This window comes from Castellaniella sp. (genome assembly GCF_036379515.1).
Taxonomy (GTDB): Bacteria; Pseudomonadota; Gammaproteobacteria; order Burkholderiales; family Burkholderiaceae_B; genus Castellaniella.
This window is the reverse complement of sequence record NZ_DASVGN010000013.1, coordinates 1-45,713: the sequence shown is the minus strand read 5'-3', so window position 1 is coordinate 45,713 and position 45,713 is coordinate 1. Positions and strand designations below refer to the sequence as shown.

General features: G+C 62.4%; 39 protein-coding genes and 1 pseudogene. 13 read left to right on the top strand and 27 right to left on the bottom strand.

Going from position 1 to position 45,713, the window contains the following annotated elements; translation table 11 throughout:
- Positions 1-90: 90 nt before the first annotated feature.
- Together rpsG and rpsL are read right to left on the bottom strand one after the other, a co-directional pair.
- Entirely contained in the window at positions 91-561 is a 471-nt protein-coding gene (rpsG, locus tag VF285_RS04510) for a 30S ribosomal protein S7 (protein ID WP_346951433.1), read from the bottom strand.
- Between the two features lie 146 nt (positions 562-707).
- Positions 708-1,082 carry a 30S ribosomal protein S12 gene (rpsL, locus tag VF285_RS04505; RefSeq protein WP_346951432.1) on the bottom strand — a complete coding sequence of 125 codons (375 nt, stop codon included), beginning with the start codon at positions 1,080-1,082 and terminating at the stop codon, positions 708-710.
- Between the two features lie 400 nt (positions 1,083-1,482).
- Here rpsL and VF285_RS04500 point away from each other — a divergent pair, with 400 nt between their 5' ends.
- Positions 1,483-2,367 carry a 4-hydroxyphenylpyruvate dioxygenase gene (locus tag VF285_RS04500; protein WP_346951431.1) on the top strand — a complete coding sequence of 295 codons (885 nt, stop codon included), beginning with the start codon at positions 1,483-1,485 and terminating at the stop codon, positions 2,365-2,367.
- Positions 2,364-3,224 carry a sugar phosphate isomerase/epimerase family protein gene (locus VF285_RS04495; RefSeq protein WP_346951430.1) on the top strand — a complete coding sequence of 287 codons (861 nt, stop codon included), beginning with the start codon at positions 2,364-2,366 and terminating at the stop codon, positions 3,222-3,224. Before VF285_RS04500 ends, VF285_RS04495 begins: the two co-directional genes overlap by 4 nt.
- A gap of 53 nt (positions 3,225-3,277) precedes the next feature.
- Here VF285_RS04495 and VF285_RS04490 read toward each other — a convergent pair whose 3' ends face one another.
- The 4 genes from VF285_RS04490 to VF285_RS04475 form a co-directional block, all read right to left on the bottom strand.
- Positions 3,278-4,069, bottom strand: coding sequence for a shikimate dehydrogenase family protein (locus tag VF285_RS04490; RefSeq protein ID WP_346951429.1), 792 nt, complete (start codon positions 4,067-4,069; stop codon positions 3,278-3,280).
- A gap of 65 nt (positions 4,070-4,134) precedes the next feature.
- The gene (locus VF285_RS04485) at positions 4,135-6,633 is read right to left on the bottom strand and encodes an ATP-binding cassette domain-containing protein (RefSeq protein ID WP_346951428.1); all 2,499 of its coding nucleotides are present in this window, start codon (positions 6,631-6,633) and stop codon (positions 4,135-4,137) included.
- Positions 6,630-7,499, bottom strand: a complete 870-nt coding sequence (locus tag VF285_RS04480) for a branched-chain amino acid ABC transporter permease (protein ID WP_346951427.1) — start codon at positions 7,497-7,499, stop codon at positions 6,630-6,632. The genes VF285_RS04485 and VF285_RS04480 overlap by 4 nt, the downstream gene beginning before the upstream one ends.
- A 139-nt stretch (positions 7,500-7,638) precedes the next feature.
- Positions 7,639-8,925, bottom strand: a complete 1,287-nt coding sequence (locus VF285_RS04475) for an ABC transporter substrate-binding protein (protein ID WP_346951426.1) — start codon at positions 8,923-8,925, stop codon at positions 7,639-7,641.
- 137 nt (positions 8,926-9,062) lie between these two features.
- Between VF285_RS04475 and VF285_RS04470 the strand changes: the two genes are divergently transcribed.
- Positions 9,063-10,124 (top strand): Gfo/Idh/MocA family oxidoreductase, encoded by a 1,062-nt coding sequence (locus VF285_RS04470; RefSeq protein WP_346951425.1) that lies wholly within the window; start codon positions 9,063-9,065, stop codon positions 10,122-10,124.
- A gap of 26 nt (positions 10,125-10,150) precedes the next feature.
- On the top strand, positions 10,151-10,972 hold the full coding sequence (locus VF285_RS04465) for a sugar phosphate isomerase/epimerase family protein (protein WP_346951424.1): 822 nt from the start codon (positions 10,151-10,153) through the stop codon (positions 10,970-10,972).
- A gap of 50 nt (positions 10,973-11,022) precedes the next feature.
- Here VF285_RS04465 and VF285_RS04460 read toward each other — a convergent pair whose 3' ends face one another.
- The gene (locus VF285_RS04460; protein WP_346951423.1) at positions 11,023-12,735 is read right to left on the bottom strand and encodes an FAD-binding protein; all 1,713 of its coding nucleotides are present in this window, start codon (positions 12,733-12,735) and stop codon (positions 11,023-11,025) included.
- A gap of 113 nt (positions 12,736-12,848) precedes the next feature.
- On the opposite strand from VF285_RS04460, the gene VF285_RS04455 reads away from it, so the two are divergent.
- Genes VF285_RS04455 through VF285_RS04445 form a run of 3 tightly spaced genes read left to right on the top strand, consistent with a single transcriptional unit; the run spans position 12,849 to position 16,008 of the window.
- Positions 12,849-14,552 carry an FAD-dependent oxidoreductase gene (locus tag VF285_RS04455; protein WP_346951422.1) on the top strand — a complete coding sequence of 568 codons (1,704 nt, stop codon included), beginning with the start codon at positions 12,849-12,851 and terminating at the stop codon, positions 14,550-14,552.
- Positions 14,553-14,580: 28 nt separating this feature from the next.
- Positions 14,581-15,198, top strand: a complete 618-nt coding sequence (locus tag VF285_RS04450) for an NIPSNAP family protein (RefSeq protein WP_346951421.1) — start codon at positions 14,581-14,583, stop codon at positions 15,196-15,198.
- Between the two features lie 39 nt (positions 15,199-15,237).
- Positions 15,238-16,008: an IclR family transcriptional regulator gene (locus tag VF285_RS04445; protein ID WP_346951420.1), complete on the top strand. Its 771-nt coding sequence runs from the start codon at positions 15,238-15,240 to the stop codon at positions 16,006-16,008.
- Between the two features lie 71 nt (positions 16,009-16,079).
- On the opposite strand, the gene VF285_RS04440 is transcribed toward VF285_RS04445, so the two are convergent.
- The 8 genes from VF285_RS04440 to VF285_RS04405 form a co-directional block, all read right to left on the bottom strand.
- Positions 16,080-16,988 (bottom strand): NAD(P)-dependent oxidoreductase, encoded by a 909-nt coding sequence (locus tag VF285_RS04440; RefSeq protein ID WP_346951419.1) that lies wholly within the window; start codon positions 16,986-16,988, stop codon positions 16,080-16,082.
- Positions 16,989-17,010: 22 nt separating this feature from the next.
- Positions 17,011-17,730 carry an SDR family NAD(P)-dependent oxidoreductase gene (locus VF285_RS04435; RefSeq protein WP_346951418.1) on the bottom strand — a complete coding sequence of 240 codons (720 nt, stop codon included), beginning with the start codon at positions 17,728-17,730 and terminating at the stop codon, positions 17,011-17,013.
- A gap of 59 nt (positions 17,731-17,789) precedes the next feature.
- Positions 17,790-18,608, bottom strand: coding sequence for an SDR family oxidoreductase (locus VF285_RS04430; RefSeq protein ID WP_346951417.1), 819 nt, complete (start codon positions 18,606-18,608; stop codon positions 17,790-17,792).
- Positions 18,609-18,805: 197 nt separating this feature from the next.
- The gene (aroE, locus tag VF285_RS04425; RefSeq protein ID WP_346951416.1) at positions 18,806-19,630 is read right to left on the bottom strand and encodes a shikimate dehydrogenase; all 825 of its coding nucleotides are present in this window, start codon (positions 19,628-19,630) and stop codon (positions 18,806-18,808) included.
- A 124-nt stretch (positions 19,631-19,754) separates the two neighbouring features.
- Complete coding sequence (locus VF285_RS04420) at positions 19,755-20,528, bottom strand: amino acid ABC transporter ATP-binding protein (RefSeq protein ID WP_346951415.1); 774 nt, start codon at positions 20,526-20,528, stop codon at positions 19,755-19,757.
- A 33-nt stretch (positions 20,529-20,561) separates the two neighbouring features.
- Positions 20,562-21,398, bottom strand: a complete 837-nt coding sequence (locus VF285_RS04415; RefSeq protein ID WP_346951414.1) for a transporter substrate-binding domain-containing protein — start codon at positions 21,396-21,398, stop codon at positions 20,562-20,564.
- A gap of 52 nt (positions 21,399-21,450) precedes the next feature.
- Positions 21,451-22,113, bottom strand: a complete 663-nt coding sequence (locus tag VF285_RS04410; protein WP_346951413.1) for an amino acid ABC transporter permease — start codon at positions 22,111-22,113, stop codon at positions 21,451-21,453.
- Positions 22,114-22,782 (bottom strand): amino acid ABC transporter permease, encoded by a 669-nt coding sequence (locus VF285_RS04405; RefSeq protein ID WP_346951412.1) that lies wholly within the window; start codon positions 22,780-22,782, stop codon positions 22,114-22,116.
- 250 nt (positions 22,783-23,032) lie between these two features.
- Between VF285_RS04405 and VF285_RS04400 the strand changes: the two genes are divergently transcribed.
- The 4 genes from VF285_RS04400 to VF285_RS04385 are packed head-to-tail and all read left to right on the top strand — an operon-like array spanning position 23,033 to position 25,877.
- On the top strand, positions 23,033-23,920 hold the full coding sequence (locus VF285_RS04400; RefSeq protein ID WP_346951411.1) for a shikimate dehydrogenase: 888 nt from the start codon (positions 23,033-23,035) through the stop codon (positions 23,918-23,920).
- Positions 23,921-23,937: 17 nt separating this feature from the next.
- Entirely contained in the window at positions 23,938-24,384 is a 447-nt protein-coding gene (aroQ, locus tag VF285_RS04395; protein WP_346951410.1) for a type II 3-dehydroquinate dehydratase, read from the top strand.
- Between the two features lie 2 nt (positions 24,385-24,386).
- Entirely contained in the window at positions 24,387-25,028 is a 642-nt protein-coding gene (locus VF285_RS04390; protein ID WP_346951409.1) for a TetR/AcrR family transcriptional regulator, read from the top strand.
- Between the two features lie 27 nt (positions 25,029-25,055).
- The gene (locus tag VF285_RS04385) at positions 25,056-25,877 is read left to right on the top strand and encodes a sugar phosphate isomerase/epimerase (protein ID WP_346951408.1); all 822 of its coding nucleotides are present in this window, start codon (positions 25,056-25,058) and stop codon (positions 25,875-25,877) included.
- A gap of 12 nt (positions 25,878-25,889) precedes the next feature.
- Here the strand turns inward: VF285_RS04385 and hutI are convergent, their stop codons facing one another.
- The 9 genes from hutI to VF285_RS04340 form a co-directional block, all read right to left on the bottom strand.
- Positions 25,890-27,131, bottom strand: coding sequence for an imidazolonepropionase (gene hutI, locus VF285_RS04380; protein WP_346951407.1), 1,242 nt, complete (start codon positions 27,129-27,131; stop codon positions 25,890-25,892).
- A gap of 14 nt (positions 27,132-27,145) precedes the next feature.
- Positions 27,146-28,687, bottom strand: coding sequence for a histidine ammonia-lyase (gene hutH, locus VF285_RS04375; RefSeq protein ID WP_346951406.1), 1,542 nt, complete (start codon positions 28,685-28,687; stop codon positions 27,146-27,148).
- A 53-nt stretch (positions 28,688-28,740) separates the two neighbouring features.
- Complete coding sequence (hutU, locus tag VF285_RS04370; RefSeq protein ID WP_346951405.1) at positions 28,741-30,447, bottom strand: urocanate hydratase; 1,707 nt, start codon at positions 30,445-30,447, stop codon at positions 28,741-28,743.
- A 209-nt stretch (positions 30,448-30,656) separates the two neighbouring features.
- Entirely contained in the window at positions 30,657-32,039 is a 1,383-nt protein-coding gene (locus VF285_RS04365) for an FAD-binding oxidoreductase (protein WP_346951404.1), read from the bottom strand.
- Positions 32,040-32,071: 32 nt separating this feature from the next.
- On the bottom strand, positions 32,072-32,866 hold the full coding sequence (locus VF285_RS04360) for an amino acid ABC transporter ATP-binding protein (protein WP_346951403.1): 795 nt from the start codon (positions 32,864-32,866) through the stop codon (positions 32,072-32,074).
- Positions 32,867-32,907: 41 nt separating this feature from the next.
- Positions 32,908-33,570, bottom strand: coding sequence for an amino acid ABC transporter permease (locus VF285_RS04355; protein ID WP_346951402.1), 663 nt, complete (start codon positions 33,568-33,570; stop codon positions 32,908-32,910).
- Positions 33,570-34,223, bottom strand: a complete 654-nt coding sequence (locus tag VF285_RS04350) for an amino acid ABC transporter permease (protein ID WP_346951401.1) — start codon at positions 34,221-34,223, stop codon at positions 33,570-33,572. The genes VF285_RS04355 and VF285_RS04350 overlap by 1 nt, the downstream gene beginning before the upstream one ends.
- Before the next feature lie 172 nt (positions 34,224-34,395).
- Positions 34,396-35,535 carry an acyl-CoA dehydrogenase family protein gene (locus tag VF285_RS04345; RefSeq protein ID WP_346951434.1) on the bottom strand — a complete coding sequence of 380 codons (1,140 nt, stop codon included), beginning with the start codon at positions 35,533-35,535 and terminating at the stop codon, positions 34,396-34,398.
- Entirely contained in the window at positions 35,529-36,770 is a 1,242-nt protein-coding gene (locus VF285_RS04340; RefSeq protein ID WP_346951400.1) for a CoA transferase, read from the bottom strand. The genes VF285_RS04345 and VF285_RS04340 overlap by 7 nt, the downstream gene beginning before the upstream one ends.
- A 164-nt stretch (positions 36,771-36,934) precedes the next feature.
- Here VF285_RS04340 and hutG point away from each other — a divergent pair, with 164 nt between their 5' ends.
- Positions 36,935-37,867, top strand: a complete 933-nt coding sequence (hutG, locus tag VF285_RS04335; RefSeq protein WP_346951399.1) for a formimidoylglutamase — start codon at positions 36,935-36,937, stop codon at positions 37,865-37,867.
- An 81-nt stretch (positions 37,868-37,948) separates the two neighbouring features.
- Here the strand turns inward: hutG and hutC are convergent, their stop codons facing one another.
- Positions 37,949-38,686 carry a histidine utilization repressor gene (gene hutC / locus VF285_RS04330; protein WP_346951398.1) on the bottom strand — a complete coding sequence of 246 codons (738 nt, stop codon included), beginning with the start codon at positions 38,684-38,686 and terminating at the stop codon, positions 37,949-37,951.
- A gap of 133 nt (positions 38,687-38,819) precedes the next feature.
- Between hutC and VF285_RS04325 the strand changes: the two genes are divergently transcribed.
- On the top strand, positions 38,820-39,650 hold the full coding sequence (locus VF285_RS04325) for a transporter substrate-binding domain-containing protein (protein WP_346951397.1): 831 nt from the start codon (positions 38,820-38,822) through the stop codon (positions 39,648-39,650).
- A 207-nt stretch (positions 39,651-39,857) separates the two neighbouring features.
- Here VF285_RS04325 and rpoC read toward each other — a convergent pair whose 3' ends face one another.
- Entirely contained in the window at positions 39,858-44,117 is a 4,260-nt protein-coding gene (gene rpoC / locus VF285_RS04320; protein ID WP_346951396.1) for a DNA-directed RNA polymerase subunit beta', read from the bottom strand.
- A pseudogene (rpoB, locus tag VF285_RS04315) lies at positions 44,117-45,713 on the bottom strand (DNA-directed RNA polymerase subunit beta); the annotation flags it as partial. The gene rpoC and the pseudogene rpoB, both read right to left, overlap by 1 nt.

Here is a 45,713-nt window from a genome sequence, read left to right as displayed (position 1 = left end):
CGGAAATGCCAATGTTGCGATAGCGCTCGATAGGGGTTTTGCGGGCCATAATGCTTGTCCTAGTAAATAACCGTCTGATAACCGACTGGATTACCAGCGGAAGTGGCTGAAGGCCTTGTTGGCCTCGGCCATCTTGTGAGTGTCCTCACGTTTCTTCATGGCGCCCCCGCGGCCTTCGGCGGCCTCCATCAGTTCGCCAGCCAGCCGCAGGTCCATGGATTTTTCACCACGCTTCTTGGCGGCTTCACGCAGCCAGCGCATGGCCAGAGCCAGGCGACGCACGGGGCGCACTTCGACGGGCACCTGATAGTTGGCACCACCGACGCGGCGAGATTTGACCTCGACCACGGGCTTGATGTTGTTGATGGCGGCATTGAAGACCTCGATGGGCTCCTTCCCGGTCTTGGCCTGGATCTGGTCCAAAGCGCCGTACACGATGCGTTCTGCCACGGCTTTCTTGCCGGACAGCATGACGACGTTCATGAATTTGGCCAGCTCGACACTGCCGAACTTGGGATCGGGGAGAATTTCACGCTTGGGTACTTCGCGACGACGAGGCATTTCGATTTCCTTGTGACGATTCAGTTGAGCTGCCTTGCGACAGCCACGGCTTCCATATCGGAGAGCCACTTACCTGCCGGAAGATGCGTTTTCCGGCTGCACGTTCGGCCATCAACGGCCGAGAAAAATTGCTGCAGGGGTGATGCTTATTTCTTGGGGCGCTTGGCACCGTACTTGGAGCGCGACTGCTTGCGGTCTTTCACGCCTTGCAAGTCGAGCGAGCCACGAACGATGTGATAGCGCACACCCGGAAGGTCTTTGACACGACCACCGCGCACCAGAACCACCGAGTGTTCCTGGAGGTTGTGGCCTTCGCCACCGATGTACGAGATGACCTCGAAGCCGTTGGTCAGGCGCACTTTGGCGACCTTACGCAGGGCGGAGTTCGGCTTTTTGGGGGTGGTGGTGTAAACACGGGTGCAAACGCCGCGTCGCTGGGGGCAGTTTTCCAGCGCCGGGCTCTTGCTGCTCTCGCGACTGACTTGGCGCGGTTTGCGAAGCAACTGAGCAATGGTAGGCATGACCTTTACGCATCCTTTGTACTTGCGTACATTTACGTCGATTCAAAAGTCTGATCAAGGATCTCGGTTTCAACACTCGGTTTCAACACCAAGATCCTTCAATTCAGGCGGTTCATGCAAAATCCGCCTGACACGAATGACGTAAAGAGCGGGTCTTGCAGGTTTTGCATGCATGAAGGAATCTATCGTCGATCGTCTTCATGCGCCGGGCTTCTTCTTTTGACACGGATGGCGCATACCATCAATCGAGTCAATAACCCAGCAAGCTCGCAAGTTTATCACGATCTTTCGAGCAGAAGCAATAGCCCCTGTCACGAGCCGAACCGAGCCCCGGCCTTGCACCTCATCTGGCTGTGATATTGTCAATGTTCGACCAGCGATCAGAACGACGGAGCACTTCATGACGCACCAGGGCGTTGCAGAAGAAAACCCGCTTGGGATGCAAGGCATCGAATTCATCGAGTACCTGTCGCGGCACCCCGACGAGTTGGGCGGTGTCCTGACGCAACTGGGGTTTCGTCTGGTGGCACGGCATCGCTCGCGGTCCGTCTTCCTGTATCGACAGGAGGGCATGCACATCATTGTCAACGCCGACGCTGAGGCGCTGGCCAGCCACGATCAGCCCGATGAAGGCGACCAGATCAATGCAGTCGCCATCCGGGTGGCCGACGCGAATCTCGCCTACCGCCGCTGCATGCAGTGGGGTGCCTGGCCCATCCCTACTCGTGCCGACGTTATGGAACTCAACATCCCGGGAATCCACGGAGTGGGAGATTCCGTCATCTATCTGGTGGACCAGCGGCGCAATTTCTCGATCTACGACGTGGATTTCGACTTCGTATCCGACGAGCGCGAGGTACCCCCCCTGGTGCCGGGGCTGCATTTCTTCGGGCTGGTGCAATACGTCAACCCGGACCGCACGGCCGAGTGGGTGGATTTCTACCGCCAGCTGCTGGGTTTTCGAGCACTGCCGGCCGACACTCGGTTCGGCATCCTGCCGCACGGCACGATTCTCGAAAGCCCCTGCCAACGCTTTTACCTGCAACTGGTCGAACCCGTAGGGGATGCGCTGCTGGACGTGGAATGGTACGAACGTTTCGCGCGCCTGGCGTTTGGCACGCCTGACGTGCCGCACACCATGCACGCGATGGAATCCCTGGGCGTCACCTTCGAAAACAACGAGTTTTCGCGCCCCAATGCCCGCGGCGCGGTCACTTCGGGCCTGGCGTACGACGTGAATTTCGAACTCGTGCACCACACGGCGCAGCCTGGAGAACCCTCTTGAATCGTAGCGGCTTTGGCATCGACCTGGCCTGCATGGCGGGCTCACTCGAAGAACGCCTGGAAGCAGCCGAAAACGCCGGGTTCACGCAGATCATGCTGTGGGCGCGCGACCTCGCCCATCACCCGGCAGGCTACCGCACGGCCGTGCGGCGGGTGCGTGAAAGCCGTCTGCACGTGACCGGCCTGCAGCTGATGCGCAACTACGAAGGCGTGAACGGTCCCTCACACGAGCACAAGCTGGACATCGCCAAGGCCCTGCTCGACGTCTGCGCCGATGTGGGTGCTCCCCTGCTGCTGGTGCGCGCCTCGGCGGCCGTCGATGCCCCGCACAACCTCGAGCAGGCCGAAACGGATCTGCGCAAATTGGCCAATCTGGCGGTTCCCGTGGGCGTCCGGATCGGCTTCAAGGCCATCCCCTGGAGCCGCACGATTCACACCACGGCGCAAGCCTGGGAATTGGTGAGCCGCGTGGGACACGCCAATCTTGGACTGGTCCTGGACGCGTTTCACTTCATCCGCGGGGGCTTGCCGCTCGAGGAACTGAATGCGATCCCTCCGCACAAGATTCTGCTGGTGCAGCTGGCCGACTGCGGCGTGCAGGTTTTTCACGAACTCGGGCAAAAAGAGGGCGATCAGCACCGGGTGTTCCCGGGGGACGGCGTGCTGCACGAGCAGCTGGCCGCCTTCGTGCGCCACGTCGACTGGCTGGGCTACGACGGCGACTACAGCCTGCTGGTGTTCAACGAAGACTACCAGCAACTGCCCGCACGCGCCGTGGCGCAATTCGCAGCGCGCTCCACGGGCTGGGTGAACAACCAGGTTTTGCGGCGGCGGCTGCCGCTGAGCCTGAAACCCTGATTGCAGAGATTCCGGTGACGGGGTTTCCGATCACCATGGTCACGGGCGGATGTTCATTTGCCGGTATAGAAGTCCAGCATGTATTGCTTCACGCAGGCAAACATCTCCAGGCCGGTCACGGTGCGACAGCCGGCAGCCCGGGCAGCGGCGATCAGCGGCGACACAGCCGGGATCGTGACCACGTCACCCACCAGCATGGAAGCCTTCAGCGATTCGATCCGAACCGGATAGGGGTCGCCTTCACGCATCCCCATGGGGGTGGCATTGACCACCAGATCCATTCCGGCAGGGTCTGAAGACGCGGCCGACACCGTACCGCGCTTGAGCGTGGCCAGGCGATCCACCAGACGCTTCTGACGCTGCGCATCCTGATCGCAGATCCCCAAAGAAGCCACGCCCGCGTCCAGCAAGGCCTCGGCAATGGCAGAGCCTGCGCCCCCCGCCCCGACCAACAGGGCGTGCGCCCCATGCAGATCGCGCGCCGTATCGTGCAAAGCCTGTACAAACCCCAGGCCGTCGACCTGATCACCGAGCCACTTGCCGTTTTTCAGGCGGCGCACCACGTTGGCCGCCCCCAGAAAGCGCGCGCGGTCGGTCAGTTCGTCGCACTGCTCGGCCGTACTGAACTTGTGCGGTACGGTGGCGATGATGCCGTCCACGTTCTGCGTGGCCTTGGCCCCGGCAAAGAAGGCCGGCAGGGCCTCGCGGCTCACGTGCGCGGGAACGACCACGGCGTCCATCCCCTGGCCATCGAAGGCATCGCTCATCCCTCCCGGGGACTTCACCTGGGCAATCGGGTCCCCCACAATGTAATAAAGCCGCGTTTTTCCAGACAGATTCAACATGTTCCTCAACCTCTCTCCACAAAGGGTTCCGGCCGCTGCCCACTCAAGGCAGGCAGCGCCCGGCATCAAACCTTCACGCCCAGCAGCCGCGCCTGCAGCTCGGCATCGGCGGCAAGTTCCGACGCACGGCCCTGATACGCCACCGCGCCGTTGACCAGCACGCAGACGCTGTCCGCCAACGCCAGGACGGACTCGGCGTTGTGTTCCACGATGATGAGGCTCGCGCGATCGCGCAGCTTGATGACCGCATCCATCACCTCTTTGACGATGGCGGGTGACAAGCCCTCGAAGGGTTCATCCAGCAATATCAGCTTGCTGGGCACCATGAGCGAGCGAGCAATGGCCACCATCTGCCGTTCCCCGCCCGACAGGCTTTCCGCCTTCACGTTCCGTCGGTTGTGCAGGCGCGGGAACATCTTGTAGGCCTCTTCGACCGTGATTCCGCCTTTTCGGGCGGCCAGTCGCAGGTTCTCGTAGACGGTCAGGTTCGGGAACAGGCGGCGCCCCTCGGGCACGATGGCCAGGCCCAGCCGGTTGATCGTGAAAGACTTGGCGTGCGTGATGTCGTGCCCATCGAAGAGCACCTTGCCACGCGTGGCACGTACCACCCCCATGATGGTCTTGAGGGTCGTGGTCTTGCCTACCCCGTTACGCCCCAGCAGCGCCAGGACCTCGCCCTGATGCACCTGCAGCGACAGGTCGCTGAGCACCGTGCTGCCGTGATAGCCCGCGTCCACGTTTTCAAGCGACAGCAGGGGCTGGCGCGTGAGATGCGACGCTTCATCGGCCGCACGGCGGACTTCGTCGGAGAGCTCGGGACGATCCCCGCCCAGATAGGCGTCGATCACCTGCGGGTCGCGGGCAACCTCTTCCGGACGGCCGTCGGCAATCAGATGACCTCGGTGCAGCACCGTGACCCGATCCGAAATCGTCAACACGCGATCCATGTCGTGTTCGATGAGGAACACGGCGCGCTGGCGCGCCAGTTGCTGGATGAGCTCGGACACCACCACGCGATCGGCCTCGGCCAGTCCCGCCAGCGGCTCGTCGAGCAACAACAGGCGGGCATCCGTGGCCAGGGTCACGGCAATCTCGAGCAGGCGCTGCTCGCCGTGGGCCAGGTTTTCGCACTGCTCGGCCGCCCGGTCTTCCAGGTGCACCGCCGCCAGCAGCGACCAGGCACGCGCGTTGATCTGTTGTTCCTGATAGGCATCGCGCCAGAACCCGAGCTTGGGTGCAAGGCGCGCCTGTGCCGCGATCCGCACGTTCTCGAACACCGTCAGATTGCGGAACACGCTCAGGATCTGATAAGAGCGACCAATTCCCAGACGCGCCCGCTGATCCATGGATAGGCGCGTGATGTCACGCCCTTCGAAGATCACGGTGCCTTCGGTGGGAGGCAGCACGCCAGCCAGAATGTTGAACAGTGTGGTCTTGCCCGCGCCGTTCGGGCCGATCAGACTATGCAGGCAATTAGGATAGATGTCCAGGCTGATGTCGTGCGAAGTCACCAGCGAGCCGAACCGGTTCGTGAGATGCTTGACCGACAGGATGGGTTTGGTGGCGTCTGCGTCCTGGGACGTGCCGAACCAGGGTTCGATGTGGGCCGGGCGCGGCGGAATGCCCGGCCGCGTGAGGCTCCAGCGAGGGTTGCCGACCAGGCGCCGATACAGGCCGTGGATGCCTTCGGGTGAAAGCAGCACGAACAGCACGATGATGGGCGCGAAGATGAGCCACCAGTTCTCGCTGATGGCGCTCAGGTTGTCTTCAAGGACGATAAAGCTGATAGCCCCCCACAGCGGCCCGATGAAGTGGTGCACCCCGCCCAACACCGTCATCAGCAGCGGATCGGCCGCATGCTCCCAGTTCAGGTTGTTGGCATAAGCGCCCTGCAGCAGCAGGGCCAGCAACCCACCCGCGTACCCGATGAAGGTGCCACAAAAGGTGAAGGCCACGAGCTTGATGCGATAGGGGTTGAAGCCCAGACTCAGCATGCGCTGTTCGTTGTCGCGCATAGCCTGCATGGCCCGCCCAAACGAAGAGTGCACCAGGCGCCACATCAGGTACACCGCCGCCACGATTGTCAGCACTGCAAAGACATTGAATGAATCGCGCGACGGAAACAAGGGGCGCGGGACGTTCTGCAGACCATTTTCGCCCCCCGTCACGTCCGTCCAGCGAAACGCAATCTCGAAGGCAATCTGCGAGCAGGCCAGGGTGAGCAGCGAAAAATACAGGCCTCGCCGCTTGAGGATGAGCGCCCCCAGCAGAAACGCCATCACGATGGAAAACAGAATTACACCAATCAGGGCGGTGACTTCGTTGGTGGACGTGTGCAACAGGGTGATCGCCGCCACATAAGACGCCGTCCCGAAGAAGACCGAAGCCCCAAAAGGCACCAGGCCGGTATAGGCTACCAGCAGGTTCACCCCCATACCGTAGAGCGTGTAGATGGCGATCTGCGTCAGGCGCGTCATGGGCGCCCCGACGAAGTTCAGGAACAGGGCCAGAAGAACCAGTGACACCAGCAGGATGGTGACTGGATGCTTGATGATGTCTTTCATTCGAAACGCTCCCAGCGCTCACCAAACAGTCCACGAGGCCGAACGAGCAGGATCAGGGCCATCAGCACGTACATGGACGCGGCTGAGGCCTCTGGTGCGAACTGCACGGTCAGGGCAGTGACCAGCCCCACAAGAACCCCTGCCACGATTGCGCCAGGATAGGAACCCAGGCCACCAATCGTGACGATCACGAAGGCCGGCATGATGGCCACCGTCGCAATGTCAGGTGTGACGGTCAGGAGCGGCGCAGCCAGAAGGCCCGCCGCACCGGCCAACAGACAGCCCAGTCCAAACGCGGCCGTGAGCACGCGAGGCAAGTTGATGCCCAGCATCTCGACCATTTCAGGGTCGCGGCTGCCCGCTCGCAGGATGCGGCCATAGGGCGTAAAGGTGAGAAACGCCCACAGCCCCACCAGCAGCAGAATGGTGATGACCAGCACCGCCACGCGATAGCGAGTGAGGAAGATCGCCCCAAATTCGAAAATACCCGCAAACACGGGAGGCGCATTGAACGGAATGCCGCCCGCCCCCCAGAACAGCCGGATCAGGGCCGTGATGAACAGAGACAGCGCAAACGTGAGGATCAGGCTCAGCAGCGGGTCCTTGCCATAGAGATGGCGAATCAGCAGGCGTTCGCACACCATGCCGACGACCCCGACCAGGACGGGAGCCAGAATGACGGACCACCAGCCCAGGGTGGAATACAGGCTGACGGCAAAGTAGGCGCCCAGGGCAAAGAACGCGCCATGGGCAAAATTGATGACCCCAAGCAGGCCAAAGATGATGGACAGGCCAATGGCAAGGAGTACGTACAGAAACCCCAGGACCAGGCCGTTGGCCAGCTGAGAGATGATGATGTCTAGCATGACGGATACCGCATAAGAAAATCACGAGTACTTCCTGCGTCGGGGCAGGATGTTCCCATGACTTGTGCGTGCCCACCCGCCGGATCTGCGCATGCAAACCCGGCGGGTGGGGCACCCGGGACCACCAGTCGCACCGGCGTTAGTGGGGTGGCATCTTGCAGCCGATCTCTTGCTCGGTGCCGAACAGCGCGTTCAGATTTGCCCAGGTGGGCTGGGTGGGTTCCTGAGTCACCAGATCGAGCCAATCCCATTTGTCGGTGATCTTGTCCTTGACCTTGAACACCATGCAGGGGTGCAGCATCTGGTGGTCCCAGTTGCGGTAACCCGCCTCGTAGGAACCGTCGTTGATGCGCGTAGTCTCGAGGCTCTTGACGATCTTCAGCGCTTCGACGGACTGCGCCTTTTCGATCGCATCAAGCAGCACTCGCGTGGTGTACCAGCCCAGCCAGACCTTGTCGGCGCACGGCGCCTGACCCGGATGCAGCTTGGCGTAATCTGCCGCGAATTCTTTTTCGACCTGCGGGTTCTTCGGGTTGCTGAAGCCCCAGGGCATGCCGTAATAACCAGTCGCAGCCTCGGCGCCCACGGACCAGAGGTCGATGTTGCCAATGATGGGGCAGGCCACCGGGATCTTGCCCTTCATGCCCATGTCTGCCCACTGCTTGAGGAAGGTGGACAGGTCGCCCCCCGGCAAGCCCAGCATCACCACATCGGGCTTGGCCTGGCGGATCTTCAGGATGAAGGAGCTGTAGTCGGACGTCCCCAGCGGGGCCTTGTCATATCCCAACTCTTTGCCGCCTGCCTGCTTGAGGAGGATGGACATGCTGTTGTAGATGTCTTGACCGTACGCGTAATTGGCGGCCAGGTAGTACCAGCGCTTGCCAATGGCCAGGCACGACGGTGCCAGCGCGCGGCTGGCCACCATGGTGGTCGTGAGCGTACGGAAGGTATAGGGATTGCAGTCGGACCCTGTCAGGGCGGCGGCCGCGGCGCCCGGGCACAGATAGGGTACGTGCGCGCGGGCGGCCACAGACGACATGGCCAGCGAGGTGCCGCTGTTGGAACCGCCAACCACGGCAAAGACCTTGTCCTGGTACATGAGCTTGCTGATGTTCTGCTGCGCGCCCTGAGGGTTGGGCTCGTCGTACCACAGCAGTTCGACTTCGCGGCCCAGCACTTTATTGCCTTTGCGTGCGAGCGCCATGGTGACGCCGTCGGCCAGCTGCTTGGACTGTTCCGTCCATACGCCCTGCTTGGCAAACACCATCCCGAGCTTCAAGGGCCCTGACTCGCTGGCGGCCCGCACGATGCCGGGGGCGGCCAGCGAAGCCAAGCCCCCCGCCATGGCCGCACCGGCTGTTTTCAATACTTGGCGGCGCGACCAGAGTGACTGCGCCGGATGCTGCTCATCATATTTCGTCGTCATGCTTTGTCTCCTGACTGGACGCGTAAATTCAAAGTGCCAACTACGTTGCAGAATGGTAATCTATTACGGAACGCCGTTCAATATTTTAAGAATTATAGATAACCCTTAGTCCACATCTCCCATCACACGGAATTCCCATGAACTCAGAAGCCCGCAAGACGCTTGCACTCGTCGGCCTAGGCGCTATTGGCCGCATGCACGTTGAACGCATCCAGCGCAGCACCGCATTCGAGTTGACGGCATTGGTCGACCCCACCGATGCGGCCCAGGCGTTTGCACATAGTCACGATATCCCCTGGTACCGCAGTCACCAGGACCTGCTGGCCGCCCAGCATCCCGACGGGGTTATCGTCGCAACCCCCAATCGCACCCACTGTACGATCACGCTGGATTTCCTGCACCAGCACATTCCCGTATTGATCGAGAAGCCCATTACGGACACACTGGAAGACGCCTGGCGCATCGTGCACACCGAGCAGGAAACCAGCACCCCCGTACTGGTCGGCCACCACCGGCGCCACAGTGCCATCCTGCGCGAGGCCAAGCGCATGCTGCAGGATGGCCTTCTGGGCGAGGTGGTCTCAGCCACCGTGATGGCGAACTTCCTCAAGCCCGACGACTACTTCGACCTGGCCTGGCATCGCCAGCCGGGCGCCGGCCCTGTGCTCATCAATCTGATCCACGACATCGACATGTTGCGCATGCTGCTGGGCGAGGTCACACAGGTCCAGGCCATGAAGTCGCACCGTATCCGCTACCTCGAGGTCGAAGACACGGCTGGGGCCCTGATGCAGTTCCAGTCCGGTGCCATCGCAACCCTGGTCGCATCCGACTGCACGACCAGCCCCTGGAACTGGGACCTGTCGGCCGGCGAAGCAGATCACTACCCACAACAACACGAGAACGCACACTTCATCTGCGGCACTCAGGCCTCGCTCACCCTGCCGCAGCTGGACCTCTGGCAGTACCGCGGCCCGCAGAAGCACTGGCAGGCGCCGCTGACACAAACCCGCAGCATCCTGCACCGGCAGGACCCCTATCAGGCCCAGCTCGAGAACTTCGCCGCCGTCATCGAAGGCAGCGCGGCGCCGCGCTGCACTGGCCTGGATGGCCTGCGCACCCTGCAAGCGGCCCTGGCCGTCCACGAAGCATGTGCCACCGGCAGCACCGTCGTGATCGACCACTCCCCCTGCCAATAAACCTTTTTATCAGGAGCACACTTCTCATGATTCGCCGTTATTCGCTGGCCCAGCTCACCACGCTGGAACTCAATCCCCCGGCCATGATCAGCACGGCGGCCGAAACGGGCTACCAGGCCTGCGGCATTCGCCTGCTGCCCGTGAAGCCGGGCGGCGTCGGCTACCCTCTCATGGACGACCCCGCGATGCTGCGGGAGACCCTGGCCCGCATGCAGGACACCGGGGTGCAGGTGGCTGATCTGGAAATCATCCGCCTTACCGAAACGTTCAAAGCCCAGGACTACCTGCGTTTCTTCGAAGTGGGACAAAAGCTGGGGGCAACCAACATCCTGGTTGCGGGCAACGATGCCGATGAAGCGCGTGCCACCGCGTCCTTTGCGCAGCTGTGCGAGGCTTGTCGACCTTTTGGGCTGACGGCCGACATCGAGTTCATGCCATGGCTTCCAGTGGATCGGTTGTCCTCCGCACGCCGCATCGTCGAAACGGCCGGTCAGGGTAACGGCGGCGTGCTGATGGACCCTCTGCACTTTGCACGGTCAGCCAGCACGCTGGACGAACTGGCCGCATTGCCAAAGTCCCTGATCCATTACGCACAGATCTGCGACGCCCCCGCCGGCATCCCCACAAATCCAGAAGACCTCATCTACACGGCTCGCAGCGCTCGCCTGCCGGCTGGCGAAGGCGGGATCGACCTCAAGGGCATCTTTCGGCAAATTCCCGCCGACACGCTCATCAGCGTAGAGATCCCCAATGACGAACAGCGGGCACGCATGAGCGCTCAGGACTGGGCAAAGCATTGCCTGGACACCGCCAGGCAACTGTTGGATCAGGTCGAGCCGATTCGCTAAGTGGATTCAGCCCCGCGCCGCAGCCTTTGAGGCCCGCAGCGCGGGGAAGATCAGACCGCCTGGGGATCGGCGGCAAACTTCGCAATACGCCAGCCGAACACCAGAGCCGGGCCCAAGGTGGTACCCGGACCGGGGTAGGTCCCACGAAAAATCGAGGCCAGATCATTGCCACAGGCAAAGAGGCCGGGAATGGCCTTCCCCGATTCGTCCAGCACTTCTCCATTGGCCGAGCCATCCAGACCTGCGCAGCACGCCAGATCGGCGGGCCACACGGTGACCGCATAGTACGGACCGGCACCGATCGGCCGCACGCAGGGATTCGGCTTCTGATTCTCATCGCCATTGAAACGGTTCATCGGACTGCTGCCACGATGAAATGCCGGGTCTTCGCCCCGCTCGGCCGCCTGGTTATAGTCCTCGACCGTGCGCGCCAGGCCCGCAGCATCCACCCCAAGCTTGCCAGCCAGTTCGGCCAGCGTGCGGCCCTTGATCAGATAGCCGGCGCGCTCGAATTCGGCGATCCGGTGCGCACTGCGGCCTGCCATGAGCAGGCCCAATCCATACTGATGAATGAAGGCGGCATCAACGATCAGGTGCGCGGGCACGCTGGTTCCCTGGCCGTGATCCCGCAACATGCCCATCACAAAGTCGTGATAGGAGTTCGATTCGTTGACGAAGCGCTCACCGCGACTGTTGACGGCAATCAGCCCCGGCTTGGCGCGATCCAGAAGAATATGAGGCCACACCTGGTCGCGATTCGGGTTGCCATCCGGAGAATGGCGGACCGAACAGGGCATCCAAAGCCCGGGGCTGTCGCCACTGCTCTCGATTCTGGCGCCTACGCGCCGTGCGCGATCCACACCGTCGCCGGTGTGCGTCTGGGGTGACAGCGACAGACCCCAGGCGCCTTCAGGAAAGAGCTGCTTGCGCAGCTGGGGATGGCGAGTGACCCCCCCCGTGGCCAGCACGACGCCGCGTCGGGCACCGATGCGGCAGCGTCCGCCTTCGGGGGTGGCCACGACGGCACCCGTGACGCGCCCTTCCTCCTGCACCAATTCCAGCAGCGGGGTATTGAATCGGATCTCGACCTGACGCTTGAGCAGGCTGTAATAGAGGCGACCCACCAACGCATTGCCCATCACGAGCTGCGTCCCACGCGGATAGCGCAGCCGATCCAGCACATACCGCCCTACGACTGCGATCGTGCGCTTGAAGTTCGAAAAAGAGGCAAAGGGCGCGAGCAGGACGCTCAGATCGGCCCGCGCCACCATCATCCCACCCAGCCCCATGAACTCCTTGCGCGGCGGGCGCACCCGGGCAAACGCCTTGCCCAGCACTCGGGCATCAAAGGGCATGGGAATAAGGGCACGGCCGCCAAACGCGGACCCCGGACCTGCCAAGTAGTCAGGGTGAGCCGTGGCCGCCGTGAACTTCACCTCGCTGATGCGTCCGAGCTCGGCAATCGCGTCCGGGCCGCTGCGCAAGAAGGCCTCACGCGCCTCGTCGCCGCCACGATCCCCCACCACCGACTGCAGAAATCGTCGGGCGTCGGCCACGCTGTCGGGCACCCCGGCTTCTACGCTCAGATGCGTCCCCGGCACCCACACGGTGCCGCCCGAAGTGGACGCGATCCCGCCCACTTGATCCGTCTTTTCGCATACAAGCACACTCAGGTGCTCGTGACTGGCGACCAGGGCGGCCGTCATGCCACCTGCCCCGGCGCCCAGCACCAGCAGATCTACTTCTTTGTCCCATCCGCCCATCTCGTTCCTCTTACAAATGATGTTGGAAAGCAGGCAAGCTTTCCTTCCTGGCTTTTTGATGAATATAATGCAGGAATGGAACGTTGTTCAAGTTTTCATTAATGAGGATGCTCATGCAGACGTGTGACCTAGTGGTAATCGGCTCCGGTGCCGGAGGCCTGTCGGCCGCCGTCACTGCGGCGATCCAGGGGCTCAAGGTCGTGGTGCTTGAAAAAGAGCCCGTCTTCGGCGGCACCAGCGCATGGTCTGGCGGCTGGATGTGGATTCCTCGCAACCCCCTCGCAGTGCGCGCAGGGATCCACGAGCCCCTCGAACGCCCGCTGAATTACCTGCGCGACGAGCTGGGGCCCCGTTTCGACGAAAAAAAGATCAGGGCCTATCTGGAAGCGGGCCCCAAGATGGTGGGCTTCTTCGAAACGCGTACTGCCGTGCGCTTCATCGATGGCAACCAGATCCCCGACTTCCATCCCAATTCCGAATTCGCCGGCACGGGTGGGCGATCCGTCTGCGCAGCCCCCTACGATGGACGCGAACTGGGGCCGCTCATCCACCGCTTGCGGCCACCTTTGGACGAAATCACCTTGCGCGGGCTCGCCATTGCCTCCGGCAAGGACATGGCGCACTTCTTCAACGCGATGCGCTCGTTCAAATCAGCCCTGTACGTGAGCGGCCGGTTGCTGGCCTTTGCACGCGACCGCCTGTGCTACGGCCGCTCCATGCACTTGGTCAACGGCAATGCGCTCGTGGCGCGGCTGCTGAAATCAGCACAGGATGCGGGCGTGGAACTGACCACTGAGGCCCACGTAGTGGCGCTCACGCAAGAAAGCGGACCGGGCAGCCGCATCACAGGGGTACAGGCCTCCATCGACGGCCAGACGCAAGAGTTCATGGCCCGGCACGGTGTGGTCATCGCCTGCGGAGGCTATCCGCACGACGTGGCTCGCCGCAAGGCGACTTTTCCGAAAAACCCAACGGGTCACGAACACTGGTCGGCTGCTCCGCCCACCAATACAGGCGACGGCATCCAGCTGGCTCAAACGGCAGGCGCCTACTTTGATTCCACCCTCAAGAATGCGGCCGCCTGGGCACCCGTATCGTTGGTTCATCGGCGCGACGGCCACCTGGCCCGCTTCCCGCATTTGGTAGAACGCGCCAAGCCTGGCGTCATCGCGGTCATGAAGAACGGTAAACGTTTCGTCAACGAGGCCAGTTCGTACCATGACTTCATCTCGGCGCTGATTGCCGCCACTCCTGAAGGCGAGCCCCTGCAGGCCTGGCTCGTCTGCGACCACGCCTTTCAGCGGCGTTACGGACTCGGTTTTTCCAAACCGTCACCACTGCCCGTGAAGCCCTACGTGAAATCCGGCTATATCCGGCAAGCGGCGTCGATGGGCCAGCTCGCACAAGCCTGCGGCATCGATCCCTCGGGGCTGGCCGACACGATTGCGAACTACAACCTGCACGCGGCCCGGGGGGAAGACCCCGAATTCGGCAAAGGCACGACGCCGTACAACCGCATCCAGGGCGACGCCTCGCACACCCCCAACCCCTGTCTGGCACCCATTGAGCGCGGCCCCTATTACGGGCTGCGCCTCTACCCGGGCAGCCTGGGCACTTTTGCCGGGATCCGCACCGATGAATTCGGGCGTGCCATGCGCGAAGACGGCACCGCCCTGGACGGGCTGTATGTGGTGGGCAACGACAGCGCCAGCATCATGGAAGGAAACTACCCTGCCGGCGGCGTCACTCTGGGGCCCGCCGTCACCTTCGGCTATATCGCGGGCAGGCACGCAGCGGGCCTATCCGCCACCGACTAACTGATTTCACTCACCAAGGAGTCTGAACATGAATACTCTCTACGACGTCGTCACCCTGACCGCCAAAATGGGCAAGACCCACGACATCATGGAAAAGGTCCACGACACCCCGCCGGCACCGGGTGCCACGTTGCACGGAATCTGGTATTCCGACATCGGTGCCCTGGGCCGGGTGATGGTGTTGCGCAGCTTCGAGTCGGGCAATGCGCTCATGGCGGCCCGCCAGCAGCAGTTACTCGATGGCACGTACTACCACACCGAAGGCCTGATCGACGACGTAGAAATCGGCACCTACGCACATTTCCCATTTCTACCCGCCATCGAACACGGGAGCTTCGGCGCGGTCTACGAGATGCGCACCTACGGAATCAAGCGCGGCGTGAGCCTGCAAGCCACAATCGATGCCTGGAAAACGGCGGTACCCGAGCGCACTCGGCTGTCGCGACTGAGCTGCGCCATGTACGCGCTGGACGGAAAAACGCCGCGCTTCCTGAACATCTGGCCGTATGCAAGCCTCAACGAACGGTCCGAAACTCGCGCAGCCGCTGTCAAGGCGGGGGTCTGGCCGCCCAAGGGGGGGCCGGCCCATCTGACGACCATGGAATCGCACATCTACATGCCAGCACCGTTCTCGCCACTAAAATAGACGCACAACAAGACAACAAGACAACAAGAGGAATCCCGCATGAGCAGCAGCCTGCAAAAGAGTCTGTCCATCCTGGAGCTACTGGCCAAAACGCCAAGCCCCATGCCATTGCGCGACATTGCGGAGTTTCTGGACAGCCCGCCCGCGACCGTCCACCGACTCCTGAAGCTGTTGTCCGAGGCGGGATATGTGCGCCAGGATCGGTCGAGCAATGATTACTACCTGAGCCTGAAGCTCGCCTCGCTGGGGCTGATCGGGCTCTCGAATACCGGCATCCACGGGGTGGCCCAGCCGCTTCTGGATCGCATGGCCAACGAGACCGGAGAACTGGTCCGCCTGGGTCTGATCGAAAACGAACGCCTGGTCTTTATTGCCAAGGCCACCGTGGCACGCTACGGCTTGCGCTACGACCCTGACGCTGGGCAAGAGGCGCCTCTGTGTTGCACCGCATCTGGCCAAGCCTGGTTGCTCAATCTGAGTGACGAAGAAGCCCTGCGCATCGTCACTCAGCAAGGCTTTCCACCCAAAGAGCAGCACGGCCCCAACGCACCGGCCACCATCCACGAATTCCTGGACGGCCTGGCTGAAGCGCGCAAGCGTGGCTACGGCCTGAACATCAATGCGTCCATGGACGGCATCACCGCAATTGCCGTCCCCATCATCCAGCCCAAGGATCGCCGGGTCGTCGGGGCGCTGGCCATCTCAGGACCGTCCAGCCGGTTGACCAAGGAAATCGCCGAAACTTTTCTGCCCATGATGCAGAAGGAAGCCGCCGAGCTGTCCGGGATCACACTCTACCCGACGCTGTAGGCAGAAGCAGCCTACGAAGGCCCATGGGGCGGCCCTTCGTAGGCTGATTTCCTATTCGACTCGTTCAAATATCAGCGCGCGGCGCCATAGCGCTCCAGCGTCCTTCGAATCCCTTCCTCCAGAGTCGTGCTGGCGACGTTCGGCAACAGTTCGCGCACGTCGCCACCCTTGATATGCGAGACGATAGGCAGGGGGATGCCCGACACGGAAATTCGCGATTCAGGCACGGCCGCCATGACAGCGGCGGCAAAATCGTCTACATCCGCCACCGTCCCCACCATGTTGCACACATGGGCACCACTGGCGTGGCTTAGCGCGCTGTTGACGAACGCGTCCGCGACATCTTCCACATACACAAAACCGGTGGAACCTGAGAACGGGATGGCGTAAGGCTCACCCCGTACCGCTGCGCGGCACGCCAGGCTGGGCCCCGCACTGGAACCCCCTTCACGCCCCATCCCATAGACAACCAGGGGCCGCAGGCCAATGCTCGCAACGCGTCGTCCCGGATCGGATTCCTGCCAGTAACAACGCGCGATCCCTTCGCAGGCAAGCTTGTACACACCATACAGGCTGCGCGGATCGGGAATCTCGACGTTCTCCGGCCCGAACACGCCTGCACTGCTGGCATAGGCGACACACCCCCACTGCCTCTTGCGTGCGACTTCAAAAATATTGAGAGTCCCCAGGACATTCACGCGGGCGCCAAGCACGGCGTCGGCCTTGCAAGTCGGCGTCAGCACGCCCGCCAGATGGATGACGGCGTTGCAGCTCTCAGATGCCTTCAACACCTGCTCGAAATTCGTGATGTCGCCCACCGACCATTCCACGGCAGCGTCCACGCCGTCTCCAGCCACCTGCCTTACCAGCGTCTGGTCACTCCGCTGATCGAAGACGCGCACCCCATGCCCGGCTTGAATCAGCGCGCGCACGATCCAGGCACCGATGAACCCGGACCCACCGGTCAGGAATACCTTCATCGCCACTCTCCCAAAGGACCTTTCAATACGTCGCGCGACCGCCGGATAAATCGAAGGTCGAACCCGTCGAGAACGAGCAGGCGTCGGATGCCAGCCATGCGATCATGCGCGCGACTTCGTCGGGTTCCCCGGGACGTCCCATCGGTATCTTGGCGAGGCTCCTCTGGAGGGCTTCGGGCGTCATCTGTTCAATCAGTTCCGTCTTGATCACTGCAGGCGCCACGCAATTCACCCGCACGGACGTTCCGGCCAACTCCTTCCCCAGAGATTTGGTCAGGGCGATCACACCCGCTTTCGCCGCCGAATACGCCGACTGATCCGAATTGCCTTCTTTGCCGGCAATCGAAGCCATCAAGACAATGCGTCCCGCGGGCGATTGTTTCAGATAAGGGATGGCCGCTCGTGCGCACAGAAACGTGCTGGTCAAATTAATAGCAAGCGTCTGCTCCCAGTCCTTAAGCTCGTACTGAGCCAGTGGCACGCATGGCCCCGTCACCCCAACGCAGTGCACCAACACATCCAGTTGACGGAAATGGCTCCACGTTTCGCTCATGGCCCCAGCCACAGATTGTTCGTTCGCCAGATCAGCCACAACCGGCAATGCAGAAGGCCTGAACTGGCCCGCCAACTGCGCTAACGCCTCTTGATTACGGTCCCACAGCGCCTGACGAAGGCCGGCATGCGCGAATTCAGCAGCGACGGCGCGACCGATCCCCCCTGCAGCACCAGTGACGAGAGCCACCCTGGCCACAGAGCCCGTACCTCGATCCCCCTTGACACGCCCTTCATTTGCCACCCCCATCACGCGCTCCCCTCTTCGTTGAACCCCGGTCGGGGCACCCCATCCATTAGCATCGCCGTCATACCGCCATCCACCAGCAAGTCTGTCGCGTTGACGTAAGCCGATCTTGGACTCAAAAGGAAAAGGATTGCATCCGCGATGTCTGACGCCTTGCCGACACGCCGGGATGCCGTCATGGCAGCGCGCCGTTCCTCGACACCGGGATGTTGATAGAACGACTCGGTCAGCTTCGTGCGAATCATGCCGGGAGACACCGTGTTGCTGCGGATACTGTGGTCCGCCCACTCCAGTGCCAATTGCTGGGAAAGCAGTCGAACGGCGGCTTTGGAAGCGCTATACGCGCCACTGCTGGATTGAGGAAACCAGCTGGCGACTGAAGCGACATGCACCATGGTCCCTTCACCCTGAGTCATCATCTGCCGAGCAAACGCTCGCGATGTGTTCAAGTACCCTGTGAGGTTCGTGGCCAGAACCTGATTCCAATCACTCAAGTCCAGGCTGCTCAACGCCGCCGGCCGCATCACACCGGCGCAGTTCACCAAGGCGTCACACGGCCCCAGCTCCGCTTCCGCCTGGTGCGCGGCACGCTCCACGCTCTCTGCATCCGACACATCGCAGACAATGCCCGCGGCCACCAGCCCCTCACTTCGCAGCTCCCTGGCATAGGCCGCAATGCGCCCGGGGTTTCTATCCAACATCGCGACGCGGGCGCCCGCTCGTGCCGCTTCCCGCGCAAGCTGTCTTCCCATACCGCTTCCTGCACCTGATACCGCGCAGGTGCGCTCCGCAAGACTCAGCCAGGCGTAAGAGCTTTCCATATCGAGGGCGCCTAAAAACAAAACATCGATCTATTTTCAGTAATTAATGAATAATAAATCGATATGGAATGCCGTTCAATATTTAGCGATAAGCAATTACCCCTAAGATCCTTCCTGGTCAATTTGCGCACTTTGCTCCGGATGCATCGGCCCCCCAGTCAAGACGCAAGCCGCAGCGATGGAACAGTAAGGACGAATCAGCTCTGCGGCGCCGCCTCGGACAGCGCTCGCCACACAGGGGCCATGTCGGGCATGACGCCGCGCCAGATTCGGTAGGATTCAGCCGCCTGCCCGACCAGCATGCCCAGGCCGTCGGTGACGACCTCCGCACCTTGCGCACGGGCCTCGGCCATGAAAGCCGTCTCGCGACCATAAACCATCTCGTACGCCACGGCGCCCGGCGCGTAAATACCCATGCCCAGGTCAACTGCCGTATCCGAAAGACCCGTGGACGTGGCATTGACGACGACGTCGAACTGCTGACCTCGTGCGCCATCCAGACCGCCCGCACTCACGGGATACCGGCTCTTCCAGGGGGCCACCAGGGCTTCGGCCCTGTCCGCGCTGCGATTGACGACCAGCAGCCCTGCCAAGTCCGCCTGCAGCAGAGGCAACAACACCCCCCGCGCGGCACCACCGGCCCCCACCAGCAAGACACGTCGCCCCGTCAATTGCACCTTCAAGCGCTCGCGGATATCGTGCACCAGGCCATAGCCGTCGGTGTTGTCGCCCAGAATGCCGTCCGCCGTGAAGCTGAGCGTATTGACGGCCTGGGCCACCTGCGCTCGCTCGCTCAGCTGGTCGGAGAGCGCCATGGCCGCCAGCTTGAATGGCGCGGTGACATTCATGCCGCGCCCGCCAGAGGCCGCGAATGCACGCACGACCTGCTCAAAATCCTCATGAGTCGCCAGAATCCGCTCGTAACTCAGGTCGTGGCCCAGTTGGCGTGCAAAGGCAGCGTGAATGATGGGCGATTTGGACTGGGCAATGGGGTTGCCGATGACGGCATAGCGGTCGGTCATGGTGTTCGCGCGCGGACAGTAAAGCCGTAGCGTACCAAATGGCTTGCCAAAAACGGCTGGGCACATGGGGCACAGAGGCCCTTGAAGGCCCGACGTACCGCTGACGCAGGCGACTCGCGCGCCTTCAACGGCGCAGGATGTCCCCGAGGAACGCCTGCGCGCGCGGATGTTGCGGATGGTCGAAGAACGTGGCGGGTGGCGCCTCTTCGAGAATCTTGCCTTCGGCCATGAAGATGACCCGGTTGGCCACGGAGCGTGCAAAGCCCATTTCGTGGGTCACGCAGATCATGGTCATGCCGTCTTCGGCCAGCCCCACCATGGTGTCCAGCACCTCTTTGACCATTTCGGGGTCCAACGCCGACGTGGGCTCGTCGAACAGCATGACACGCGGCTCGGTACACAGGGCACGCGCAATGGCCACCCGTTGCTGCTGGCCCCCCGAGAGCTGCGCAGGATACTTGTCGGCCTGATCGAGCACGTGCACACGGTCAAGCAGACGACGCGCACGCTCTTCGGCCTGCGCCTTGGGCTGCTTGAGCGTGTAGATGGGTGACAACGTGCAGTTCTCGATCACCGTCATGTGCGGAAACAAGTTGAACTGCTGGAACACCATACCCACGTCCAGACGAACCGCGTTGATGGCCTTGGGGTCGTTGGTAAGGGGGATGCCGTCCACGCTGATATGCCCCTTGGAATAGCTTTCAAGGTGGTTGATGCAGCGTATCAACGTGGATTTTCCGGACCCCGAGGGGCCGCAGAGCACGATCCGCTCACCCGACTGCACCGACAGATTGATGTCGATGAGGGCGTGATATTCGCCATACCACTTGTTCACCTCTTCCATGAGGATCATGGGACCAGAGGATCCGGCGGCAGCGACGGGACGGGTTGTACTCATGACGGCGACCTATTTGAAACAATGCAGATTGAATTATTTGGCCACAAACGGAATACCAGGCAACGAAGTCGGGAAGTCCATCATTGAATATCCCATCCATTTGGTCTGGATCTTGGCGAGCTCGCCATTGGCCTTGATTTTGCTGATGAAGGCATTCAGCGCCGCGTTCAACTCCTTGTCACCCAGGGGAGAGCAGGCGCCGTTGTACAGCCGGGTGAACGTCAGCTTGTTTTCAAACGTATTGGGTTTCGCGTCATCGAGCCGTTTGACATAGAACGCATTGCCACCGACCGCCTGAACCTGACCAGACAGCATAGCCTGAATGGTGGCGGCGTCATCGTCGAAGCGGCGAATGACGGTGCCAGCCGGAGCCGCCTTGGTAATGTCGATATCCTGCACACTGGACCGTGGCACGCCAATGACGTATTTTTTCATGTCGGCATCCGTCTTGATGACGGTGGTCTTGGGCGCGACCAGGGTGATGCTGTTGGCAATGTACGGTTGGCTGTACTGAACCGCCTTGGCACGATCAGGCAACATGGCCATGGTGGCAAACAGCACATCGACCCGCCCGGAAGTCAGCGCCGGAATGCGATTGGCGACCTCGAGCCCTACGAACTTGGCCTTGACGCCCAGGTACTTGGCAAAGGCCTTGCCCATGTCGGCATCCACGCCATCGGCCTGGCCGGTGGCGGCATTTACATAGCCCCAGGGCGGGTTGGCGGCCTGAATGCCAATGACGACTTCGCCCTTGGCCTTGATCTGGGCTGGCGTGGCAGCAGAAGCCGGTGCCGTGAACAGCAACGACGTAGAGGCGAGCAGCGTGGCGGCCGCAAAAAGGCCTCGACTCTTGAGTGTGGTGAATTTCATGATGAATGTCTCCGGTATTTGTGGGAAAAGCGACTGAGGGTGATGAAGGCTCTCAACGGGTTGACACGTCACTGGCGGCCAGACGAGCCTCGAGCCGACTGCCATAGATGGAAAGTGGCCAGCACAAACAGAAATAGACGACCCCGACCCCCCCATAGACCAACAACGGGGTAAAGGTCTGGTTGGCGACGATCGTGCCGCTACGGGTGAGCTCTGTAAAGCCGACGATGGCGGCCAGCGAGGTGCCCTTGATGAGCTGCACCAGAAATCCGACTGTGGCCGGCAGCGAAATACGAATGGCCTGCGGCAGGATGACTTTGCGCATACGCACCCAATAGCTCACGCCCAGCGCCGTGGCAGCTTCGGTCTGACCCTTGGGGATGGCGTCAATCGAACCGCGCCAGATCTCGCCCAGAAAGGCACTGGCATACAACGTGAAGCAGATGGCAACCGACATCCAGGCGCTGAGATTCAGCCCCAGCAGCGCCAGACCGTAATAGGTGACGAACAGCTGCAGCAGCAATGGGGTGCCCTGAAAAATGCCGATGTAAGTGGCAATAACGGCGCGCAGCGGCGCGAAGCGTTCGGAGGTGCGCGCCAGCGCAATCACGAACCCCATGACGCCCCCCAGAAACACGCCAATGACCGACAGCGCGATGGTCCAGCGCACGCCGCCGAGCAGAAACATCCATTCGGGAAAGGTCGGGTTATGCATTTACTTCACCGGATACCGAAACAGTTGGACGAATACCGCGCGCAGGCCCAGGAGCATGATGGTCGAAATGACGAGATACATGCCCGTGACGGTGAAGAAAACTTCAAAACTGCGGAAAGTGTCCGACACGATGCGCTGCGCCACCGACGTGAGCTCGTAGGCCGAGATGGCGGATGCAATACTGGTGGTCAGCGTAAGCAGGATGAACTGGCTGGACAGCGACGGGAATACGGCCCGCATGGCGGGTTTGAGAATGACCAGGCGAAATACGTTCAGTTTGCTCAGACCCAGCGCAAAGCCGGCTTCGATCTGCCCTTTGGGAATGGACTGGACCCCGCCCCGGATGATCTCGATGGCGTAGGCTCCTCCATTGACACCCAGCGCAATGATGGCCGTAGGCGTGGGATTGAGCCGCACCCCTGCTAGCGGCAGTGCGAAAAAGATGAAGTAGATCTGTACCAGAAACGGCGTGTTGCGGATGATCTCGACGAAGGCCATGACCGCGCCCCGCAGCATCCGGTTGTGCGAACCGCGCAGGACGACCCCCACGATGCCAATGACCGTGGCCAGCGCCATGCCGGCCAGGGCCAGGCCCATGGTGCCCGCGCAGCCAGCCAGCAGCTCGGGAAACTGCCGGAAGACGGGTTCAAAGTCGAACTGATACGCCATGGTTCGTTCCGATGGGATCACGCCTGGGGGTGATCACTTATTTATGCTGAATGTACTATTTGGTTAATTTACGACATCATGGTTGTGTACGAGACTGAATCACCCGATAAATCCGTGATGCCACAAAGACTTGCATTCAAGATGTACTCCGTATAAACCCGAGTGAATTCGGGTTGACGCCCCCGAAAGCAGATCTTATATTACCGTAATGTACTAATTGGTACGCTACATATTTACCCTAACCCTAATCATGCGCCTGATCACAGAAACGCCTGCCATGCTCCTCGGACTCATCGGCGAGGGCATCGGCCAATCCCTGAGCCCCACCCTCTATGAACACGAGGCCGCTCACCACGGCATCCTGTGCCTCTATCAGCGCATCGACCTGAACGCGCTGCACCTGAACGCGCAGGCACTGCCCGAGATGCTCACGGCGGCCGAGCGCTTCGGGTTCGACGGCCTGAACATTACGCACCCCTGCAAGCAGGCTGTCATCCCCCACCTGCACGAGCTGTCCGACGAAGCCCGCACCATTGGCGCGGTGAATACTGTCGTTCTCAGGGGGGGCCGACGCATTGGCCACAACACCGATCACTACGGATTCTCTCAGAACATCCGCTCCGGCCTGAAAGACCGCCCCATCGGGCGCGTCGTGCAACTGGGTGCCGGCGGTGCGGGCTCGGCTGTGGCCGACGCCATCCTGCGGCTTGGAGCCACCGGCCTTACGCTGTTCGATCAGGCGGCCGATCGTGCCGAACAGCTTGTGCACGCCTTGCAGAAGCGCTTTCCACAGGCCAGTGTCCAGGTAGGCCACGATCTGGCACAAGCCATGCATGCGGCCGACGGCCTCATCAACGCCACCCCGGTGGGCATGCTTACACACCCCGGCACGCCTCTGCCACCCGAGCTGCTCGAACGCCGCCATTGGTTTGCCGAAATCATCTATTTCCCGCTCGAAACCGAGCTGCTGCGCCTCGCGCGCGAAAAAGGCTGCCACACTGTCGACGGCATCGGCATGGTGGTGCACCAGGCAGCCCGTGCTTTCGAGCTCTATACCGACGGGATTCCGGCCGACGTCGCACGCATGAAAGCCCACGTGACCGACGTGCTGGCCAAACGCGCTCTCCATTCATCCTGAACCCGAAAGGCGATCTCATGAAACTCCTGGCACTGCACGGCATCAACCTCAACATGTTCGGCAAGCGCGACCCCAAGCAATACGGCACGATCACGCTGGCCCAGATCAATGATCGCCTGCAGCAGCTGGCGGCCGACCTGGGCGTCGAACTCGACACCTACCAGACCAACATCGAGGGCGAGCTGTGCGAGCGCATCCACCAGGCTCACCACGATGGGGTGAACGGTGTGCTCATCAATGCCGGCGCCTGGACACATTACAGCTACGGCTTGCGCGATGCGCTAGCCATCCTGACGGTGCCCATCGTCGAAGTACATATGTCGAACATCCACGCGCGTGAAGAATTCCGCCATAAATCCGTACTCGCCGAGGTCTGCGTGGGCCAGATCGCGGGATTTGGCGTCGACAGCTATCTGCTGGGCCTGCGGGCCGCCGTCTCGGCCGCCAAAGCACGCCAGGCGTGACCATGCCCAAGGCCTCACCCCGTGCCAGCCGCAGCAACGATGCGGCCGCCACACGCCAGGACATCCTGGCCGTCGCCACGCGCGAGTTCGCGAAAAAAGGCCTGGCTGGCGCGCGCATCGACGAGATCGCCGCCCAGACGGCCACCAGCAAGCGCATGATCTATTACTACTTCCAGAGCAAGCAGGGTCTGTATCTGGCGGCCATCGAAGAAGCCTACCGGGGCATCCGCGAGATCGAAAGCACCCTGCATCTGGAAGACCTGCCACCCGTCGAAGCCATGCGCACACTGGTGGGCTTCACCTTCGACTACGAATCCCAAAACCAGGATTTCATCCGTCTGGTGATGAACGAAAACATGCACCACGGGCACTACCTGCGGCAATCGGGGATCATCAACGACCTGAACTGGCCAGTCATCGACAGCATCCGGGGCGTCTACTCGCGCGGCTGCGCCGAAAATCTGTTCCGTCCCGGGCTGGACCCGATCGACATTCACGCATCGATCAGCGCCCTGTGCTTCTTCAACGTCTCGAACCAGTACACGTTTTCGCTGATTTTCAGACGCGACATCATGTCGCCAGGGATCGCGGCCAAGCGGCGGACCACCATCATCGACACCATCCTGCGCTACATGCAGGCCTGAGCCGCCGCAGATGAAAGGCTGAGCACCATGTCAAGACCCTATTCCCTCGCCCACCTGACCGTCATGGAACTCACGCCTCCCGCCATGATCCAGGCGGCCGCCCAAGCCGGCTATCAGGGCTGCGGACTGCGCTTGTTGCCCTTCTCGCCCGGCGGTACGGCCTACCTCATGAACGATCCAGCACTGATGCGCGAAACCCTCGCCTGCCTGCGCGACACAGGCCTGTGCATCCCGGACGTCGAGATCATCCGCATCCAGGGTCCTCTGGACGTGCGCCCTTACCTGCCGTTCTTCGAAGCGGGTCAGAAGCTGGGAGCGAGGCACATTCTGGTTACCGGCGAAGATCCAGACCTTGCCCGCCTGACTGACTCGTTCGCGCGCCTGTGCGAGGCCTGCCAGCCGTACGGGCTCACCGCCGACATGGAATTCATGCCCTGGATGGCGGCCAACTGCATCCAGACCACGCGCAAGATCATCGAGGACGCCGGACAAGACAACGGCGGTATCCTCGTCGATCCCATCCATTTCCTGCGCTCTGCCAGTACTTTGGACGACCTGCGCCAATTGCCTGCCGGCATGATCCACTATGCGCAGATCTGCGATGCTCCTGCCCAAGGCCCCACCGATACCGCGGGGCTCGTCCAGGCATCCCGCCACGCCCGGCTGTTACCCGGCGAGGGCGACATCCCCCTGAAAGACATGATGCGGTGCTACGCCCCCGACCTGACCATCAGCATCGAGATCCCCAACACCCGGCGCCGCTCAGAAGCCGGCACCCTGGCCTGGATCACGCAGTGCCTGGAAGCCTCGAAGCGCTTCGCAGGCCCGGCCGGCCCCGCTTCGACCTGACTTGAAAGCCAATCAAGAATGACGTGGCCCTGTCACGGCGCCTGATGCCGCGCCCTGCCACACCACCTCCCGGCAGCGCGGCAGCCCGATCCAGTACGCCAGTTCTGCGGGGTCATCCACGTCCCAGATCACGAAATCCGCTCGATCCCCCACCTGCAGCCGGCCCGTGACCTGCGGACACCCCAGCGCCTTCGCCGCATGTACCGTGACCGCGTCCAGCGCCTCGCCCACCGTCATCCGAAACAGCGTACACGCCATGTTCAGCACCATCAGCAGCGACGTATTCGGTGAAGTACCCGGATTGCTGTCGGTCGCCAGCGCAATCGGCACCCCGTGACGCCGCAGCAGATCCACGGGTGGCAACTGCGTCTCGCGCAGAAAGTAATACGCGCCCGGCAGCAGCACCGCCACGGTTCCAGCATCACGCAGGGCCACCACACCGGCCTCATCCAGATACTCCAGATGATCTGCGGACAAAGCCTTGTACCGCGCTGCCAGCGCAGCGCCCCCCATGAGCGACAATTGCTCGGCGTGCATCTTCACGGGAAGCCCACAATCGACGGCCGCCTGGAACACCCGCTCGGACTGTGCCAACGTGAAGCCGATGCGCTCGCAGAAGACGTCCACCGCATCGACCAGACCCTCGTCGTGCAGCGCCGGCAACATGACTTGGCAGACCTGATCGATATAGTCATCCGGACGCCCTGCGTACTCTGGAGGCAGCGCGTGGGCCCCCAGAAAAGTCGTCCGCACGGTAATGGGCCGCGCCACACCCAGGCGGCGCGCCACGCGCAGCATCTTGCGTTCGGCCTCCAGGTTCAGACCGTAGCCCGACTTGATTTCCACCGCCGTCACGCCTTCGGCACGCAGGGCGTCGAGACGACGCACGGCTTGGATGAATAGCTCGTCTTCGCTTTGCGCCCGCGTGGCGCGCACGCTGGAAACGATACCGCCCCCCGCCCGCGAGATCTCTTCGTAGCTGGCGCCTGCCAGCCGCTGTGCGAACTCCGCCGCACGATGGCCGCCGAACACCAGATGCGTATGGCAGTCGATCAGGCCCGGCGTGACGACAGCGCCGTGCGCATCACGGGTGTCTTCGCCTGCCGGCCCCGTCGGTGCGGTGCCGGCGGACCCCATCCAGCGAATGCGGCCTTCCTGTACCCGCATGTCCTGCAATTCGGGGATGCCCGCCGTCCAGCCCGCGGGCACCACACGCAGATTCTTCCACAAGGTGGCGCTTGTATCGGAAGCCATGGCTCACCTCCTCGTTACGCTGCCAGCACGTCCAGGTGCTGCGCCGCATAATCCCCCTGCAACACATGCCGAGCCACGGCCGAGATGTCGGGCGAGAGCAGGCGGTCCTTGTCATAAAAGGGGATCTCGGCACGCAGCTGGCGGTGCAGGGCCTGCAGAGGCTCTGACGTCGTGAGCGGTGCCAGAAAATCGATGCCTTGCGAGGCGCACAGCAGCTCGATGGCGACGATATGAGCGGTGTTGCGCGCCATCAGGGCCAAGCGGCGCGCTGCAAACGTGGCCATGCTGACATGGTCTTCCTGATTGGCAGAAGTGGGCAGACTGTCGACGCTGGCAGGATGCGCCAGCGACTTGTTCTCGGAGGCGAGCGAGGCCGCCGTCACGTGCGCAATCATGAAACCGGAGTTCACCCCCGCGTTGGGCACCAGGAAAGGCGGCAGCCCCGAAATGCTGGCATCGATCAGCAGGGCCACGCGGCGCTCGGCCAGGCCACCGATCTCGGCCAAGGCCAGCGCCAGCGTATCGGCGGCAAAAGCCACGGGCTCCGCATGAAAATTGCCGCCCGAAATCACCTGCTCGGGCTCGTCGCCTTGCGCCGGAAACACCAAAGGGTTGTCCGTCACCGCGTTGGCCTCGATCAGTAATGTGGCCGACACGTGCGCCATCAGATCGTCAATGGCTCCCATGACCTGCGGCTGACAACGCAAACTGTAGGGGTCCTGCACCTTGTTGTCAGCCACCAGGTGCGACTTCCGGATGGCGCTGCCCGCCAACAGGCTGCGATACATTCGCGCCAGGCGGATCTGCCCCGGCTGACCCCGCACGGCGTGGACTCTGGGGTCAAAGGGCGCATCGCTGCCCTTGGCTGCGTCCACGCTCAGAGCCCCGGACAAGACGGCGGTGTAAAAGACGTCCTCGGCCAGAAACAGCGCATGCAGCGCCAAGGCCGTGGACACCTGGGTGCCGTTGATCAGTGCCAGCCCCTCTTTGGCGGTGAGCTGTACGGGGCTCAGCCCCGCTCGTGCCAACGCCTCGGCGGCCGGACGCCACTCATCGGCACACAGAATTTTGCCCTCTCCCAGCAGTGCCAAGGTCATGTGCGCGAGCGGTGCCAGATCCCCCGAGGCACCGACGGAGCCCTGCTCGGGGATGTGTGGCGTCAGCCCGGCGTTGAACAAGGCCACCAGCGCCTGCACCACCGAAGTGCGTATTCCCGAGAAGCCGCGTGCCAGACTCCCCACCTTGAGCGCCAGAATCAGGCGCACGATGCGCGCATCCAGAGGGTCGCCCACCCCGACCGAGTGGGACAGAATCAGGTTGTGCTGAAGCGTTTCCAACTGATCGTTCGGGATGCGGGTCTGGGCCAGCTTGCCAAAGCCCGTATTGATCCCGTAGGCCGGCGCCTCTTTGCGGATGATGTCCTGCACGATGGCAGCCGACGCATCCATGGCTTCGCAGGCAGCAGCCGGTAGCGCCAGGCGCACTTCACCGCGCCAGACGCGGCGCAATTGCGCGAGATCAAAGGCCCCGGGGGCCAAAGTCAGTGTGTCTTTCATGCGAGAAACTCCTTCAGCCAGAAACCGGCGCCCATTTGGCGTCAAGCGCCCGTCTACTTGATCATGGGCAGCTTCAGCCCGAACGCCTTGGCCTTCTCGATTGCCGCCTCGTACCCCGCGTCGGCATGGCGCATGACGCCGCTGCCACAGTCGTTGATGAGGACCCGCTCCAGGCGCCGCGCTGCGTCGTCGGTACCATCGGCCACGATGACCATGCCGGCGTGCTGGCTGTAGCCCATGCCCACCCCGCCGCCGTGGTGGAAAGACACCCATGTCGCCCCGCTGGACGTGTTGAGCAAGGCATTGAGCAGCGGCCAGTCGGACACGGCGTCCGTACCGTCACGCATGCTTTCCGTTTCGCGGTTGGGGCTGGCGACCGAACCTGTATCCAGGTGATCGCGGCCAATGACGATCGGGGCCTTGAGTTCGCCCGACCGTACCATTTCATTGAAGGCCAGGCCTGCAAGATGACGCTCGCCCAAACCCAGCCAGCAGATGCGCGCCGGCAGCCCCTGGAAGGCAATGCGTTCGCGCGCCATGTCCAGCCAGTGCACCATGTGCGTATTTTCGGGAAAGAGCTCCTTGAGCTTGGCGTCCGTCCTGTAGATGTCTTCCGGGTCGCCTGACAGCGCCACCCAGCGGAAAGGCCCCTTGCCTTCGCAGAACAGCGGGCGGATATAGGCGGGGACGAAGCCCGGAAAATCGAACGCATCCTTCTCGCCGAAGTCGAAGGCTGCCTGACGGATGTTGTTGCCATAATCGACAGCCGGAATGCCCATGGCATGCAGCTCGAGCATGGCATGCACGTGGCGGGCGCACGATTCGCCTGCCGCCTTGCGCACCGCTTCGTGCTGCGCAGGGTCGCCTTGCGCCGCCTTCCACTGCTCGACCGTCCAGCCCGAAGGCAGATAACCGTGCACCAGATCATGTGCCGAGGTCTGGTCCGTGACCAGGTCGGGACGCGGGCCGCCCGCCTTGGCGCGCTTGACGAGTTCGGGTAGAACATCGGCGGCGTTGCCCAGCAGGCCAATGGAGATAGCCTCTTTACGCTCGGTATGGTGGCGGATCATATCCAGCGCTTCGTCGAGCGAACGTGCCTGTTTGTCCAGGTAGCGCGTGCGCAGACGAAAATCGATGTGCGACTGCTGACATTCCACCACCAGCGAGCAGGCCCCAGCCAGGCTTGCCGCCAGGGGCTGCGCCCCGCCCATGCCGCCCAGGCCCGCCGTGAGTATCCAGCGCCCAGCCAGGCTGCCGCCGAAATGCTGGCGACCGGCTTCGGCAAAGGTTTCATACGTGCCCTGCACAATGCCTTGCGTGCCGATGTAGATCCAGCTGCCGGCCGTCATCTGGCCGAACATGAAGAGCCCGGCCTGATCCAGTTCATTGAACTTTTCCCAGGTGGCCCACTTGGGCACCAGGTTGGAGTTGGCAATCAGCACGCGTGGTGCGTCCTTGTGCGTGCGAAACACGCCCACCGGCTTGCCCGACTGCACCAGCAAAGTTTCGTCCTCGTTCAGCCCCCGCAGGCTTTCAAGAATGCCGTCGAAGCAGGCCCAGTTGCGCGCCGCCCGGCCAATCCCCCCGTACACCACCAGGTGCTGCGGGTCTTCTGCCACGGCGGGGTCCAGATTGTTCTGGATCATGCGATACGGCGCCTCGATCAGCCAATTCTTGCAATGCAGCTGCGTTCCCGTGGGGGCATGAATCTCGCGCGACGGATCAAAGCGCGGATCTGCGGATGAAATGAGACTGGACATGATGAGTTCCTGTAAACGACAAGATTGCTCGGAAGGGACCGGGACCGACGGCAGAGCTTCTGAACAAACCTCGCATCACGTTCAGAGGCTCAATAACTTCTATTATGTATATACATTTTGAAGAAGTCCAGCCCCGGTGAAAGTTTTCACCCTGAATGCGCAGCTCGGCACCGTGACCCGCGAAGCGCGCGACCGATCCGGAGAACGCTTCAGAAGTCGATCACGCGGCCCGTGTTCAGGTGCTGGTCCGGGTCGATCAGGCGTCTCAACGAGCGCATGAGTGCAAGTTCAGGTGCCGAGCGGCTATGGTGCAGGAAGGGCTTCTTGACGCGCCCGATACCGTGTTCGGCCGAAATGCTGCCGCCCACACGCTCCACCTCCTGGTAAACCAGCGACTCCACCTGCAGCAGCATCCCTTCCGGATAAGGCCCCGTGGACAGATGCAGGTTGCCGTCGCCCAGGTGCCCGAACAAAAACTGGTGCGCCTGCGGATTCAGGGCCTCCAGGCGCTGGCGCGTGCGCTGCAGAAAGTCTTCGAGGTGCCGAAGTGGCAGCCCTATGTCAAAGGCCACGAACGGCCGGATCTCGCGCAGAATCTCGTCGATGGAATCCCGCAGGTGCCACAGCTGCGCGGCCTGCGCCTGGCTTTGCGGCAAAATGGCATCGGTGACCAGGGACCGCGTGGCGCACTCTTCCACGAAACGCTGGAGCGCTTCGGCGCCATCCTCACCCTGTGCAGCCCAGTCTTCAATCTCCAGCAGCACGGTGATGGGATGCGCCCCGGCGAAAGGTTCCTGCAGGCCCGTGACCCGCGCAGCCGCCTGCAGATACTCACGCCACATCACCTCAAACGACGACAGTCCGGCCAGATGCGTGCGAGCCTGCTTGAGCAGGACGGGCAGATCTGCCGAGCTCGCCAGGGCCACCAGCGCACTGTGGCGCTGCCGCGGCTTCGGAAACAGGCGCAACACCGCCCGGGTAATGATCCCCAGCGTCCCTTCTGTACCGATGAAGAGATGCTTGAGATCGACCCCGGTATTGTTCTTGAGCCCCTGATTCATCATCGTCAGCAGCGTACCGTCGGGCAGCACGACTTCGAGCCCCAGCACCAGCTCACGCATCGTGCCGTAACGCAGCACCCGGTTGCCGCCGACATTGGTGGCGACGTTGCCACCCACCTGACACGATGCTCGAGCCCCGCAATCCATGGGAAAGTACCAGTCCTGTGCTTCGACCTGACGGCACAAATCCTGCAGGATGACCCCCGCCTGCACGATGACCGTACCGCCCACGGGGTCCAGCGATTCGACGCGGTTCATCCGCTCGAGCGACAGCACGACGTCGCCCGGATCGGGCACCGCCCCGCCGGCAAGCCCGGTCCGTCCTCCCTGAACCGTCAGGCGTTTCCCTTCGCGGTGGCAAGCCTGCACAATGGCCACGACCTCTTGCGTGGTGGCGGGGCGCAGCACCATCAGAGGGTTACCCGCAGCCTGCAGACCGCTGTCGTCCTGCAGGTACCGGGCCACGTCGTCACGTCCCGGCAACAAGCCGCCCGCCTGCTGCATCAAGGATTGCAAGGTGAAAGCCGACATCAAAGGCCTCTGGTCAAAGTTGGACAATGCGCTCAGGATGCCCAGAAGGCATTGCGATCGAGGTAATTCTGCAAGAATTGCTTCAGGCGCCCCTCGTGCGTACCCCGAAACAGTTCGGTTGGCGAACCACTGGCGGCAATGCGCCCCTGGTCGATGAAGATCACGCGATCCGCTACTTGCGCTGCAAACCCCATTTCGTGGGTTACGACCACCATGGTCATGCCATCGCGCGCCAGGTCTTTCATCACATGCAGCACTTCACCCACCAGCTCCGGGTCCAGCGCCGAGGTTGGCTCATCGAACAGCATGATGTCGGGCTCCATGGCCAGCGCCCGCGCAATGGCCACACGCTGCTGCTGCCCCCCCGAAAGGCGGATGGGATGCGCATCGGCTTTGTCGGCCAGCCCGACCCGCTCGAGCATGAGTCGCGCCTTCTCGCGCGCCTGTGCCTTGGAAAGATGTCGCACCCGGATCAAGGCTTCGGCGACGTTCTGCTGTGCCGTCATGTGCGGCCACAGATTGAACTGCTGAAACACCATGCCCACATGGCGACGCACGTGGTTGATCTCGGCCTTGGTGGCATCCCGGCGTTGTGCCCCCTGGCCCACGTAGCCCAGCAGCTCGCCTTCGATCAGGACGTCACCCTCATCGTATTTTTCAAGGAAAGCGATCGAACGCAGCAAGGTACTTTTGCCAGAACCCGAAGGGCCAATGATGCAGATGACCTCGGACTTGTTGACCGTGAGCGAGACGTCGCTGAGCACTCGAGCAGACCCGTAGCTCTTGCTGATGTTGCGGATTTCAATCAGAGGTTCTTGTTTGGTCATATCGCAGTGCAATCGATGAGTTCAAGAAAACAGCCGCGCCCTTAGCGCGCCAGATAGCGGCCGATGCGAAGCTCGGCCCAACTCCCAAGCTTCTGGGTGACTCCCACGATAAGGAGATAGCAGGCACTGAGCACGAGCAAGGTCTGCGCGTAAATGAACTGCTCGCTGCCGATCTGGGTGAGGACGGCCGTCAATTCGGGCACCGTGACGATCGACAACACCGAGGTTTCTTTGCTGAGGATGATGACCATGTTGACCAGCGAAGGCACGATGATCACGAGCATCTGGGGCAACTGAATCCGCAGCACAGTCGCCGCGCGCGAGATCCCCAGACAGTCAGCTGCTTCGACGTGCCCCTTGGGGACCGCGGCGAACCCGGAGCGAAAGATCTCGGCAAAATACGCACTGCCGTACACCCCCAGGGATACGATGCCCGCGTCCAGCGCCTGTAGCGACACCCCAAAATAAGGCCCCCCGTAATACAGCACGAAGAGCAGCACCAGGAACGGCACGGTCCGCAGGATCTCGATGTAGATGCGCAGCAGCACCCTGACCCAACGCGGTGCAGACAGTTGCACCACGGCGATCAGGAATCCCAGCACCATGCCCAGGGCGATGGCCCCTACCCAACTGAGCAGCGTAATCCCGAACCCATTGAGAATATCGGGGCCATAGCGAACGAGCAGAGCGTAGCTGGCTTCCATCAGGCCCTCTCCAGGCGCAGTTCAGCCCACCGCCCCAAGAGCGACAAGACACCATTGACGATGAAGTAGACCACACCGGCGGCAATGTAGGCCTCGAGGGGACGGAACGTGCTCGCGGCAATGTTCTGTGCAGTGCGAGTGATTTCGGCCACCCCGACGACTGAAATCAGGGACGACGCCTTGACCAGCAAAATGACTTCGTTGACCAGAGCCGGCGTCGTCAGCTTCACCGCCTGGGGGATTTCGATGTGCAAAAGTGTATTCAGACGCGAGAACCCCAACACCTGAGTGGCCTCGATCTGCCCACGCGGGATGCCCAGAAACCCGCCCCGGAGGATCTCGCCAAGATACGCCCCTTCGCACAAGGCGATGGCCGTGATGGCAGACGCCACTGCAGGCACGTCTACGCCCAGCACCAGCGGCAGCGAGTAGTACATGACCATCAGCTGAACCAGCAGCGGCACGCCCCGAAACACGAAGGTGTAGAGGCCGCCTGCGCGGCGCAGCCCTGCCGAGGGCGACAGGCTCATGACCACGACCAGGATGGCAATGAAAAACCCGATGAACAGCCCCCCAGCTGACACCAGCACGGTCATCTTCGCCGACAGCAGGATCTGCGGCAGTGCATGCAGGAAGGCACTTTCTTCAAACATCGCAACACCCCGCACCGGCGGCAGGCCGGATCAAGGTCGTTATCGTAACGTGACCCCACTCAAAATTGCAGCGGGCGCTCAAAGTATATACATTTAGCCTGGTGCGTCAATTCAGCAAAACCCTGGCCCCGCCGCTGCTTCACTCGGGCGGGCCCCCCACGCAACCAGGCGCTCAGGACCTGAACAGCTGCCGCGCAATGATGACGCGCTGGATTTCGGAGCTGCCTTCGTAGATGCGCAGGATGCGGGCGTCGCGGACGTGACGCTCCAGCGGCAGATCGCGCGTGTAGCCGTAGCCGCCATGGATCTGCAGAGCTTCATCGGTGATGTAGGCAACGGCCTCTGAGGCGTAAAGCTTGGCGGTGGAAGACTCGGCCGCGAAATCCTCACCTGCCACACGCTTGCAGGCCGCCTGCAACGCCAGCGCCCAGGCCGCGTCCAGACGCACTTTCATGTCCGCGAGCTTCCACTGGATGCCCTGCCGGTGGGACAGCGGCTTGCCGCCCACGACGCGCTGCTGCGCCCACGCCACGGCTTCGGACAAGGCGGCTTCTGCAATCCCCAGGCAGGTGGCGGCCACGTCCAGGCGTCCGTTGTCCAGCACCTTCATCGCCGTGACGAAGCCCGTGCCCTCCGCCCCCAGACGCTGCGCCGCCGGGACGTCGCAATCCAGATGAACCTCGTGCACGGCACTGCCGTGCAATCCCATCAGCTTCTCGGCCGGCGCCACCTGCAGCCCTGGCGTGCCCCGATCCACCACGAAGGCACTGATGCCATGGTGCCCCGCCTCAGGGTCCGTTTTGGCATACACCACGATGAAATCGGCCTCGTCCGCATTGGAAATGAAATGCTTGGTGCCCGTCAGATGGTAGACGTCGCCTGCACGCTGTGCCCGGGTGCTCATTTCGGCCGGATTGGACCCGGCGCCCGGTTCCGTCAACCCAAAAGCTCCCAGCAGATGGCCCCCACCCGCGCCAGGAAGATAGCGCTCGCGCAAGGCGTCGTCCCCACCGATCAGGATGGAGTCGGTCGCCAGATAGTGAGCCCCCATCAGGGAGGACGTAGCCGCGCAGGCACGCGCGATCTCCACCAGCGACAGCAGCAGGGCCACGGGCGTGATGCCGGCACCGCCCCAACGCTCGGGCAGATTCATCCCCATGAGCCCCAGCGCAGCCAGCTGGGGGATGTGAACGCTGGCCGACCGGGTATGCTCGTCCAGTTCCTGGGCCCGGCGAGCCAGTACCTCTTTCGCAAAACGGGCCACCGACGCGGCCACTTCAGCGTCTTCGGGCGTGATTCCAAATCTCACGATGAAGCCTCCTGGGATGAAGGATGGACAGCCGCGCCCAGCGCGCCACACGCCTGCAGCTCCTGAATGTGCTGACGGGTGAAACCCAGCAGGTCCTGCAGCACGTGGTGCGTGTCGGCGCCCAGCTCGGGAGCGGCCTGCACGGGTGCCAGGTCCCAACCCGAAAACTTCAGTGGCTGATGCGGCAGGCGCAAACCTTCCAGGCGTGGGTGAGGCACGTCTTGCAGCAGTCCTCGGTAACGGATCTGCTCGCTGTCCAAGGCCTGGCGCACGTTCCAGATCGGTGCCGACGGAATGGCGGCCGTCCCGAGCTGATCCAGAACCTCGTCCACTGTCAGCGCGCCGGCCCAGTCTTCGATGTACCCGCGCAGCGCCGCCTCGTGCTGCGCCCGCCGTTCGTCACCCTCGAAGTCGGGGTTGCCCACCTGGTCCGACCGTCCAATCACTGCCAGCAGCTGGCGAAACAGCTTGTCGTTGAGCACCGCCAGCGCAAAATAGCCGTCCCGCGCCTGATAGACCCCGAACGGGGCCGACAGCGGATGGCGGTTGCCCACCCGCTGCGCGTCGCGCCCCGTGAACAGGAAGCGCGACACCGCCGTCACGGTGAAGGCCAACGTCGAATCGAACATGGCGGCATCCACATGCGTGCCGCGCCCGCTACGCTGCAGGCCCTGCAACGCTGCCAAGGTTCCCCATGACGCGAAAAGCCCGCTGAGCACGTCACTGATGGCCTCGCCCACCAGCGTGGGAGGCCCTTCCGGAAAACCTGTGGACGCCATGAGGCCGCTCATGGCCTGGATGATGAGGTCATAGGCGGGCCGGTGGGCCGCCGGGCCATCCTGACCAAATCCCGAGATGCTGGTGTAGATCAGCCGAGGATTCAGCGCGCTGAGCGTGTCGTAGCCTATGCCCAGCTTGTCGGCCACCCCTGGCCGGAAATTCTCGACCACTACATCCATGCGGGTCACCAGATCCCGCACGACGGCCACCGCCTCGGGCCGGCGCAGATCCAGCACCAGACTCTTCTTGTTGCGGTTCACGACGTTGAACAGCGCGCTTTCACCATTGCGCATGGGCCCTACGTGGCGGTAGTCGTCGCCCTCGGGACGTTCCACCTTGATGACCTCGGCTCCCAGGTCCCCAAGCAGCGCCGTGCAGAAAGGGCCCGACAGCACTCGGGTGAAATCCAGGATCTTCAGGCCCGCAAGCGGGCCTGTGGGCGCATGCTGATGCTGCATCGTCTGTCTCCAAATCCGTAGGAAATTCTGTTCAAGTCACGGTGCCGCGTACGCGCAGCCTGAGGCCGTCTTCTGCGGAAATCGCCCTGCGCCGCAGGAGCGCTAAAAGTATATACTTTTACGCCATGATTCCAAATCGACTGTCAGAATCAGGAGCAGACCCCATGGAACACGCAGACCTCTGGAGCGGACGCGATGACTCCGCCGAACAGGGCGACACCCGCAGGCTGCACCAGGTGGTGCAGCGCGACGGGCACCCGGGCTCGGGCGATACCGTCCTGATGGGCTTTGCCTGCGATGCAGGGGTGCAGCGCAACCATGGCCGGCCTGGCGCCAATGAGGCGCCCGCGGAAGCGCGGCGCAAGCTGGCCGGGCTGCCTATCGGCCGCCTGCAGCGTTTCTGGGATGCGGGCGACGTGTCCTGCGAGGGTGACGCCCTGGAGGCGGCCCAGCAGGCACTGGCCGGGCGCGTCACGCAACTGCTGGACACCGGCGCCAGGCTGGTGGTGCTGGGAGGTGGGCACGAGACGGCCTGGGGCGACTTCCAGGGCCTACGCGATCACCTGTTCAAGGATGGATCAGGGGGATCGCTGGCCATCATCAATTTTGACGCGCACTTCGACCTGCGCACCAGCCGCCCCGGCAGCTCGGGGACGCCTTTCGACCAGATCCTGGAAGACAGTCGTACCCGCGGGCTGCCCGTGCGCTACGCGTGTTTCGGCATTTCTGCCATTGGCAACACGGCAGGCCTCTACGCCCATGCAAAGGCGCTGGGCGTGCAGTACGTGGAAGACCACCAGATGCAGGAACGCTTCCTGTCCGAACGTCTTGCCGAAATCAGCCAGATCGTCGATACGGTCGAACACGTTTATCTCACCATAGACACCGACGTGCTGCCGGCCTATGTCGCACCTGGGGTGTCGGCGCCCGCCCCTCTGGGTGTCCCGCTGTGCGTACTGGAGGCCTGCATCCAGCTGATTCACGCCTCGGGCAAGCTGCGGCTGGCCGACATCGCAGAATTCAATCCACGCCACGACATCGACGGACGCACGGCTCGCGTCGTCGCACGGCTGGTCTGGCACCTGCTGCAGCCGTAGCACCGACTCATCAAATGCCGGTCATCAATGCCCGCACGCCGGCAACACCGCATTGGGCCAGCGCAGGAACCCCGAAAGCGCTCAGATCGGAATTTGCCCGGCGAGCTTGTAGCGACTGCCTGGGTACCACATGACCGCATGCGAGGCGAAGGCCCCGTTCGACAGCGTCGTGCGTTCCAATACCAGGCAAGGCTCGCTGCTGGGCACATTGAGCGCGCCCGCCACATCCGCCGTTGGCAGCTTGACCTCGATGCTGTAGTACCCGGTGGGGGCCGGCGCCGCATGCATCAGGTATTCGTTGGGCGTCAGTTGCGACCAATCCTGATCCAGATAATCGGGCATACGCGCCGCATCCACCACACGGTCTTCCAGCTGAATCGGCGTCCCGTTCTCGAAGTGCACGATCACCGAGCGAAACAGCTTTGCCCGTACCCGCAACCCGAGCCGGCTGGACTGCTCCGCGCTGGCGACGACCGTCTGCAGAGACACCACCCGACAGGAATGCTGGTGACCGCGCCCGCGAATGTCCTGAGCAATGCTGCGGATTTCGATCAGCGTGGAGGCAATCTTGATCGGGGCGACGTAAGTACCCGAACCCTGCTGGCGGACCAACAACCCGGCGCCCGTGAGTTCACGCAGCGCACGGTGGGCCGTCATCCGGGACACCCCAAACTGCTCGCACAGCATCAACTCGGTGGGAATGAGGTCCCCCTCACCCCACACCCCTTTCTGAATCTGCGCAATCACATGATTCTTGATGCGCTGATAGGCGGGAACAGGGCCTTCGTCACGCACTGCGGGCTGGGTCTTTGTAGGCATCCGTGTAGGCGAAAGATCGCATTGACAGCGAAGCTTCATTGTATATACTTCCCGGGATCTGCTACACGTTCAAGTGCTCTCGCTTTCTCACCCGACCCAGGCCGCACCGGCCTGTTCCCAAAGGAGTCTCGCCATGCGCATTGCTCACCTCCACAAATGGCTGCTGGCCAGTGCCTGTCTGGCCGTGGCCGGCTTTTCGCTCCCCGCACAGGCCGACCAGCTGGCCGATATCCAAAAGGCGGGAACGCTGACCATAGGCACCGAAATGCAGTTCGCCCCCTTTGACTTCCTGAAGGACGGCAAGCAAGAAGGCTTCAACAAGGAATTCTTCGCCCAGGTGGGCAAGGCGCTGGGGGTCAAGGTGCACTTCATCGACCTCCCCTGGGCCAGCGTGCTCCCGGGGCTGGATGCCAACAAATTCGACCTGGTGGGCGGGCCGCTGAACGTCACCAAGGCACGCAAGGCGCGCTACCACTTCACGCTGCCCATCGCCGATGGCACCGTGGCCTTCCTCAAGCGCGCCAAAGACACGGCCTTCACCAAGCCCGAAGACGTGGCCGGCAAGGTGGTCGGCAGCCAGCGCGGTTCCTCACAGCTGGAGCAGACCAAGGCTTACGTCGACACGCTCAAGCCCGTACCCCAGGTCCGTGAATACGTAGACTTCAACCAGGCCTACGCCGACCTGGCCAACGGCCGCATCATGGCGGTGGGCAATTCCATCACCAACATTGCCGTGGTAGCCAAAGAACGGCCCGACACCTTCGCGCTGGTCAAGCCCAGCTTTGGCAAACGCATCTACTACGCGTTCATGGGACACAAAGGCGCCAACAGCGATTCGCTCATCGCCGCGATCGACAAGGTGATCCTGGACATGCACAAGGACGGGCGCCTCGCGGCCCTGCAGAAGAAGTGGTTCGGTACTGAAATGGAAGTCCCCACAGCGGACTTCACACCTAACGTCTGATTGCTTGCCCGGCTCGTAAGCCCGCTGGCTCCGCAGCTCGAAAGAGCCTGCCAGGGCCAGCGGCAAGGCCTTGTGTGGGGGGAGGGCCTCCCGGACCCGCCCCCCACACAAGGCCGTGTCTCATAGAAACCAAGGCCTCTTCACACAAAGCCCACAAAAAAGCCGCCCCGGAATCACCCAGGGCGGCTTTTGACTACCGAAGAAGGCTTACTCTTCCGTCGGCACGTCCGGCGTCTCTGAAGACCCTTCCGAAGAAGAATCCTCGTCGATCCCCGCGTGTGCCACCTCTTCGGAATCCCCGAACGGGTTCGCCTGCTCGCGAGCTGCCGCACGTTCCGCCGCCTCGAAAATCTCGCGGGCGCGACGTGCATCGTGGTAGGCCATCCCCGTGCCCGCCGGGATCAGACGACCCACGATCACGTTTTCCTTCAGACCCCGCAGCTCGTCGCGCTTGCCCATGATGGCAGCCTCGGTGAGCACCCGCGTCGTCTCCTGGAAGGATGCCGCCGAAATGAACGAATCGGTGGACAGCGACGCCTTGGTGATCCCCAGCAGCACGTTGTCGTACGTGGCCGGCACCTTGCCTTCCGCTTCCATGCGGTCGTTCTCGTTCAGCAGATCCGCACGCTCGACCTGTTCGCCCGTGATGAAACCCGTATCCCCGGAACTGGAGATATTCACGCGACGCAGCATCTGACGCACGATGACTTCGATGTGCTTGTCGTTGATCTTCACGCCCTGCAGACGATAGACGTCCTGGACCTCGTTGACCACGTACGACGCCAACGCCTCGATCCCCTGCAGACGCAGGATGTCGTGCGGATCGGCCGGACCATCAACGATGAGTTCGCCCTTGTTCACCACCTGGCCGTCGTGCACCAGCACCTGCTTTTCCTTGGAAATCAGGAACTCGTGGCTGGTACCGTCCATGTCGGTAATGACCAGACGCTGCTTCCCCTTGGTGTCCTTGCCAAACGAGACCGTCCCGGTGATTTCCGCCAGCATGCCGGCGTCCTTCGGGGAACGGGCTTCGAAAAGCTCGGCCACGCGCGGCAGGCCGCCCGTGATGTCACGCGTCTTCTGCGATTCTTGCGGAATCCGCGCCAGGAAGTCGCCTTCGCCAACCTTCTGGCCATCGCGCACCGTAATAAGGGCGCCCACCGGCAGCGAAATCGCCACCGCGTGATCCGTGCCGGCGACCTTGATCTCTTCGCCCTGCTCGTCGAGCAGGTGAATCTGCGGACGCAGCACAGTCTTGCCGCCTCGTGTCTTGGGCGTGATCACCACCATCGTGGACAGGCCGGTGATCTCGTCGACCTGACGGGCCACCGTAACGCCTTCTTCGATGTTGGCAAAACGAGCCGTGCCGTGGTATTCGGACACGATGGGGCGCGTGAGCGGGTCCCAGGTGGCGAGCTTGGTGCCCGCCTTGACCACGTCGCCGTCACCCACCAGGATCGTGGCGCCATACGGCACCTTGTGGCGTTCGCGCTCGCGGTGATTGTCGTCGACCAGCACGATCTCGCCCGACCGCGACACCGCAATGCGGTCGCCCTTGCCATTGGTGAGATAGCGCAGACCGATGGCAAAACCGATGTTCCCGGCCGACTTGGTCTCGATCGAACTGGCCATCGCCGAACGCGACGCCGCACCACCGATGTGGAACGTACGCATCGTCAGCTGCGTGCCCGGCTCGCCGATGGACTGCGCCGCAATCACCCCGACTGCTTCGCCCTTGTTGACCAGCGAACCACGACCCAGATCGCGGCCGTAGCACTTGGCGCACAGACCGTGGCGCGTCTCGCAGGTCAGCGGCGTGCGGATCTTGATCTCGTCCACCCCCGCTTCGTCGAGCAGTTCGACCTGATGTTCATCCAGCAGCGTACCAGCCGGGATCAGGGTTTCCTGCGTCTCCGGATTGACGACGTCGGTCGCGGCCACGCGACCCAGGACGCGATCCTTCAGCGCCTCGACGACTTCGCCGCCTTCGACCAAAGCCTTCATCACGTAGCCGTGCGAGGTGCCGCAATCGTCTTCCGTGATGACCAGATCTTGCGTCACGTCTACCAGACGGCGCGTGAGGTAACCCGAGTTGGCAGTCTTCAGAGCCGTGTCGGCCAGACCCTTGCGGGCGCCGTGCGTGGAAATGAAGTACTGCAGCACGTTCAGACCTTCGCGGAAGTTCGCGGTGATCGGGGTCTCGATGATGGAGCCGTCCGGCTTGGCCATCAGACCGCGCATACCCGCCAACTGCCGAATCTGTGCGGCAGAACCCCGGGCGCCCGAGTCGGCCATCATGTAGATGGAATTGAACGACTCCTGGCGCGTGGTCTTGCCATGGCGATCGACGACCGGCTCGGTGGAGAGTTGCTCCATCATGGCCTTGCCGACGGAATCACCCGCCTTGCCCCAGATATCGACTACGTTGTTGTAGCGTTCTTGCGCCGTCACCAGACCCGACGAATACTGCTTGTCGATTTCCTTGACTTCGGCCGAAGCCTTGGCAAGGATGTCGGCTTTGGCATCCGGGACGATCATGTCGCCCATGGCGATCGACACCCCGGCGCGCGTCGCCAGACGGAAACCCGTCTTCATGAGTTTGTCGGCGAAGATCACCGTATCGCGCAAACCGCAGCGGCGGTACGACACGTTGATGAGCTTGGCGATTTCTTTCTTCTTCAGCGACTTGTTGAGCACGCTGAACGGCAACCCGTGCGGCAGGATCTCGGATAGCAACGCCCGACCCACCGTGGTCTGGAAGCGATGCAGTTCCATCTGCCATTCGCCATTCTCGTCCTTGGCGTATTCCGGCAAACGCGTCGTGATGCGCGTCTGCAGCTCGACTTCGTGGTTGTCGTAGGCACGCTGCACCTCGTCACGGTCGGTGAGGAACATGCCCTCGCCCTTGCCGTTGATGCGCTCGCGCGAGGCGTAGTACAGGCCCAGCACGATATCCTGCGACGGCACAATGGACGGCTCGCCGTTGGCGGGGAACAGCACGTTGTTGGACGCCAGCATCAGCGTACGGCACTCAAGCTGTGCTTCGAGCGACAGCGGCACGTGCACGGCCATCTGGTCACCGTCAAAGTCGGCGTTGAAGGCGGCGCACACCAGCGGGTGCAACTGAATGGCCTTGCCTTCGATCAGCAGCGGCTCGAATGCCTGAATGCCCAGACGGTGCAGCGTAGGCGCCCGGTTCAGCATGATCGGGTGTTCGCGGATCACGTCCTCGAGAATGTCCCAGACCACAGGCTCCTGGCTTTCGACCAGCTTCTTGGCTGCCTTGATCGTGGTGGCCAGCCCCATCAGTTCAAGCTTGTTGAAGATGAAGGGCTTGAAGAGTTCGAGCGCCATCAGCTTGGGCAGACCGCACTGGTGCAGGTTCAGGTACGGGCCCACGGTAATCACCGAACGCCCGGAGTAGTCGACGCGCTTGCCCAGCAGGTTCTGACGGAAACGACCGCTCTTGCCCTTGATCATGTCGGCCAGGGACTTGAGCTGGCGCTTGTTGGCACCCGTCATGGCCTTGCCGCGACGACCGTTGTCCAGCAGGGAATCGACGGCTTCCTGCAGCATGCGCTTTTCGTTGCGCAGGATGATGTCCGGAGCCTTGAGCTCCAGCAGGCGCTTGAGGCGATTGTTGCGGTTGATGACGCGGCGGTACAGATCGTTCAGATCGGACGTGGCAAAACGGCCCCCGTCGAGCGGCACCAGAGGGCGCAGATCGGGCGGCAGCACCGGCAGCACTTCCATGATCATCCAGTCGGGCTTGATACCAGACTTCTGGAAGCCTTCCAGCACTTTCAGGCGCTTGGAGATCTTCTTGATCTTGGCGTCGGAGCCGGTGGCCTTGAGCTCACCGCGCAGACGTTCGACCTCCTGGTTGATGTCGATGGTGCGCAGCAGTTCGCGCACGGCCTCGGCACCCATCAGGGCATGGAAATCGTCGCCGTATTCTTCGGTCTTGGCGAGGTAATCGTCGTCGGACATGATCTGACCGCGCTTGAGCGGCGTCATGCCCGGTTCGATCACGCACCAGGCTTCAAAATACAGCACGCGTTCGATGTCGCGCAGCGTCATGTCGAGCACCATGCCCAGACGTGACGGCAACGACTTCAGGAACCAGATGTGCGCCACCGGGCTGGCAAGCTCGATGTGGCCCATGCGCTCGCGGCGCACCTTGGCGACCGTGACTTCGACGCCGCACTTCTCGCAAATGACGCCACGATGCTTCAGGCGCTTGTATTTGCCGCACAGGCATTCGTAATCTTTGATCGGGCCAAAGATCTTGGCGCAGAACAGACCGTCGCGCTCGGGTTTGAAGGTGCGATAGTTGATCGTTTCAGGCTTGCGGACTTCGCCGTAAGACCAGGAGCGGATCTTCTCAGGCGAAGCAATACCGATGCGGATGGCATCGAACTGCTCGTCCTGAGAGACTTGCTTGAAGAGATCGAGTAGCGCTTTCATTATTTACGCTCCAGATCCATGTCCAGAGACAGGGATCGAATTTCCTTGACCAGCACGTTGAAGGATTCGGGCATGCCCGCATCGAGCACGTGATCGCCCTTGACGATGTTTTCATAGACCTTGGTACGGCCTGTGATGTCGTCGGACTTCACCGTCAGCATTTCTTGCAAGGTGTAGGCTGCGCCGTAGGCTTCCAGGGCCCAGACTTCCATCTCGCCGAAACGTTGGCCACCGAACTGCGCCTTGCCGCCCAGCGGTTGCTGGGTCACCAGGGAGTACGGACCCGTGGAGCGAGCGTGCATCTTGTCGTCCACCAAGTGGTGCAGCTTCAGGAAGTGCATGTAGCCCACCGTCACGGGACGCTCGAACTGCTCGCCCGTGCGACCATCCGTGAGCCAGGCCTGAGTGCGGCCGCTGGCCAGCTTCAGGCGCTTGGCCACGTCGTCCGGGTAGGCAAGCTCCAGCATGCCGGTGATGTCTTCTTCGGAAGCACCATCGAATACCGGGGTTGCCAGCGGAACACCCTTGCGCAGGTTATTGGCCAACACCAGGATTTCGTCGTCGGTCAGCTCGTCGAGGCGAATATGGCTGCCACGCGAGTTGTAGACGGTGTCCAGCATCTTGCGCACGGCCTTGATCTGGATGCCACGTTGCTCGTCGAGCATCTCGGCAATGCGCTGACCCAGACCGCGGGCCGCCCATCCCAGGTGGACTTCCAGCACCTGACCGATGTTCATCCGTGAAGGCACGCCCAGCGGATTGAGCACGATGTCCATGGGGGTGCCGTCAGCCATATGCGGCATGTCTTCCACGGGAGTAATGCGCGAGACCACACCCTTGTTGCCGTGACGGCCGGCCATCTTGTCGCCCGGCTGCAGGCGACGGCGCACGGCGATGTACACCTTGATCATCTTCAGCACGCCCGGCGGCAATTCGTCGCCCTGCGTCAGCTTCTTGCGCTTCTCTTCGAAGGCCAGGTCGAACTGATGGCGCTTCTGTTCCAGCGCATCCTTGACCTGCTCGAGCGCCACAGCGGCATCTTCGTCGGCCAGACGGACGTCGAACCACTGCCAGCGATCCAGCTCGTCGAGATAGGTACTGGTGATCTCGGTACCCTTGGCCAGCTTGCGCGGGCCCCCGTTGGCGACCTTGCCGATGAGCGTCTTGCGCAGACGATCGAAGGCGTCGTTTTCAACAATGCGCAGCTGGTCGTTCAAGTCCTGGCGATAGCGGCGCAGTTCTTCGTCGATGATGGACTGCGCGCGTTTGTCGCGCGTGATGCCTTCACGCGTGAAGACCTGCACGTCGATGACGGTACCGATCATGCCCGAGGGCACGCGCAAGGAGGTGTCCTTGACGTCGGAAGCCTTCTCGCCAAAGATCGCACGCAGCAGCTTCTCTTCCGGCGTCAGCTGCGACTCACCCTTCGGCGTCACCTTGCCGACCAGGATGTCACCCACCTTCACTTCCGCGCCGATGTACACAATGCCCGACTTGTCGAGGCGGTTCAGCGCCTGCTCGCCCACGTTCGGGATGTCGGCCGTGATTTCTTCCGGCCCGAGCTTGGTGTCGCGCGCCTGGCAGGTCAGTTCCTCG

Excerpts from the sequence above, each read along its gene's own strand:
- rpsG (WP_346951433.1), bottom strand. The coding sequence starts at position 561 with ATGCCTCGTCGTCGCGAAGTACCCAAGCGTGAAATTCTCCCCGATCCC.
- rpsL (WP_346951432.1), bottom strand. The coding sequence starts at position 1,082 with ATGCCTACCATTGCTCAGTTGCTTCGCAAACCGCGCCAAGTCAGTCGC.
- VF285_RS04500 (WP_346951431.1), top strand. The coding sequence starts at position 1,483 with ATGACGCACCAGGGCGTTGCAGAAGAAAACCCGCTTGGGATGCAAGGC.
- VF285_RS04490 (WP_346951429.1), bottom strand. The coding sequence starts at position 4,069 with ATGTTGAATCTGTCTGGAAAAACGCGGCTTTATTACATTGTGGGGGAC.
- VF285_RS04485 (WP_346951428.1), bottom strand. The coding sequence starts at position 6,633 with ATGAAAGACATCATCAAGCATCCAGTCACCATCCTGCTGGTGTCACTG.
- VF285_RS04480 (WP_346951427.1), bottom strand. The coding sequence starts at position 7,499 with ATGCTAGACATCATCATCTCTCAGCTGGCCAACGGCCTGGTCCTGGGG.
- VF285_RS04475 (WP_346951426.1), bottom strand. The coding sequence starts at position 8,925 with ATGACGACGAAATATGATGAGCAGCATCCGGCGCAGTCACTCTGGTCG.
- VF285_RS04470 (WP_346951425.1), top strand. The coding sequence starts at position 9,063 with ATGAACTCAGAAGCCCGCAAGACGCTTGCACTCGTCGGCCTAGGCGCT.
- VF285_RS04465 (WP_346951424.1), top strand. The coding sequence starts at position 10,151 with ATGATTCGCCGTTATTCGCTGGCCCAGCTCACCACGCTGGAACTCAAT.
- VF285_RS04460 (WP_346951423.1), bottom strand. The coding sequence starts at position 12,735 with ATGGGCGGATGGGACAAAGAAGTAGATCTGCTGGTGCTGGGCGCCGGG.
- VF285_RS04455 (WP_346951422.1), top strand. The coding sequence starts at position 12,849 with ATGCAGACGTGTGACCTAGTGGTAATCGGCTCCGGTGCCGGAGGCCTG.
- VF285_RS04450 (WP_346951421.1), top strand. The coding sequence starts at position 14,581 with ATGAATACTCTCTACGACGTCGTCACCCTGACCGCCAAAATGGGCAAG.
- VF285_RS04445 (WP_346951420.1), top strand. The coding sequence starts at position 15,238 with ATGAGCAGCAGCCTGCAAAAGAGTCTGTCCATCCTGGAGCTACTGGCC.
- VF285_RS04440 (WP_346951419.1), bottom strand. The coding sequence starts at position 16,988 with ATGAAGGTATTCCTGACCGGTGGGTCCGGGTTCATCGGTGCCTGGATC.
- VF285_RS04430 (WP_346951417.1), bottom strand. The coding sequence starts at position 18,608 with ATGGAAAGCTCTTACGCCTGGCTGAGTCTTGCGGAGCGCACCTGCGCG.
- aroE (WP_346951416.1), bottom strand. The coding sequence starts at position 19,630 with ATGACCGACCGCTATGCCGTCATCGGCAACCCCATTGCCCAGTCCAAA.
- VF285_RS04420 (WP_346951415.1), bottom strand. The coding sequence starts at position 20,528 with ATGAGTACAACCCGTCCCGTCGCTGCCGCCGGATCCTCTGGTCCCATG.
- VF285_RS04415 (WP_346951414.1), bottom strand. The coding sequence starts at position 21,398 with ATGAAATTCACCACACTCAAGAGTCGAGGCCTTTTTGCGGCCGCCACG.
- VF285_RS04410 (WP_346951413.1), bottom strand. The coding sequence starts at position 22,113 with ATGCATAACCCGACCTTTCCCGAATGGATGTTTCTGCTCGGCGGCGTG.
- VF285_RS04405 (WP_346951412.1), bottom strand. The coding sequence starts at position 22,782 with ATGGCGTATCAGTTCGACTTTGAACCCGTCTTCCGGCAGTTTCCCGAG.
- VF285_RS04400 (WP_346951411.1), top strand. The coding sequence starts at position 23,033 with ATGCGCCTGATCACAGAAACGCCTGCCATGCTCCTCGGACTCATCGGC.
- aroQ (WP_346951410.1), top strand. The coding sequence starts at position 23,938 with ATGAAACTCCTGGCACTGCACGGCATCAACCTCAACATGTTCGGCAAG.
- VF285_RS04390 (WP_346951409.1), top strand. The coding sequence starts at position 24,387 with ATGCCCAAGGCCTCACCCCGTGCCAGCCGCAGCAACGATGCGGCCGCC.
- VF285_RS04385 (WP_346951408.1), top strand. The coding sequence starts at position 25,056 with ATGTCAAGACCCTATTCCCTCGCCCACCTGACCGTCATGGAACTCACG.
- hutI (WP_346951407.1), bottom strand. The coding sequence starts at position 27,131 with ATGGCTTCCGATACAAGCGCCACCTTGTGGAAGAATCTGCGTGTGGTG.
- hutH (WP_346951406.1), bottom strand. The coding sequence starts at position 28,687 with ATGAAAGACACACTGACTTTGGCCCCCGGGGCCTTTGATCTCGCGCAA.
- hutU (WP_346951405.1), bottom strand. The coding sequence starts at position 30,447 with ATGTCCAGTCTCATTTCATCCGCAGATCCGCGCTTTGATCCGTCGCGC.
- VF285_RS04365 (WP_346951404.1), bottom strand. The coding sequence starts at position 32,039 with ATGTCGGCTTTCACCTTGCAATCCTTGATGCAGCAGGCGGGCGGCTTG.
- VF285_RS04360 (WP_346951403.1), bottom strand. The coding sequence starts at position 32,866 with ATGACCAAACAAGAACCTCTGATTGAAATCCGCAACATCAGCAAGAGC.
- VF285_RS04355 (WP_346951402.1), bottom strand. The coding sequence starts at position 33,570 with ATGGAAGCCAGCTACGCTCTGCTCGTTCGCTATGGCCCCGATATTCTC.
- VF285_RS04350 (WP_346951401.1), bottom strand. The coding sequence starts at position 34,223 with ATGTTTGAAGAAAGTGCCTTCCTGCATGCACTGCCGCAGATCCTGCTG.
- VF285_RS04340 (WP_346951400.1), bottom strand. The coding sequence starts at position 36,770 with ATGCAGCATCAGCATGCGCCCACAGGCCCGCTTGCGGGCCTGAAGATC.
- hutG (WP_346951399.1), top strand. The coding sequence starts at position 36,935 with ATGGAACACGCAGACCTCTGGAGCGGACGCGATGACTCCGCCGAACAG.
- hutC (WP_346951398.1), bottom strand. The coding sequence starts at position 38,686 with ATGCCTACAAAGACCCAGCCCGCAGTGCGTGACGAAGGCCCTGTTCCC.
- VF285_RS04325 (WP_346951397.1), top strand. The coding sequence starts at position 38,820 with ATGCGCATTGCTCACCTCCACAAATGGCTGCTGGCCAGTGCCTGTCTG.
- rpoC (WP_346951396.1), bottom strand. The coding sequence starts at position 44,117 with ATGAAAGCGCTACTCGATCTCTTCAAGCAAGTCTCTCAGGACGAGCAG.